Annotated in this window: 39 protein-coding genes and 1 pseudogene (1 of these 40 cut by a window edge); 24 read left to right on the forward strand and 16 right to left on the reverse strand. The window is 73.5% G+C overall.

The window, feature by feature from the left end:
* The 3 genes in view from ACTWPP_RS34450 to ACTWPP_RS34460 are tightly spaced (at most 12 nt apart) and all read left to right on the forward strand, a layout consistent with a single transcriptional unit that may run on beyond the window.
* Positions 1–512, forward strand: partial view of an SPFH domain-containing protein gene (locus tag ACTWPP_RS34450; protein WP_443108587.1) — the 3' portion only. Its footprint begins 403 nt before the window's first position; 512 of the gene's 915 nt are visible here — the last part of the coding sequence; its start codon lies off the left edge, out of view; the stop codon is at positions 510–512.
* 12 nt (positions 513–524) lie between these two features.
* Positions 525–761 (forward strand): hypothetical protein, encoded by a 237-nt coding sequence (locus ACTWPP_RS34455; protein WP_443108588.1) that lies wholly within the window; start codon positions 525–527, stop codon positions 759–761.
* Positions 762–763: 2 nt separating this feature from the next.
* Complete coding sequence (locus ACTWPP_RS34460) at positions 764–1,390, forward strand: GOLPH3/VPS74 family protein (protein WP_443108589.1); 627 nt, start codon at positions 764–766, stop codon at positions 1,388–1,390.
* A gap of 15 nt (positions 1,391–1,405) precedes the next feature.
* Here the strand turns inward: ACTWPP_RS34460 and ACTWPP_RS34465 are convergent, their stop codons facing one another.
* Positions 1,406–1,813 carry an organic hydroperoxide resistance protein gene (locus ACTWPP_RS34465; protein ID WP_443108590.1) on the reverse strand — a complete coding sequence of 136 codons (408 nt, stop codon included), beginning with the start codon at positions 1,811–1,813 and terminating at the stop codon, positions 1,406–1,408.
* A gap of 141 nt (positions 1,814–1,954) precedes the next feature.
* Between ACTWPP_RS34465 and ACTWPP_RS34470 the strand changes: the two genes are divergently transcribed.
* Together ACTWPP_RS34470 and ACTWPP_RS34475 are read left to right on the forward strand one after the other, a co-directional pair.
* On the forward strand, positions 1,955–2,644 hold the full coding sequence (locus ACTWPP_RS34470; protein ID WP_443108591.1) for a lysophospholipid acyltransferase family protein: 690 nt from the start codon (positions 1,955–1,957) through the stop codon (positions 2,642–2,644).
* Positions 2,645–2,714: 70 nt separating this feature from the next.
* Entirely contained in the window at positions 2,715–3,578 is an 864-nt protein-coding gene (locus tag ACTWPP_RS34475) for an ATP-binding protein (protein WP_443108592.1), read from the forward strand.
* Positions 3,579–3,614: 36 nt separating this feature from the next.
* On the opposite strand, the gene ACTWPP_RS34480 is transcribed toward ACTWPP_RS34475, so the two are convergent.
* Entirely contained in the window at positions 3,615–4,718 is a 1,104-nt protein-coding gene (locus ACTWPP_RS34480) for a mechanosensitive ion channel family protein (RefSeq protein ID WP_443108593.1), read from the reverse strand.
* A gap of 164 nt (positions 4,719–4,882) precedes the next feature.
* Between ACTWPP_RS34480 and ACTWPP_RS34485 the strand changes: the two genes are divergently transcribed.
* A complete protein-coding gene (locus tag ACTWPP_RS34485; RefSeq protein ID WP_443108594.1) occupies positions 4,883–6,523 on the forward strand; it encodes a CocE/NonD family hydrolase in 1,641 nt (546 codons plus the stop codon).
* Positions 6,524–6,665: 142 nt separating this feature from the next.
* On the opposite strand, the gene ACTWPP_RS34490 is transcribed toward ACTWPP_RS34485, so the two are convergent.
* Both ACTWPP_RS34490 and ACTWPP_RS34495 read right to left on the reverse strand, forming a co-directional pair.
* Positions 6,666–7,121 carry a peroxiredoxin gene (locus tag ACTWPP_RS34490; RefSeq protein WP_443108595.1) on the reverse strand — a complete coding sequence of 152 codons (456 nt, stop codon included), beginning with the start codon at positions 7,119–7,121 and terminating at the stop codon, positions 6,666–6,668.
* Positions 7,108–7,764 carry a histone deacetylase gene (locus ACTWPP_RS34495; RefSeq protein WP_443108596.1) on the reverse strand — a complete coding sequence of 219 codons (657 nt, stop codon included), beginning with the start codon at positions 7,762–7,764 and terminating at the stop codon, positions 7,108–7,110. Before ACTWPP_RS34495 ends, ACTWPP_RS34490 begins: the two co-directional genes overlap by 14 nt.
* A 156-nt stretch (positions 7,765–7,920) precedes the next feature.
* On the opposite strand from ACTWPP_RS34495, the gene ACTWPP_RS34500 reads away from it, so the two are divergent.
* The 3 genes from ACTWPP_RS34500 to ACTWPP_RS34510 all read left to right on the forward strand — a co-directional run bounded on the left by ACTWPP_RS34500 (position 7,921) and on the right by ACTWPP_RS34510 (position 13,368).
* Positions 7,921–9,189, forward strand: a complete 1,269-nt coding sequence (locus ACTWPP_RS34500; RefSeq protein ID WP_443108597.1) for a glycosyltransferase — start codon at positions 7,921–7,923, stop codon at positions 9,187–9,189.
* Between the two features lie 102 nt (positions 9,190–9,291).
* A complete protein-coding gene (locus ACTWPP_RS34505) occupies positions 9,292–12,240 on the forward strand; it encodes a helix-turn-helix transcriptional regulator (protein ID WP_443108598.1) in 2,949 nt (982 codons plus the stop codon).
* Positions 12,241–12,540: 300 nt separating this feature from the next.
* Complete coding sequence (locus ACTWPP_RS34510) at positions 12,541–13,368, forward strand: nitroreductase/quinone reductase family protein (RefSeq protein WP_443108599.1); 828 nt, start codon at positions 12,541–12,543, stop codon at positions 13,366–13,368.
* Here ACTWPP_RS34510 and ACTWPP_RS34515 read toward each other — a convergent pair.
* Both ACTWPP_RS34515 and ACTWPP_RS34520 read right to left on the reverse strand, forming a co-directional pair.
* Entirely contained in the window at positions 13,365–14,429 is a 1,065-nt protein-coding gene (locus ACTWPP_RS34515; protein WP_443108600.1) for an NAD(P)H-dependent amine dehydrogenase family protein, read from the reverse strand. The genes ACTWPP_RS34510 and ACTWPP_RS34515 overlap by 4 nt on opposite strands.
* A complete protein-coding gene (locus tag ACTWPP_RS34520; RefSeq protein ID WP_443108601.1) occupies positions 14,426–15,214 on the reverse strand; it encodes an SDR family oxidoreductase in 789 nt (262 codons plus the stop codon). Before ACTWPP_RS34520 ends, ACTWPP_RS34515 begins: the two co-directional genes overlap by 4 nt.
* Before the next feature lie 224 nt (positions 15,215–15,438).
* Between ACTWPP_RS34520 and lanKC the strand changes: the two genes are divergently transcribed.
* Genes lanKC through ACTWPP_RS34540 form a run of 4 tightly spaced genes read left to right on the forward strand, consistent with a single transcriptional unit; the run spans position 15,439 to position 21,694 of the window.
* A complete protein-coding gene (lanKC, locus tag ACTWPP_RS34525) occupies positions 15,439–17,994 on the forward strand; it encodes a class III lanthionine synthetase LanKC (RefSeq protein WP_443108602.1) in 2,556 nt (851 codons plus the stop codon).
* Between the two features lie 5 nt (positions 17,995–17,999).
* Positions 18,000–18,110 carry a SapB/AmfS family lanthipeptide gene (locus ACTWPP_RS34530; protein WP_443108603.1) on the forward strand — a complete coding sequence of 37 codons (111 nt, stop codon included), beginning with the start codon at positions 18,000–18,002 and terminating at the stop codon, positions 18,108–18,110.
* A 58-nt stretch (positions 18,111–18,168) separates the two neighbouring features.
* Positions 18,169–19,857, forward strand: coding sequence for an ABC transporter ATP-binding protein (locus ACTWPP_RS34535; RefSeq protein ID WP_443108604.1), 1,689 nt, complete (start codon positions 18,169–18,171; stop codon positions 19,855–19,857).
* Positions 19,850–21,694, forward strand: a complete 1,845-nt coding sequence (locus tag ACTWPP_RS34540; protein WP_443108605.1) for an ATP-binding cassette domain-containing protein — start codon at positions 19,850–19,852, stop codon at positions 21,692–21,694. The genes ACTWPP_RS34535 and ACTWPP_RS34540 overlap by 8 nt, the downstream gene beginning before the upstream one ends.
* Here the strand turns inward: ACTWPP_RS34540 and ACTWPP_RS34545 are convergent.
* The 4 genes and pseudogenes from ACTWPP_RS34545 to ACTWPP_RS34560 form a co-directional block, all read right to left on the reverse strand.
* Positions 21,626–22,150 (reverse strand): annotated as a pseudogene (locus ACTWPP_RS34545) (response regulator); the annotation flags it as partial. The gene ACTWPP_RS34540 and the pseudogene ACTWPP_RS34545 sit on opposite strands and share 69 nt — an antisense overlap.
* 270 nt (positions 22,151–22,420) lie before the next feature.
* Positions 22,421–23,374 carry an ornithine cyclodeaminase family protein gene (locus tag ACTWPP_RS34550; RefSeq protein WP_443108606.1) on the reverse strand — a complete coding sequence of 318 codons (954 nt, stop codon included), beginning with the start codon at positions 23,372–23,374 and terminating at the stop codon, positions 22,421–22,423.
* A gap of 139 nt (positions 23,375–23,513) precedes the next feature.
* Positions 23,514–24,113 carry a histidine phosphatase family protein gene (locus ACTWPP_RS34555; RefSeq protein WP_443108607.1) on the reverse strand — a complete coding sequence of 200 codons (600 nt, stop codon included), beginning with the start codon at positions 24,111–24,113 and terminating at the stop codon, positions 23,514–23,516.
* A gap of 21 nt (positions 24,114–24,134) precedes the next feature.
* Positions 24,135–25,610, reverse strand: a complete 1,476-nt coding sequence (locus ACTWPP_RS34560; RefSeq protein WP_443108608.1) for an FGGY-family carbohydrate kinase — start codon at positions 25,608–25,610, stop codon at positions 24,135–24,137.
* Positions 25,611–25,853: 243 nt separating this feature from the next.
* Here ACTWPP_RS34560 and ACTWPP_RS34565 point away from each other — a divergent pair, with 243 nt between their 5' ends.
* From ACTWPP_RS34565 to ACTWPP_RS34605, 9 genes are all read left to right on the forward strand, one after another.
* Positions 25,854–26,642, forward strand: coding sequence for a DeoR/GlpR family DNA-binding transcription regulator (locus ACTWPP_RS34565; protein WP_443108609.1), 789 nt, complete (start codon positions 25,854–25,856; stop codon positions 26,640–26,642).
* A 50-nt stretch (positions 26,643–26,692) separates the two neighbouring features.
* On the forward strand, positions 26,693–27,697 hold the full coding sequence (locus ACTWPP_RS34570) for a 2-hydroxyacid dehydrogenase (RefSeq protein ID WP_443108610.1): 1,005 nt from the start codon (positions 26,693–26,695) through the stop codon (positions 27,695–27,697).
* Positions 27,698–27,738: 41 nt separating this feature from the next.
* Positions 27,739–29,148, forward strand: a complete 1,410-nt coding sequence (locus tag ACTWPP_RS34575) for an FGGY family carbohydrate kinase (RefSeq protein WP_443108611.1) — start codon at positions 27,739–27,741, stop codon at positions 29,146–29,148.
* A gap of 307 nt (positions 29,149–29,455) precedes the next feature.
* The gene (locus ACTWPP_RS34580; protein WP_443108612.1) at positions 29,456–32,209 is read left to right on the forward strand and encodes a family 78 glycoside hydrolase catalytic domain; all 2,754 of its coding nucleotides are present in this window, start codon (positions 29,456–29,458) and stop codon (positions 32,207–32,209) included.
* A 139-nt stretch (positions 32,210–32,348) separates the two neighbouring features.
* On the forward strand, positions 32,349–33,614 hold the full coding sequence (locus tag ACTWPP_RS34585; protein WP_443108613.1) for an extracellular solute-binding protein: 1,266 nt from the start codon (positions 32,349–32,351) through the stop codon (positions 33,612–33,614).
* 2 nt (positions 33,615–33,616) lie between these two features.
* On the forward strand, positions 33,617–34,567 hold the full coding sequence (locus tag ACTWPP_RS34590) for a carbohydrate ABC transporter permease (RefSeq protein ID WP_443108614.1): 951 nt from the start codon (positions 33,617–33,619) through the stop codon (positions 34,565–34,567).
* Positions 34,564–35,391: a carbohydrate ABC transporter permease gene (locus ACTWPP_RS34595; RefSeq protein ID WP_443108615.1), complete on the forward strand. Its 828-nt coding sequence runs from the start codon at positions 34,564–34,566 to the stop codon at positions 35,389–35,391. The genes ACTWPP_RS34590 and ACTWPP_RS34595 overlap by 4 nt, the downstream gene beginning before the upstream one ends.
* Positions 35,388–39,092 carry a glycosyl hydrolase gene (locus tag ACTWPP_RS34600; protein ID WP_443108616.1) on the forward strand — a complete coding sequence of 1,235 codons (3,705 nt, stop codon included), beginning with the start codon at positions 35,388–35,390 and terminating at the stop codon, positions 39,090–39,092. The genes ACTWPP_RS34595 and ACTWPP_RS34600 overlap by 4 nt, the downstream gene beginning before the upstream one ends.
* A gap of 47 nt (positions 39,093–39,139) precedes the next feature.
* On the forward strand, positions 39,140–40,744 hold the full coding sequence (locus tag ACTWPP_RS34605; protein ID WP_443108617.1) for an alkaline phosphatase D family protein: 1,605 nt from the start codon (positions 39,140–39,142) through the stop codon (positions 40,742–40,744).
* Between the two features lie 51 nt (positions 40,745–40,795).
* Here the strand turns inward: ACTWPP_RS34605 and ACTWPP_RS34610 are convergent, their stop codons facing one another.
* Entirely contained in the window at positions 40,796–41,785 is a 990-nt protein-coding gene (locus ACTWPP_RS34610; protein ID WP_443108618.1) for an ABC transporter ATP-binding protein, read from the reverse strand.
* Between the two features lie 305 nt (positions 41,786–42,090).
* Here ACTWPP_RS34610 and ACTWPP_RS34615 point away from each other — a divergent pair, with 305 nt between their 5' ends.
* Positions 42,091–43,161, forward strand: a complete 1,071-nt coding sequence (locus ACTWPP_RS34615) for a S1 family peptidase (RefSeq protein WP_443108619.1) — start codon at positions 42,091–42,093, stop codon at positions 43,159–43,161.
* A 284-nt stretch (positions 43,162–43,445) separates the two neighbouring features.
* The gene (locus ACTWPP_RS34620; RefSeq protein WP_443108620.1) at positions 43,446–44,501 is read left to right on the forward strand and encodes a S1 family peptidase; all 1,056 of its coding nucleotides are present in this window, start codon (positions 43,446–43,448) and stop codon (positions 44,499–44,501) included.
* A gap of 76 nt (positions 44,502–44,577) precedes the next feature.
* On the opposite strand, the gene ACTWPP_RS34625 is transcribed toward ACTWPP_RS34620, so the two are convergent.
* The 5 genes from ACTWPP_RS34625 to ACTWPP_RS34645 form a co-directional block, all read right to left on the reverse strand.
* Positions 44,578–45,315 carry a thioesterase II family protein gene (locus ACTWPP_RS34625; RefSeq protein WP_443108621.1) on the reverse strand — a complete coding sequence of 246 codons (738 nt, stop codon included), beginning with the start codon at positions 45,313–45,315 and terminating at the stop codon, positions 44,578–44,580.
* On the reverse strand, positions 45,312–45,971 hold the full coding sequence (locus tag ACTWPP_RS34630) for a GNAT family N-acetyltransferase (protein WP_443108622.1): 660 nt from the start codon (positions 45,969–45,971) through the stop codon (positions 45,312–45,314). Before ACTWPP_RS34630 ends, ACTWPP_RS34625 begins: the two co-directional genes overlap by 4 nt.
* Positions 45,964–46,173 carry an MbtH family protein gene (locus ACTWPP_RS34635; RefSeq protein ID WP_443108623.1) on the reverse strand — a complete coding sequence of 70 codons (210 nt, stop codon included), beginning with the start codon at positions 46,171–46,173 and terminating at the stop codon, positions 45,964–45,966. The genes ACTWPP_RS34630 and ACTWPP_RS34635 overlap by 8 nt, the downstream gene beginning before the upstream one ends.
* A gap of 10 nt (positions 46,174–46,183) precedes the next feature.
* Positions 46,184–50,077, reverse strand: coding sequence for an amino acid adenylation domain-containing protein (locus ACTWPP_RS34640; RefSeq protein WP_443108624.1), 3,894 nt, complete (start codon positions 50,075–50,077; stop codon positions 46,184–46,186).
* The coding region (locus ACTWPP_RS34645) for a condensation domain-containing protein (RefSeq protein WP_443108625.1) at positions 50,074–51,734 on the reverse strand (1,661 nt) is incomplete at its 5' end. The genes ACTWPP_RS34640 and ACTWPP_RS34645, both read right to left, overlap by 4 nt.

The following is a 51,734-nucleotide window of genomic DNA, read 5'->3' on the forward strand; positions in this document are numbered from 1 at the left end:
CGATCGAGATCACGGCCGTGGTGGTGTGGCAGGTCGCCGACACCGCGCGGGCCGTGTTCGAGGTCGACGACTTCGTCGAGTTCGTGGCTTTCCAGACCGAGGCGGCCGTCCGGCACATCGCGGGCAGCTTCCCCTACGACGCGGCCGACCGGATCTCGCTGCGCGACAACGCCGACGAGATCACCGCGCAGCTGTCGGAGGAGCTGGCCGAGCGGGTCGCCTCCGCCGGAGTGGAGATCATCGAGTCGCGGATAACCGGGCTGGCGTACGCCCCGGAGATCGCGCACGCGATGCTGCGCCGCCAGCAGGCCGGCGCGGTCGTCGCGGCGCGGCAGCGGATCGTGGAGGGCGCGGTCGGCATGGTGCAGCTCGCGCTGGACCGGCTCGACGATCAGAACGTGATCGAACTGGACGAGGAGCGCAAGGCGACGATGGTCAGCAACCTGCTGGTCGTCCTGTGCGCCGACCGCGACGTCCAGCCGGTGGTGAACACCGGCAGCCTCTACCAGTGACCCCCCTTACCAGTGACTGAGCGCAAGAAGATCCTGCTGCGGCTCGACCCGGCGGTGCACGACGCGCTGGCCCGGTGGGCCGGGGACGAGCTGCGCAGCACCAACGCCCAGATCGAGTTCCTGCTGCGGCGGGCGCTCGCCGACGCGGGCCGGATGCCCGGGTCGGCCCGGCGGATGCGCGGGCGGGGGCGCCCCCGCAGGCCGGCCGAGGACGAGGATGACCCGCCGCCCGGCGGGAGCGAGGAATGATCATGGTCAATGTTCCGGAATCGCTGCCGGCGCGGATGTACCTGCTGGCCTACGACCTGAGGAAGCACAAGATGAGCATGGGCGGCTCACGGCTCGGCTACGTGCTGCGGGCGGCCGCCCTGACCGAGCTGTACCTCGACGGGCGGCTCGGCGAGGAGCGGCGCAAGCCGGTCCCGGGCACGCCGGGCGACGACCCGTACGGGGTGCTCGCCCAGATCGCCGGGTCGCGGCCCCGGTCATGGCGGCACTGGGTGCGCAAGGACAGCAAGGCCATGGTCGGGGAGGTCCGGGACGAGCTGGTCCGCGGCGGGTGGATCCGCGTGCGGCCCCGCCGGACGCTGGGCCTGTTCCCACGCCACGAGGTCACCGTCAGGGATCCCCGGGTGGTGAAGTCGCTGTGGGGCGGGGCGTCGTCCGCGTTGCGGGGACGTCCGGTGGCCCACGTCAACAGCTACGACGCGGCGGCGGTCGCGCTGGCGGCGGCCGGTGAGCTGAAGACCGTCCTGCCGCGCCCGGACCGGCGGCGGCACAAGCGGCGGATCGAGGAGCTGACGGCGCGGACGGGGCCGGCGGCGACGGCGGTCCGCAAGCTGATCCGCCAGGAGAACGCGGCCGCCGCCGCGGGCTGAGCCGCCCCCGATCGTCTACTCGATGACCAGCTCGACCGGGACGTTGCCCCGGGTGGCGTTCGAGTACGGGCAGACCTGGTGGGCGCGTTCCACCAGGCCGCGTCCGTTCTCCAGATCGTCGGGCAGCTCGATCCGCAGGACGGCGGTGAGGCGGAACCCGCTCTCGACGTCGCCGCCGATGCCGACCTCGGCGGTGACGGAGACGTCCCGGACGTCCTGTCGGGTGGTGCGGGCCACGGCGCCGAGGGCGCTGGCGAAGCAGGCGGCGTACCCGGCGGCGAACAGCTGCTCGGGGTTGGTGCCGTCGCCGCCGCCTCCCATCTCGGCGGGGACGGCGAGGGCCAGGTCGAGGCGGCCGTCGGAGCTGACGGCCTTGCCGTCGCGCCCGTTGGCGGTGGCGGCGGCGGTGTAGTGAACGTCCATCCGTTCCTCCTTCAGTTGCGCACAATTTAATTTGACACAACCGACCTAGCGCAAGCACGGCCCCCTACAACATCCCGGGGGCCGAACTTGTACCGGCCGCCAACGGCGGCGGAGGAGGCCGGAACCATAGCCTCCTCGGACATGGACCCCGAACGCCTCATCTACCCCCTGATGAAGTACGTCCTCATGGGACCCGCGATGCGCGTCGCCTTCCTTCCCCGGGTGAGCGGCCTGGCGCACGTCCCCCGCGTCGGGCCGGTGATCCTGGCGGCGAACCATCTGGCCTTCCTGGACTCCTTCCTCCTGCCGCTGATCGTGCCGAGGCGGGTCCACTTCCTCGGCAAGCACGAGTACTTCACCGGAGCGGGCGCGAAGGGCCGCACCGCGGCGACGTTCTTCCGGAGCGTCGGGGCGATCGCGGTCGACCGGTCCGGCGGGCGGGCGGCGCTCGACGCGCTCGACACGTCCGCGGCGGTACTGGAGAGCGGCGGCGCCTTCGCCATCCATCCCGAGGGCACCCGGTCGCCGGACGGGCGCCTCTACCGGGGCCGGACGGGCGTCGCGCGGCTGGCCATGCGGACCGGCGCGCCCGTCGTGCCGGTGGCGATCCAGGGCACCGACAAGGTGCAGCCGCGCGGACAGGCCGTCCCCAAACCGGGACGTGTCGGGCTGCGCATCGGCGAGCCGATGGACTTCGCCGGACGCGACGCCGGCGTCCCGCGCGGCAGGGCGGCGCGGCAGATCACCGACGAGATCATGGAGGAGATCCGGCGGCTGTCGGGCCAGGAGTACGTGGACGACTACGCCCCCATGCCGTCCGATCCGGGGTGATCTGCGCAGGTCCGCACGTCCGTCCCCGATGTTTGAGCGTGCCCGAAAGGGCACGATTCACGTACGGAACGTGGACGGAGACAACGTGGAGATCAGCCTCGACCTCCTGCTCCCCCGGGACGCGGCCAGCGTCCCGGCGACGCGGAGGCTCCTGGACGCGGCGCTGACCGCCCTCGGGGTGGAGGACCAGATCCGCGACGACATCGAGGTGATGCTCACCGAGGCCTGCACCAACGTGATCAGGCACGCCGAGCACGGCGCCGACTACACGGTGCGGGCCGTCATCCAGGACCGCCGCTGCCTGATCAAGGTGATCGACTCGGGGACGGGGTTCGATCCCGAGCGGGTCCCGCGGCCGGAACCGGTGGCCGAACAGGGCCGCGGTCTGCTGATCATGAGGGCGCTGGCCGACGACGTCAGGTTCCGCACGTTCCTCCAGGACGGGGCGCTCGTCGCGCTGGAGAAGAACCTGCGGTACGGGGAGGACAGCCTCGGCGGGCTGCTCACCGCCGGCAGCAGGGTCCCGCTCATGACCGACGCCGACCCGGAGATGGGAGAGTTCACGGCCCGCCTGTTCGAGATGGCGCGCACCGGCGAGACGGCGGAACTCGCCGGTTACGTCGACGCCGGGGTGCCGCCGAACCTGTCCGACGACAAGGGCGACACGCTGCTCATGCTCGCCGCCCACCACGGGCACCCCGGCACCGTCCGGGCCCTCGCGGCGCGGGGCGCCGACCCGGAACGCGCCAACGACCGGGGCCAGCGGCCGCTCACCGGCGCGGTGTTCAAGAAGGAGGCGGAGGTCGTGCGGGCCCTGCTGGAGGCCGGCGCCGACCCGCGGGCGGGCTCCCCGTCCGCCGTCGACACCGCGAGGATGTTCGGCCGCACCGAGTTCCTCGCCTGGTTCGACGAGACCGTCCCCCCGCCCGCCTGAAGGCCCTACCGGGCCGCGCCGCCGCGCCGGGACCGGTCAGACGGCCGGTTCGCCGTTGCGGGCCGGCTCACCACTGCGGGTCGCCTCGCCACTGCGGGTCGCCTCGCCACTGCGGGCCGTTTCATCGAGGACCACGCGGTGCTGCCAGTAGGGCGGCGCAATGCCCTCCTCGCGGATCGCCCTGTGCAGCCGCTTCAGATACTCGTGCTTGATGCGGAACTGGTCGCCGAACTCCGAGCACCGCAGGATGACGTGGAAACCCACGGTGGCGTCATTGAAGTCGTCGAACCGGATGAAGATGTCGCTGTCCGCCACGCCGCCCGGCACCTCCTTCATCACCTCGTGGCCGACCTCCATGAGGAGATCCTCGAACCGGTCCAGGTCGATCTCGTACGCCACCTTCGCGTACACCAGGATCGACATGTCCTGCGCGGGACGGTGGTAGTTGGTGAGGATCGTGTCGGAGAACCGCATGTTCGGGATGACTTCGATGTTGTCCGACAGCGTCCGGATGGAGGTGTTGCGCCAGTTGATGTCGACGACGTACCCCTCCTGGCCGGTGGCCAGCTTGATGTAGTCGCCGGGCTCGATGGTCTTGGCCGCCAGGACGTGCACGCCCGCGAACAGGTTCGCGAGGGTGTCCTGCAGCGCGAGCGCGACCGCCAGGCCGCCGATGCCCGCGGCGCCGAGCAGCGGCGTGATCGACACACCGAGGCTCCCCAGCATCACCAGGATGCCGAGGCCGAGCACGATCACCCGGGTGATGTTGGCGAAGATCGTCACATTGCCGGCGACGCCCTGCCGGGCCAGCGCGACCGAGGCGACCGACGACGCGATCAGCCGGGCCAGCGCCAGCGTGATCACCAGGATCGTCACGGCGGTGAGCACCTTGGCCGTGACGTCGAGCGTGCCGCGCGGCAACTGCAGTACCTTGGCCGAGATCCACAGGCCGAGCAGGACCGAGACGGGCACCGCCAGATCCTTGATCAGCCGGGCGCCCAGGTCGTCCCAGGCCCACCGGGTGTCGCCCGCCCGCTTGAACAGCCGGGCGGTCAGCAACCGCAGGAACACCGCGATCGCCAGAGCGGACGCCAGCACGATTCCGGCGGCGATGACCCGCTCCCAGCTCAGATCCCCCATGACGTGTGCATCTCTCCCTCCGCGCGGACGGCCTCGCCGCCCGCCCGTCAGATCCCGTTTTGCCGTGTTGCGCGTCCTCGATCGTATAGAAGACCCGGAGCGTGCGAGGCACATCACGGACTCCGGGGACGGACGCGACCCCCGGGACGATTACGATCGATCAAGTGGTAGGCGTCGGAATGATGCGCCGGCTCGGGGTCACGGCGCTGGGACTGCGGAACGGCCCCCACCAGGTCACGGTCGAGCGGGACCTGGCGGTCCCCGCGGCCGACGGGGTGACGCTGCTCGCCGACCGGTACGCGCCCGTCGACGTGGAGCGGGCGCCGACGGTCCTCGTCCGCTCCCCCTACGGGCGGCGCGGGCCGTTCGGGCTCATGTGCGGGCAGGCGTTCGCGTCGCACGGGTTCCAGGCCGTGGTGCAGAGCGTCCGCGGCGGGTTCGGGTCCGGTGGCGTGTTCGAGGCGCTGGACGAACGGGAGGACGGGCTCGCCACCATCGAGTGGCTGAAATCACAGCCGTGGTTCGGCGGGACGTTCGCGATGCACGGGCCGAGCTACCTCGGCTACGTGCAGTGGGCCGTCGCCGCCGAGGCGGGCCCCGAACTCCGGGCGCTGTCGATGCAGGTCACCGCCTCGACGTTCCGGGACGCGGTGAACGTCGGCGGGACGTTCGCGCTGGAGTCGGCGCTCATCTGGGTGGACCTGACCGCGCGGATGAAGAACTCCCTGTCGGGCATCACGACCGGCATCATGTCGCCGCGCCGCGCCCGCCGCGCCACACTCTCGGGACATCCGATCGCCGAACTCGACCGGCTCGCGACGGGCGAGCAGCAGCGGTTCTTCCAGGAACTCCTCGTCAACGGCCCCGACACCTCGTTCTGGGACAAGCGCGACTTCAGCCCCACCGTCGCGCAGGTGACGGCGCCGGTGAACATGACCGGCGGCTGGTACGACATCTTCCTGCCGTGGCAGATGAAGGACTACGCCGCGCTCCGCGCCGCCGGCCGGCGGCCGTACCTGACGATCGGCCCCTGGTTCCACGCCGACCAGCGGATGATGCGCGGATCGGTCGGCGAGTCGGTCGCCTGGTTCCGCGCGCACCTGCTGGACGACCCGTCCGGGCTGCGGGAACAGCCCGTCCGGCTGTACATCACCGGCGCGGGCGAGTGGCGCGAGTTCCCCGACTGGCCCGTCCCCGGGATGCGGGAGGAACGCTGGCATCTGCAGCCCGCCGGTGCCCTCTCCCCCGACGCCCCGCCCGAGTCCGAACCCGACACCTACCGCTACGACCCGGAACATCCGACGCCGTTCCTCGGCGGCCCCACCCTGCTCGGCGAGACCCGCCCGTCCACCGACCAGAAGCGCCTGGAACGCCGCCGGGACGTGCTGACCTACACCTCCGCCGTCCTCGACGACGACCTGGAGATCATCGGCCCGGTCACCGCCGACCTGCACATCCGCTCGAACCGCGAGCACACCGACTTCGTGGTGCGGCTGTGCGACGTCACCCCCGACGGCGAGTCGCTGAACCTGTGCGAGGGCATGCGCCGCCTCGTCCCCGGCACCCCGGACCCGGACGCCGACGGCGTCCGGCACGTCGCCGTCGAGCTGTGGCCGGCCGGTCACCGGTTCCACCGCGGCCACCGCGTCCGCGTCCAGATCGCGAGCGGCGCCTACCCCCGCGTCGCCCGCAACCCCGGCACCGGCGCCCCCATCGGCACCGCCACCGAGATGCTCACCGCCGACCAGGAGATCTTCCACTCCCCCGCCCACCCCTCGACCATCAACCTCCCCGTCGTCCGCTGACCCCACCGACCACACGACGCGGACCACGCACACCTGTGGCCGCCCCAGCGCCCCCGGGCAGAAGGCCACCAACCCCACGACGCGGGGCGCGCACACCCACGGCGGACGCAGCGAGCGCAGCGAGCGGAGGCCGCCTCCTTCTTTACGCCTTCCGGCTGCGGAGGGCCTCCAGGGCCTTGTCTGCGTGGGTGTTCATGCGGATCTCGCTCTTGATGACCGCCAGGACGCGGCGGTCGGTGTCGATGACGAAGGTCTGGCGCCTGGTGGGCAGGAGGGCGATGCCGCGTTTGACGCCGAAGCGGGCGCGGACGTCGCCGTCCGGGTCCGACAGGAGCGGGTACCCGAAGGAGTGCTTGTCGGCGAACTCCTTCTGCTTGGCGACCGGGTCGGCGCTGACGCCGACCGGGTGTGCGCCGGCCTCGGCGAGTTCGGCCACCACGTCCCGGAAGTGGCAGGCCTCGGCGGTGCAGCCGGGGGTCAGCGCCGCCGGGTAGAAGAACAGGACGACCGGCCCCTTCTCCAGCAGTCCGGTCAGCGTGCGCGGCTCGCCCGTCTCGTCGGGCAGTTCGAAGTCGTCAACGATCTCACCGACGTTCATGGCACGAACCTAGCCGTCCGGATGATGGGCGGCCAAGGCGAAGGAGGGCGCCGATGTCGCGGGACGTCCACGTGCCGCGGGCCCCGGGGCGTCCGGCCAGGTAGGACGCGGCGCGTTCGGCGGACCAGCCGTGCGCCTCGCGGAGACCGCCGCCGAGCATCGTCAGGTACGGGGCCGTCGGCGCGTTCGGCGGGGCGGGGGCGGGCGAGGTGAACGTGAGCATGGGGCGGCCCGCGCGTTCCCCGACCTTCAGGACGGTCTCGTAGCGGCCGGAGCCGACGCGCTGGCGGCCGTGGGCGATGGCCTGCGAGAGGTCGTGGTCGGTGCCGACGTCGCGGTGCATCTCCTGGGAGAGGACGTCGCAGAACTGGCGGCGGGTCAGCAGGTAGGCGCGGGCGGCGGCGCGTCCGGGGAGGTCCGGGTCGTAGAAGGCCATCCCGCCGCCCCAGGTCCGCGAGTCGTGCGCGAAGTAGATGCCGCCGGGCACCGTGATCGACTGCTCGGCGCGGGCGGGGCGGGGATCGCGGCAGCCGGCCTGGCGGCGGGCGCCGCCCTCCGGACGGCCCCCGGACAGGTAGCAGCGGAACCTCTCCCGGAACAGGTTCGAGCCGTACGCCACGTACCAGAGTGGTTCGTCGTCCATCTTGCCCAGTATCCACGCTGGTCAGGGGTGGTCGCGGAACGGAGATCCGATTCGCGAGGTTTGGCGGGAGGTACGGGCGGTTATGAAACTGTCCGAGCAGGTGTCTACGACGCAGATACCTCCGTACTTCCCCTGCGATGTACCGGAGGATCCGTCATGCACCGCCCGCTTAACATCGCTCTCGTGTCCGCCTCCGACCTTGACGGCGAACACTTGCAGTCCGTCCATGTACGGGACCTCGCCCGTTCGCTCACCCGCCCGCTGACCAACGACGGGGAGCCGAACCAGGTCACGGTTTACACGCGGCGCCAGGACGCGGCCGCCCGCAGCCGGGTCCGGCTGGCGCCGGGCGCCGCGCTGGTCCACATCGACGCCGGGCCGGCCCGCCCGCTGTCCGAGCAGGACACGCTGAAGCACGTCCGTGACTTCGCCGACGAGCTGCGCCACCGCTGGACGGGCCACGGACGTCCCGACATCGTGCACGCGCACGGCTGGATCGGCGGTCTCGCCGCCTGCGTCGTGGCCCGCGAGCTGGGCATCCCGTTCGCGCAGAGCTACCACGGCGTGGCCGCCGCCGAGCGCCGCGCCGGGCGCCCCGTCCACCCGCACCGGGACCGTTTGGAGAAGGCCATCGGCCGGGACGCCGACGTGGTGCTGGCCGGGCACGCGGAGGAGGCGGGCGCGGTCGTGCGGATGGGCGTTCCCCGCCCGGCCGTCGCCGTCGTCCCCTACGGCGTGGACGGTGACCACTTCGCGCAGGTCGGCCCGGCGATGCCCCGCGGTGACCGCCGCCGCCTGGTGATGGTCTGCGACGACCTGGAGACCGGGGACGTCGAGACCGCGCTGCACGCGCTGGTGCACGTCCCGCACGCCGAGCTGACGATCGCGGGCGGCCCGGCCCGCGAGGACCTGGAGCACGACCAGGTCGTGCACCGGCTGACGCTGCTGGCCAAGGAGCTGCACGTCGCCGACCGGGTGATCTTCCTGGGGCGGCTGCCCCGCAAGGCGCTGCCGAAGCTGCTGCGGACGGCGACGCTCGCCCTGTGCCTGACCCCGCACCACCCGTGCCCCGCGACGCCGCTGGAGGCCATGGCCTGCGGCGTGCCCGTCGTGACGACCCCGGCGGGCGCCAACGCCGACGAGGTGCTCGACCGCATCACCGGCCTGCACGTCCCGGCGGGGCGGCCGGTCGTGATCGGCCGCGCGATCCGGCACCTGCTGGCCGAGGAGACCACGCTGCACGGCTACTCGATCGCCGCCGCAGACCGCGCCCGCTCCCGCTACTCGCTGGAGCGGATCGCCGCCGAGACGCTCCGCGCCTACCAGAAGGTGCTGCCCGCCCCCGAGCCCGAGCCCGCCGCCGAGGACGCGGCCGAGGACGCGGCGGTGCGCGAGACCGACAGGACCCCCGCCCTGGTCGGCTGACGCGCGGCCGCCCGCGCGGGCCCTGGATCCCACCCCGGATCCGGGGCCCGTTCACGTCCGGTCCGGTGGGATACTGGGCGCGATGACCGGAAGGGACGGCCGATGCTGATCGGCAGGGCGGCCGAGTTCGCGGAGCTGACCGCGGCGCTGGAGCGGGCCGCCGGCGGCGGCGCGGGCGTCGTGCTCGTCAGCGGCGACGCCGGCGCCGGCAAGACGCACCTGGTGTCCGCCCTCACCAACGCCGCACGCGGCGAGGGCTGTACCGTCCTCGTCGGGCAGTGCGCCGAACTGGGCGAGAGCATGCCGTACCTGCCGCTCACGGACGCGCTGTGGACGGCCGCGCACGCCGGCACCCCCGAGGCGGACGAGGTCCGCGCCGCGATCGGCGCCCGGCCCGTCCTCGGACGGCTGCTGCCGGACGGCGACGGCGAACCCGGCGCGGCGTCGGAGCTGGGCCAGCAGCGGCTTTTCGGGGCCGTCCTCGGGCTGCTCGGCGAGCTGGCGGCGGAGCGGCCCGTCCTGCTCGTCCTGGAGGACCTGCACTGGGCCGACCGTTCGACCCGGCATCTGCTGACGTTCCTCAGCCGGGTGCTCCAGCGCGAGCGGGTCTGCCTCGTCGGCACCTACCGCTCGGACGACCTGCACCGGCGGCATCCGCTGCGGCCGGTGGTGGCGGAGCTGCTGCGGCTGCCGAACGTGACCGGCGTCGAGGTCGGCCCGTTCGGGCCCGGAGAGACCGCCGAGTACCTCGCCGAGCTGTCGCGCGGGTCCGCGCCGGTGACCGCGGAGGTCATCGAGCGGGTGCACCGGCGGTCGGAGGGCAACCCCTTCTACGCCGGCGAGCTGTACGCCGCCGGGCTCGACTCCCCCGGCGCGCAGCCCGCGGAGCTGCCGTCCGGGCTGGCCGACGTGCTGCTGTCGCGGATGGAGCGGCTCTCGGACGCCGCGGAGCGGGTCGTCCGGGTCGCGGCGGTCGCCGGGCGCCGCATCGACGACGAACTGGTGCGCCGCGTGTCCGGGCTGGACGAGGCGGCGGTCGGCGAGGCGCTGCGCGAGGTCGTCTCGCACCAGCTGCTCGTGCCGTCCGGGACCGGGTACACGTTCCGGCACGCGCTGCTGCGCGAGGCCGTCTACGCCGACCTGCTGCCGGGCGAGCGGACCAGGCTGCACGCCGCTTTCGCTCGGCTGCTCGCGGGTCTCCTGGACGGGACGCGCGGGTCGGCGGCCGAACTGGCCCACCACAGCCTCGCCGCGCACGACCTGCCCGCCGCGTTCGCCGCGTCCGTCCGGGCGGGACGCGAGGCGGGGCGGCTCGGCGCGCCCGCCGAGGCGTTCGGGCACTACGAGCGGGCGCTGGAACTGTGGGACGTGGTGCCCGGCGCCGAGGACGTCGCCGGCACCGACCGGGTGCGGCTGTCCCTGCGCGCAGCGCAGGAGTCCGCGCAGGCCGGTGAGCTGCGGCACGCCGTGCAGCGGCTGCGGCGGCTGCTGGACGCGGCCGACCCGGCGGACGCGCCGCTCGGCTCCCGCATCCGCGAGCATCTCGCGTCGTACCTGGCCGACATCGACGACATCGAGCAGGCGGTGGCCACGGCGCGGGAGGCGGTCACGATGCTGCCCGCCGATCCCCCGACGGCCGAACGCGCCTACGCCCTCGCGACCTACGCGCGGATGCTGCTGTACCGGGACGGCGAAGGCGAGATGCCGGGTCTGGCCGAGCGGGCCGTCGAGGCGGCCCGCGCCGCCGGGGCCACCGGCGCCGAGGCGAGCCTGCTGGTGACGCTCGGCGTGTACCGGGAGGCGGGAGAGGCCGACCCGGACGTCGCGGAGGTGTTCGCGCGGGCCCGCGACCTGTCCGCAGCGGGCGGCGAGAGCCCGATGGTGACGATGCGGGCCGCGTTCCACTACGCCCGGACGAAGTTCGACCGCGGCGACCTCGCGGGCGCGGCACGCGCCGCCGACGACGGCGTGAGGTTCGCCCTGGAGAACGGCCTCGGCTGGAGCACGTTCGGGATCATCCTGCGGTCCCTGCGGTACCTGATTCACTACACGACGGGCAACTGGGCGGAGGCGGACCGGCTCGCCGAGGACTTCGCGGTCCAGGTCGTCCGGCCGCACGAGGCGCAGATCTCCGCGTACGCCCTGTTCGTCGAGGTCGCGCGGGGCGTGCCCGGCGCCGACGAGCGGCTGCGCTGGATCGCCCCGCTGTGGGACCAGGACCTCTTCGTCAACTACCTCGCCCGGGGGCTCGCCGCCGAGCACGCCCTGTGGCGGGGCGACCCCGAGACCGCGAGCGAGCACGTCGGCAGCGTCGTCCGCACCTCCTACGGCGAAACGGTCGGCGTCATCCGGATCGCCGCGACCGGGTTGTGGGCGCAGGCGGAGATCGCGGCCCGCGCCCGCGCCGCAGGAGACGACGACGCCGTCCGGGAGGCGGCCGCGACCGGCGACGACCTGCTGTCGCGGGCGAGGCGGGCCGTCGGCTTCACCGACAACGGGCGGCCGCGCGCCTGGCTCGGGCTCGAAGGGCACGGGTGGCTGGCCCGCGCCGAGGCGGAGCGCCGCCGCGTGGACGGCGTCCACGACGTGGGCCTGTGGCGGAAGGCGGCCGACCTGTTCACCTACGGCGACCCGGACGGCGGGTTCGTGTACGAGGTGGCGCGGTCGCGGTGGCGGCTCGCCGAGGCCCTCGCGGAGAACGGCGACCGCGAAGGCGCCGCCGAACAGTGGCGGTCCGCCGTCCGCGGCGCCGAGCGGCTCGGCGCCGCGCCGCTGCTGGCCGCCCTCCGCGATCTCGGTGCCCGCGCCCGGCTCGGCGCCGCGCGCCCCGCGCCCGGCGCGTCCGCCCCGTCCGGTCCGTTCGGCGCCCTCACCGGACGGGAGCGGGAGGTGCTGAAGCTGGTCGCGGAGGGGCACAACAACCGGGAGATCGCGGCGGCGCTGTTCATCTCGCCGAAGACGGCGAGCGTCCACGTCTCCAACATCCTCGCCAAGCTGAACGTCACCAGCCGCACCCAGGCGGCCGCCGCCGCGCACCGCGAGGGAATCTGATATTGCGTTGAATTGCCGCTGCGGGTAATCTCCTTTCCGTGACTGCCGGGTCGGCCTTGGGCCATGAGCGAGTGAGGTACCCGGCCTCCGAGTGAGGCCGGCGCGGGCACGAGGCCCGCCACTTCCAGCATCGCCTTCTCTCTTCTTCTTTCTTCGTTTCGCGCGCATCGCGCGATGTCATCGGGCTGCCCTGGGCGGCGAACGACGTCTTCGGCATGCCCTTCTCCACCATTCTTCAGCCGCGGTCGCGTGCCGTTTCCGCGGCTTATTCGTCATGCCCGAAAACAGTTCAGGAGACATATGGATTTCAACAGGCAGGTCATCGAGGAGTTCCGCGCGGGCGGCGGCCGCGTCGGCGGCATGTTCGAGGACGGCAGGCTGCTCCTGCTGACCACCACCGGCGCGCGGTCCGGTGCCCGGCACACGACGCCGCTCGGATACCTGCCGGACGGCGACGGCCGCGTCCTGGTCATCGCGTCGGCCGGCGGGTCGCCGAAGCATCCGGCCTGGTTCCACAACCTGGTGGCGAACCCGCGCGTCACGGTCGAACTCGACACCTTCGCCTACGAGGCGGACGCCGTCGTGCTGGAGGGCGGCGAACGCGACGCCGCCTTCGCCCGCGCCGCCGAGGCCGACCCGGGGTGGGCCGAGTACGAGACGAGGTCGGGGCGGACGCTGCCCGTCGTCGCCCTGGTCCCGGCCCTGGCCGGGCCGCCCGCCGGCCCGGACTCGCTCGGCGCGATGCTCATCGCGCTGCACAACGCGTTCCGCAGGGAGCTGGAGCTGATCCGCAAGGAGGTCGCCGCGTCCGGGGCGGGTGTGGGCGCGCAGCTGCGGGTCAACTGCCTGGCGCTGTGCCAGGGCCTCGGCAACCACCACATGGGCGAGGACCAGCAGATCTTCCCGCTTCTGGAGCGTCACCATCCGGGTCTTGGGCCGACGCTGGCCGAGCTGAAGGACGACCACGAGACGATCCAGGGGCTCCTGGACGAGCTGCGCCGCGTCCTCGACGCCGGGGATCCCGCGTCCCTGCTCACCGAGGTCGAACGGCTCACCGGGGCGCTCCACGCCCACCTGGATCGTGAGGAGGAGCGGATCGTCCCGCTCCTCGACACGATCGGGCTCTAGAGCAGGCCGCGCCCCGGGATCAGCGGCAGGTCAAGGGCGGTGAGCAGCCCGGGCGGCGCCTGGACGACGGCGGGCACGGCGTTGACCAGGCGCATCGCGGTGGCCTTCAGCCCGGCGGTGTTGTGGTCGCCGTCCGTGCCGAGGAGCCGGAGGTCCACGGTGTAGTTGGGCTCGCCGCGGACCTCCACCCGGTAGCAGCCGTCGCCTGCGGGCTGCGGCCAGTCGGGGGCGAGGTCGTCGCGGAGCCGGGTGACGTGCTCCAGGACGACGACGGACTCGCCGCCGCGCATCCCCCGCACCTCGAACCGCAGCGCCGCCGCCGTGCCCTTCTCGATCGTCCCGGCGGAGACGCCGAAGGTCTCGGGGGCCGGGAGCCGGGTGTGCCACTCGGCGACCTCGTCCAGTTCGACGCCGAGACCGGCGGCGATCTGCCGGACGACGCTGCCCCACGCCATGGTGAGGACGCCGGGCTGCAGCAGCATGGGCGTGTCGTCCATGGACCGGCCGAAGCCCATGATGTCGAACAGGACGGTGCCCTGGTCGTAGGTGGCGTAGTTCAGGATCTCCATGCAGCGGACCTGGTCGATGCGCTCGCTGATGCCGGTGACGGCGAGCGGGAGCACGTCGTTGGCGAAGCCGGGGTCGATGCCGTTGACGAAGATCGACGCTCCGCCCTCGGCGGCCGCATCCCGCACGGGACCGGACATCTCGGGCGGGACGACGCCGTCCGGGAACTGCAGGAACACCGGGCTGCTGGACACGACGTTGACGCCGGCGCGCAGGATGCGGCACAGGTCGTCGATCGCCTCCATCAGCCGCACGTCCGCCATCGAGGTGTAGACGACGCAGTCGGGCCGCGACGCGAGCAGCGCCTCGGCGTCGCCGGTCGCGGTGACGCCGAGGTCGCGGCCGAGGCCGGCGAGTTCCCCGGCGTCCTTGCCGACCTTGGCGGGGTTGGAGACCCAGACGCCCGCGAGTTCGAGGTCGGGCCGGGCGTCGATGCCCGCGATGGCGTTCCGGCCGACGTTGCCGGTGCTCCACTGAACGACGCGGTAGGTCACAGATCCTCCAGGCCCAGGTCGAGGTTCGGGGTCTCGATGCCGCCGTCCACGCGCAACAGGGCGCCGGTGGTGTAGGCGGAGGCGGGTGAGGCGAGGTACAGGACGGCGGCGGCGACGTCCTCCGGGTCGCCGACGCGGTGCAGCGGCGTCTTGCGTTCCATCTCGGTGCGCAGCTCGTCGCTGGTCATGACGATGTCGAGCGCGGACGTGGCGATGGAGCCGACGGAGATGGCGTTGACGCGGACGCGCGGCGCCAGGTCGAACGCGGCGAGCCGGGTGTAGTGGGCGAGCGCGGCCTTGGCGCTGCCGTAGGCGAGGTAGCCGCGGCCGGCGATCCGCCCCATGACGGAGGAGATGTTGACGACGCTGCCCGCGCCCGACTCCAGCAGGTGCGGGACGGCGGCGCGGGTCAGCGCGTGCGCGGTGCTCACATTGAACTGGAACGCGTTCTCAAGATGGCGCGGCTTGGTCTCCAGGAAAGAGGCCGGCATCGCGCCGCCCATGTTGTTCACCACGATGTCGAGGCGGCCGAGGCCGTCGGCCGCGCGGGCGGCCAGCTCCGCCGCCGCGTCCGGATCGCTGAGGTCGGACGCGACGATCAGCGCCCGTCGCCCGGCCGCCTCGATCTCGGCCGCGACCTTTCCGAGCTGCTCCTCCGTCCGGGCGGAGATGAGCACGTCGGCGCCCGCCTGGGCGAGCGCGACCGCGGCGGCGGCGCCGATGCCGCGGCCGGCGCCGGTCACCACCGCCACCGAGCCGTCGATGCGGAAACGATCCAGTATCACCGGCGTCACCTCCGGGCCGTCCAGTAGTGCCGCACAGCCTACGCAGAGGTAGAACCTGTTTCAATGCGATCCGGGGCGGCCGGTACGGTGACGAGCGCGGACGGGCGGGCGGTAGATCTTCACGGGTCATTTGTTATTTCTGGTACTGGCCCATTTTTCCATGGGCTGTAATTCTTGCTTCCGGTGCGTGCCGGCGACCGGCGCACGCGGAAGGGAACCCGGAAGTGGACAAGGGCTACGAGCTTTACTGTCTCGCCGACAATCTCTTTTACGACGCTCCACCCGTCACCCGCCGTACCGACTTCGCCATTGCCGGCCGTGATCTTCCGGCGGGATGGGAGAAGGTCTTCGGGGACGAGTGGGTCGTCTACGTCCCGCCGGTCCAGCGCACCCCTCCACAGGGCTGGAAAGTGCACATCACCGGTTGCGCGGAAAGCGCGGAGCGGATTCTGTCCGGTGCCTGGGAATACTGCGTCGGCGCGGACATCGAGTTCAAGCATCTGCGCGGCCCGGGAACGCTCCGGATGCGGAACGCCAAGTACGCGCCGCGCGGGGCGAGCGGGAAACTCGTCACGATATATCCCGAGGACGAGCGCGAACTGGAACGGGTGCTGGCCGAACTCGGCGGGCGGCTGGACGGACTTCCCGGCCCCTACATCCTGAGTGACCTGCGCATCGGCGACGGCCCCCTGCACGTGCGGTACGGCGGGTTCGCCGAGCGGCGATGCCTGGACGACAGGGGCGTCCTCGTCCCCGCGCTGGAGGACGGTTCCGGGAGGCTGGTGCCCGACCGGCGCGACCCCGTGTTCTCCGTACCCGAATGGGTGAGCCCGCCGAGTTGCCTTGAGGCGCATCTCAAGGCGCGCGGCGCCACGACGACGGCCGATCTGCCGTACCGGATCGACAAGGCCCTGCACTTCTCCAATGGCGGCGGCGTCTACGAGGCGACCGACACCCGCACCGGGACGAAGGTGGTCCTGAAGGAGGGGCGGCCCTACGCGGGACTGGCCGCCGACGGCGCCGACGCGGTCACCCGCCTCCAACGCGAGCGGGACGTTCTCCGGAAGCTCGACGGAATCGACGGTGTTCCCGCCGCCCTCGACTGGTTCGCGCTCGGCGAGCACCGTTTCCTCGTCCAGGAGTTCATCGAGGGCCGCACGCTCAACACGTTCTTCGCCGAGCGCCACCCGATGCTCGATCCCGATCCGGACCCCGGTAAGACCGCCCGGTACACGGAATGGGCCCTGCGCGTCCACGAGGGCGTCGAACGCGTCGTCGCCGCGATCCACGAGCGCGGCGTGGCCTTCAACGACCTGCACATGTTCAATGTGATGGTCCGCCCGGACGACTCGGTCGCGCTGATCGACTTCGAGACGGCGGCACCCGCCCGCGAAGGCGGCCGGCAGACCCTGGCCAACCCGGCGTTCCTGGCCCCGCCGGACCGGCGCGGCACCGAGGTCGACGACTACAGCCTGGCCTGCCTCCGGCTCGCCCTGTTCGTCCCGCTGACCACCCTGTTCGTGATCGACCGGGGCAAGGCCCGGCAGCTCGCCGGCATGATCGCCGAGAACTTCCCCGTCCCCCGCCGGTTCCTGGACGGGGCGGTCGAGCGGATCTCGCGGGACGTCCCGCCCGCCCCCGCGCCCGAGTTCGCCGCGGACGCCCCCGGCTGGGAACGCGCCAGGGACGCCTTGCGGCGGGCGATCCTCGCCAGCGCCGCCCCGGACCGCACCGACCGGCTCTTCCCCGGCGACGTCGAGCAGTTCTCCGGCGCGTCCCTCGGGCTGGCGCACGGCGCCGCCGGTGTCCTGTACGCGCTGGACACGACGGGCGCGGGCCGCTTCCCGGCGCACGAGGAGTGGCTGGCGGCGCGGGCCGGGGCCCCCCGGCGCGGCACCGGGATCGGCCTGTACGACGGGCTGATGGGCGCCGCCCATGTGCTGGCGCGCCTCGGGCACGAGGAGGCCGCGCTCACCGCCGTGCGGCACTGCCTGAACGAGCGGTGGGAACGGCTCGGCGACGACCTCTACGGCGGGCTGCCCGGTTTCGCGCTCGCCCTGGACGACCTCGCCGACGTGACCGGCGAGGCCTCCCTGCGCGACGAAGCCCGCCGGGCCGTCGAGATCGTGGCCGCGCGGGCACCGGACGGGGCCGGCGCACGCCCCGGCCTCATGCACGGCGGCGCCGGCGCGGCACTGATGTTCGTCCGGGCGTACGAGCGCACCGGCGACCCGGAGCTGCTCGATCTCGCCGCCGCCGCGCTGCGCCGCGACCTCGCCGCCTGCGTCACCGACCGCAACGGCGCGCTGCACGTCGACCAGGGCGGCAGGGTGCTGCCCTACCTCGGCCGCGGCAGCGTCGGCATCGGCCTGGTCCTCGACGAGTACCTCGCGCACCGGCCGGACGAGGACTTCGCGATGGCGCGCCGGGCCGTCCGCGTCGCGGCGACGTCCCGGTACTACGCGCAGCCGAGCCTGTTCGGCGGACGCGCCGGGATGCTGCTCTACCTGGCCCGGCAGGGCCGCGACGATCCCCGGGTGGCGGGGCACGTCCGCGACCTGGCCTGGCACGCGCTGCCGTACGCGGGCGGGCTGGCGATGCCGGGCGAGCACATGTACCGGCTGTCCATGGACCTCGCGACGGGGACGGCCGGGGTGCTGCTCGCCCTCGGCGCGGCCCTGCACCGGCCGGCGGCGGGCCTGCCGTTCCTCGGGACGGCGCACGGACCCTCCGCGGGGACCCCCGCGGCGGCCACCTCTATCCAGCCCGAAAGGAGGTGACGGACATGGCGCTTCTCGACCTTCAGGGGATGGTGAGCGAGAACGGCGGTGGCGGCGGTAACAGCAGCCTCAGCCTGCTCTGCCACAGCTCTCACAGCATCACCCTCTGCCTGTGACGGCCGCTGACGGCCATGGCCCCGGCGGGGCCATGGCCGTCACCGTCCTGGAGAACCCATGACCACGGATTCCGCGGCGGCCGGTGCGAACCGGCTGCTGCTGCGCGCGGCCGGCCGCGCCCGCGGCTGGACGGCGCTCGTGGCGGCCACGGCTCTGGCGGACGCGGCGGCGGCCGTCCTGCTCCCGTTCGCGCTGGCCCGCGCGATCGACGCCGTCCCGCCCGGCGGGCTCCCGGCGGCGGCCGCGATCTGGCCGTGCGTCGCGCTCGTCGTGGCGTCCGCCACGGCGGAGGTGCTGTCGGAGCTGGCGAACGGCTGCGCCGCCGCGCGGGCCACGGCATGGCTGCGGCACACGCTGGTCCGGCACGTCCTCGCGGTGGGCCCGGCGCTGCGCGTGCCGCCGGGCGACGTGGCCGGACGCGTGGTCGGCGGCGCGGCCGAGGCCGGCGTGGCGCCCGCCGCCGCACCGCAGGCCGCGGCCGGGCTGCTGCCCGCCGCCGGGGCCCTGGCCGCACTCTGCCTCATCGACTGGCGCGTCGCCGCGGTGATCGCGGTCGCGCTGCCCGCGGTGGCGTTGCTGATGCGCGCGTTCGTCCGCGACATCACCGCGTCCGCGCGCCGCTACCTGACCGTCCAGGGGACGATCGCGGGCGGCCTCGCCGAGGCCCTGGCCGGGGCCCGGACGATCGCCGCCGCGGGCACCGCGGACCGCGAGCGGGAGCGGATCCTGAAGCCGCTGCCGGGCCTGCGCGCGGAGGGCGAGACGATGTGGCGGGTCCAGGGCGGCATCGCGGCGCGGGGCCTGCTGGCGCTGCTGCTGTTGCAGATCGCGGCCGTCGGGATCGCCGGAGCGGAGCTGGCGGCGGGCCGCATCACGGCGGGCGAGCTGGTCGCGACCGTTCAGTACGCGGGGCTCGCCGCCGGGTTCGGGCCCGTCCTGACCGAGCTGCTCCGCCTCGGCCGCGCCCGCGCCGGGGCGTGCCGGGCCGTCGAGGTCCTCGCGCTCCCCGCCGCCTCCCACGGCGCGGCCCAGGCCCCTCCGGGCCCCGGCCGGCTGGAGTTCCGCGAGGTCACCGCCTGCGGTGTGCTCGACGGCCTGGATCTGACGGTCCCCGGCGGGCTGGCGGTCGCCGTCGTCGGACGCTCCGGCTCCGGCGCGTCGGAGCTCGCCGCCGTCGCCGGGCGGCTCGCCGACCCCGACCGCGGCGAGGTCCGGCTGGACGGGACGCCCCTCCCCCGGCTGACCCGGGCGGCGCTGCGCCGCGAGATCGGCTACGCCTTCGCCCGGCCCGCCCTCTTCGGCGCGACCGTCCTCGACGCCCTCAGGTTCGGCCCGTCGAATCCCCCGGACACGTGGCTGCGCGAGTCCGCGAGGGCGGCCCGCGCCGACGGCTTCGTCCGGCGCCTTCCGCACGGCTACGCGACGCCGCTCGCCGACGCCCCGATGTCGGGCGGGGAGCTGCAGCGGATGGGCCTCGCGCGGGCCTTCGCCCACGCGGGCCGCGTCCTCATCCTGGACGACGCGACCTCCAGCCTGGACACCGTGACCGAACTGCAGATCACCGACGCCCTGCTCGGCCGCTTCGCCGGCCGGACCCGCCTGATCATCGCGCACCGGGCGTCCACGGCCGCCCGCGCGGACCTGGTGGCCTGGCTGGAGGACGGCCGTGTCCGCGCCCTCGCCCCCCACGGGACGCTCTGGGACGACCCCGCCTATCGCGCCGTCTTCGGGGTGCGGCATGACTGAGCACCGGGACGCCGCGCGGGTCCTGTGGCGGACGGTGGGAGACGCCGTCCGCGCCCGGCCGGGGGCGGTGGCCAGAGCCGCCGTGTGGTCGGTGGTGGAGGTCGTGCCGACCGCGGTGTTCGGGCGGGCCGTCGGGGAGGCGACGGACGCGTTCCGGACGGGCCGGACGCCGGACGCGGCGGTCTGGCTCGGCGTGCTCGCGGCGGCCGCCTTCGTGGGCGCGTTCGGAAGCCGGCGGCTGTATCCGGCGCTGGCCGCGATCGTGGAGCCGTTCCGGGACGACCTGGTCAGGCGGGTCACGGGCGGAGCGCTGCACCGATCGCTGCGCGGCCGGCCCGACACGGGCGGGGTCGCGCGGCTCACGCACCAGGTGGAGATCGTCCGGGACACGTTCGGCGGGCTGCTCGTCGTCGTGCGCGGGTTCGTGTTCGCGGCCGGGGCGGCGCTGCTGGGGCTGCTGGCGCTGATGCCCGAGATGGCGGCCCTGGTGGTGCCGCCGCTCGTGCTCGGACTGGTGCTGTTCGGGGCGGTGTTCGGGGCCGCGGCCGTCCGGCAGCGGAACCTGATCGTCGGTGAGGAGGACATCGCCGTGCGGACGACGGCCCTGGCCGAGGGGCTGCGGGACGTCGTCGCGTGCGGTGGCGAAGAGGCGCTGCGGGCCGAGCTGGGCACCGCGGTGGAGGCGCAGGCGGCGGCGGGCCGTGCGGTGGCGCGGTTCGCGGCGGTCCGCGCGGTGGCGCTGGCGGTGAGCGGATGGCTGCCGCTGCTGCTGCTCCTCGCCGCGGCTCCCTGGCTGATGCGGCGCGGCGCCACCCCGGGCACGATCATCGGCGCGCTGACCTACGTCCTGCACGGGCTGCAGCCGGCGCTGCGGACGCTCGTCCAGGGCATGGGCGGCAGCGGGCTGCGGCTGGCGGTGACGCTCGGCCGCATCCTGGAGACGTGCGCCCCGCCCGAGCCGGTCCGGCCGGCGCTTTCCCAGCCCGTCGCGGGGGCCCCGGCGGTCGAGCTGCGCCGGGTGACGTTCGCCTACGGGGACGGCGCGCGGCCGGTGATCGACGGCCTGGACCTGACCGTCCCGCACGGTGACCACCTGGCCGTGGTGGGGCCGAGCGGGATCGGGAAGTCGACGCTCGGGGCGCTGATCGCGGGCCTGGTGACCCCCGGCGAGGGCGAGGTGCTCGTGGCGGGCCGGCCGGCGGGCGACCCGCACCGCCGGGTGCTCGTGCCGCAGGAGGCGTACGTGTTCGGCGGCTCCCTGCACGACAACCTGGCCTACTACGCGCCGGACGCCGGGCCCGGCGAGGTCGGGCGGGCCGTGGACGCGCTCGGGCTGGCGCGGCTCGTCCGGAGGCTCGGCGGGTACGGCGCGCGGGTGGAGCCCGCCGCGCTGACCGAGGCGGAGCGGCAGCTCGTCGCGCTGTGCCGGGCCTACCTGGCGCCGCAGCCGGTCCTCATCCTGGACGAGGCCGCCTGCCGGCTCGACGCGGCCTCCGAGGCCCGGGTGGAGGAGGCGTTCGCGCGGCGCGCGGGGACGCTGATCGTCATCGCGCACCGGATCAGCTCCGCGGCGCGGGCACGGCGCGTCCTGGTGCTGGACGGGACGTGCGCGCAGGCCGGAGCGCACGCGGACCTGCCCGCGGTGTCGCCGCTGTACCGGGACCTCATCGGGCACTGGGAGGCCGGTTCACAGCCATCCGGCCTCCTCGGCCATCCGGATGGCCTGGACCCGGTTCTGCGCGCCGATCTTGCGGTTGATGCGGGACAGGTGGTTGCGGACGGTCCCGATCGTCAGGACGAGTTCCTCGGCGATCTGCGCCGCGGACGCCCCGCGTGAGGCGAGGGCGAGCACCTCGATCTCCCGTTCGGTGAGGGGGCTCTGCGCCGAGCCCAGCTCGGTGAAGGCCATGTCGGGGTCGATGACGCGCGCCCCGTTCGCGGCCCGCCGGATCGCGTCCACCAGGTCGCCGGGTGAGGTGTCCTTCAGTACGAGGCCGGACGCCCGCACGGCCACCGCGCGCCGCAGGTCGCCCTTGCGGCACCGGCCCGCCATGAGGACGATGCGGCACTCGGGAACGGCATCGCGGAGCGCGCGGGCCGCGGCGAAGCCGTCCAGGCCGGGCAGCCCGACGTCGATCAGCGCGACGTCGGGCCGCTGTCTGCACCCCGTCCGCAGCACCTGTTCGCCGGAGCCGATCGCGGCGACGACGTCGAGGTCCTGCACGCCTTCGAACAGGGCCACGAGCCCGCCGCGGAGGAGAGGCGCCTCCTCGGCGAGAAGAATCCGAATCATTTTCGTCTCCTGCCGGGCTTGCAGTCGGCGGTACGGAAAGAATTACCGAACACCATTCGAGCCGCGGAGTTCACGACGGTGACCGGGGAAGGAAGGCCGGGATTCGGTCCGGACGAAAACGAGCTTCCATTGGGCCACCTTTGACGCGGGGGAGTCGGTGGAAGTACTTACCGTCGGGAGTCAACACTATTCGGTGCGCCATTGTAAAGATTGCCTGCGAACCAGCAATCCAGGGACGGGTATTCCGCGAAATTCGCGTCCCACACATGATCACGCGAGAAAGTCGAACTCGATCCCGGTGCCGGTGGCGCGGGCCGCCTCGTAGGCGGTCCAGCCGACCGCGAGGTCCTGCCAGGGCAGCCCGACCGGTGCGTACACGGTGACCTCGCCGCCCTTCACCCGTCCGGGCACCTGGCCGCACAGCAGGTCGCGGAGCGTCCCGGCGGCGTGCTTGACGTCGAGCCCGGCCTCGGCCAGCACGCCCATCTCGACGGCGAGGGGGATGTCGTCGACGACGACGCGGGCGCCCTCCAGCAGGTCGGCGCCCAGTTCGGCCTTTCCGGGCTCGTCCGCGCCGAGCGAGGTGATGTGCGTTCCGCGGGTCACGTCCGCGGCGTGCAGGATGGGGCGGCGCGCCCAGGTCGCCATGACGACGATCCCGGCGTCCCGGACGGCGTCGCGCGGGTCCGCCACGACCTCGGCGGTGAGCCCGAGCCGGGCGCCGTGCCGTTCGGCGAAGCCGGCGGCGCGGCCTGCGTCCAGGTCGCAGACGGTGAGGGCCCGCACCTCCCGCAGCTCGGACAGCCCCCGCATGACCAGCTCGGCCTGCGCCCCGGCGCCGATCACCGCGACGGCGCCGGCGTCCGGACGGGCCAGCGCGTGCGTGCCGAGCGCCGCGGCCAGCCCGGTGCGCCACGCGGTCACGGTCGCCGAGTCCAGCTGCGCCAGCAGCTCGCCGGTGCCGAGATCGTGCAGGCACACGACGCCGCGCAGCGCGGGGCGGCTGCCGGGGAACTTGGCGTTGACCTTCACCGTGTAGGCGGGGACGTCGTCGACCACGCCCGGCAGCAGCGCCGTCGCGGTGCCCTGGCCGGGCAGCTTGCCGACCACCCGGCGCGCGACGGCCTCGCCCTCCGCGGCCGTGAAGCCGCGGCGCAGCGCGTCGAGGCATTTCACCGGGTCGAGCAGGGACTCCAGGTCAGAACGGGCCAAAAGGAGCGTCACCGGACCATTCTCCCGTCCGCACCGTCGCGGCGTCACTACTCGACACCGGACTGTTGGGACGAATGTGGCGATTGGTCCTAATATCCGGCTCTCCTGGGCCGAGCCCGCCCGCACCATCGCGGCGGGACACCACCGCGCCTCAGGGAACCGGGACGTTGTAGGAGATCAGGGCGGTGGAGCGCCCGGTCATCCGCAGCTCCGTGACGGCGCAGTTGCGAATCTGCGGGAACACCGCGCGATAGGAGGACGGCGCGATGCCCAGCAGCCCGCACAGGGTCAGCCGCAGCAGCGTGTTGTGGGTGACGACCAGGGTCCGCTCGCCGCGGTGGCGCGAGGCGATGCGCCGCAGCGCCGTCATGCCGCGCTCGACCGCCTTGCGGGGATCCTCGGCCCCCGGGAAGATCCCGGTCACCGGATCGGCCAGGAAGGCGTCCACGTCCGCGGGCGGCAGCTCGGCGAGGGTGCGGCCCTCGGCGGCGCCGAAGTCCACCTCCATCAGGTCGCCGTCGATCGTGATGGGAAGCCCGAGGGCGGACGCCGCCGGGGCCGCCGTCGCCCTCGACCGGCTCAGGGGGGAGGCCCACACCGCCGCCGCCCCCGTCTCGGCCGCCCACCGGCCGAGCCGTTCGGCCTGCTCGCGTCCCGTGCCGGTGAGCGCGACATCGCTGACTCCCGCGTACCGGTTCTCCGCGTGCCACTCGGTCTGGCCGTGCCGGACGACGTAGAGGGTGGTGTTCAAGGCGCTCCTGCCCATGCTGTCCTACCCGTGCTCTCGTGCGTAGGCGGCCACTTCGGAGGGTAGCCAGCCGCGCTGTTCCAGTTCGTCCACAAGCCGCCCGAAGGGGGCGCCGAAACGGTCCGTCATACCGGGACGGGGCTCCACGACCGTGCGGATGCGCACCATCGACTCGGCCACGTCGGCCGGTGCCCGCCCCGGTGTGGTGCCGCAGGCGGCGAGGACCGCCATGCCCAGCGCGGCGTCGGCGTGCTCGGGGATCCGCGCCGGGCGGCCGAGGACGTCCGCGCGGAGCCGGCACCAGTAGGCGCTGCGCGCCGCGCCCCCGGTGAAGGTCACCGGTCCCTCGACGGCCGCGCCGAGCCGGCGCACGTAGGCCAGCGCCAGCCGCTCCACCAGGGCGACGCCCTGGAGCAGGGCGGCGTGCCGGTCGCCCTCGTCGCGCGGCGTGCCGAGCATGAAGCCCTCGGCCTGGGGCGCGAGGAAGGGGAAACGCTCGCCGGGCGAGACCAGCGGGTAGGCGACCGCGCTGGACGGTTCGTGGCGGGCGGCCAGGCCGTCCAGCCGCTCCAGGTCCGCGACGCTCGCGAAGACGCCCGCGCCGACGCTGGACGCGCCGCCGGGAAGCCAGGTCCCGTCCGGTGCGCGGTGGCTGTACATCACCCCTGCCGGGTCGCGGACGGGCGAGGCCGTCACCCCCTTGAGCACCAGGGTGGTGCCGAGCACCGAGTTCCACCGGCCCGGGCGCAGCGTGCCCGAGCCGAGCTGCGCGGCGCACCCGTCGGTCATCCCCGCGATCACCGGCGTGCCGGCCCTCAGCCCGGTCTGCCCGGCCGCCTCTACCCCCACCTCGCCCAGGACCGTTCCCGGCCGTACGACCTCGGGGAAGAGCGTGGCGGGCAGCCCGAGCCGGTCGTGCAGATCGTGCGGCCACCGCTCATCGAGGAGGTCGTAGCCGGTCTTGAGGGCGTGGCTGGAGTCGGTCGCCACCGGCTTCCCGACCAGCCGCCCGGTGATCAGGTCGGCCTGGTGGGCGATGCGGGCGCGGGACAGGAGCCCGGGACGGTCGCGGGCCAGCCACAGCACCTTGGCCAGCGCCCAGGAGGGCTGGATCCGGTGCCCGAGCCGGTCCCACAGCGGCGCCCCGGCCGCCTGCGCCAGCCGCGCCTCCGCGGGCGCCCGCGCGTCGTCGTACATGATGCCGCCGGTCAGCGGCCGCCCGTCCGGGTCGGTGAGCAGAACGGTTCCCGAGGTGGCGCACACCGCCAGGCCGCGCACCGCCTCCGGGGCCGAGTCCCGCAGCGCCTCCCGGGTGGCCAGGGTGACGGCCGTCCACCAGTCGCCGGGCCGCTGCTCGTGCCGCACGCCGCCGCGCCGTCCGGTCAGCGGGGCGGACCCGCGGCCGGCCACCCGGCCGTCGGCGGTGACGGCGAGCGCCCGCACCCCCTGAGTCCCGACGTCCACGCCGACCCACAGCGGCCCGGACGAGCCAGCTCGCACGATAGGACTCCCTAGTTTTTATCGCTTCAAGATGTGAACTTATAATATCGAGGCAGCATATCAACCCCTTGTTACCGTCTCATCGAGTCCCCGAGGGCGGTCGGACAGGGTTGACGTGGGAGGTCCTGGTGTTACAAGCTCGATGGCGCCGGGGTGAAGCTTGTTAACATCACGAACCCCGGTATCGCAGTCAGGGTGGCCGATCACCCCTCCGCCGGCGAGCGGCCACGAGAGGATCGCAGCATGACCAAGGAGATGAGCGGCCGGCGCGGACCCGACGCACGGCGGCGGGCCATCGCCGACCATGTGCTGTCCGTGGGTTCGGTCACCGCCGGGGACCTGGCCGAGCAGTTCGGCGTCAGCCTCATGACGATCCATCGTGACCTGGACGAGCTCGAACGGCAGGGCATCGTCCGCAAGTACCGGGGCGGCGTCACCGCGCAGCCGTCGGGCGTGTTCGAGAGCAACGTCGCCTACCGCATGAAGTCGATGCGGACCGCCAAGGACGCCATCGCGGCGAAGGCCGCCGAGCTCGTCGAGCCCGGCATGGCGGTGATGCTCGACGACTCCACCACCACGCTGGCGCTGGCGCGCAGGCTGAGCGGTATCACCCCGCTGACGGTGATCACCAACTTCCTGGAGACCACGAACCTGCTGGCCCGCGAGCGCGGCATCCGGCTGATGGCTCTCGGCGGGGAGTACGACTCGCTGCACGACTCCTTCCTGGGGGTCTCCTGCGTGGACGCCGTCACGGCGCTCCACGTCGACCTGTGCTTCGTGTCGACCTCGGCCGTCTCCGGCGGGTACGCCTATCACCAGGAGCAGCACATCGTATCGGTCAAGCGGGCCATGCTCGACGCCGCGGCGCGCAACGTGCTGCTCGTGGACCACTCCAAGCTCGGCCGCGTCGCGCTGCACAGGGTGGCGCCGCTGTCGGCGTTCGACCGCGTCATCGTCGACGACGGCGCGGACGCCGAGGTGCTGCGCGAGCTGGACGAGCACAAGGTCGCCTACGAGGTGGCCGTCACCTGAGCCCGGGGCCACGTGCCCGACACCCCCAACGACCCGATGAGAGAGACCCGATGAGAGTGCTGGCCGCGGGAGACCGTTTCGTCCTGCCGGAGCTGCTGGCCGGCGCGCTGGACGCCGAGCTCGGCGGCGCCGCCGACGTCCGCCGCCTGGAACTGCCGTGGCCGGTGGTGCCGTTCGGCAGGGTCGCCGAGGTGGACGAGGCGTCCGGCGACGAGGACACCATGATCGACGCGCTGGACGGCGTGGAGGCGTGCGTGACCCAGATGGCCCCCGTCACCGCCAAGATCCTGGACAACGCGTCCCGCCTGCGGCTCGTGGCCGTCGCGCGGGGCGGGCCCGTCAACGTGGACGTGGCGGCGGCCACCGCGCGCGGGGTGCGGGTCTGCTACGCGCCGGGACGCAACGCGACCGCGACCGCCGAGTACACCGTCGGGCTGATGCTCGCCGTGCTGCGCCGCATCCCCGAGACCCACGCCGCGCTGGCCGGGCGGGGCGAGTGGGGCGGGCGGTACTACACCTACGACGCCACCGGCCTGGAGCTCGAAGGGGCGCCCGTCGGGCTGGTCGGCGGCGGGGCCGTCGGAAGCCGCGTGGCCCGCATCCTGGCGGGCTTCGGCGCCGACGTGCGGATCCACGACCCGTACCTGCCGGACGGCGGCGGCACGAGTCTGGACGACCTGCTGCGCCGCTCCCGCGTGGTCTCCCTGCACGCCCGCCTCACTCCGGAGAACCGCGGCATGATCGGCGCACGCGAGCTCGCCCTGATGCCGCCCGGCTCGGTGTTGATCAACTGCGCCCGGGGGCCGCTGCTGGACGAGGACGCCCTGTGCGACGCGCTGGAGTCGGGCCATCTGCTCGGCGCCGGCCTGGACACCTTCGCCGTGGAGCCGCCGCCCGCGGGCTCGCGCCTGTTCGGCATGCCCGGCGTGGTGGCGACCCCCCATCTGGGCGGCGCGAGCCGCGCCGTGGCCGAGAAGGCGGCCCGCATCGTCGCCGCCGAGGTCGGGCGGCTCCACCGGGGCGAGCCCCTGGCGCACTGCCTCAACCCCGCCTGACCCCCGCACCCGCCCGCCAGGAACAGACGAGGAAGTTCACGATGTACGTCGGGATCGACGTCGGAACGTCCGTGGTGAAGGCCGCGGCGTTCGACGAGGACGGCCGGGCCCTGGCGGTCGAGTCCCGCCCGGCCCGCACGCTGCGCGGCGACTCCCGGGTCGAGCAGGACACCGAAGAGGTCGTGTCGGCCGCGGGGGAGGTGCTCGGCGCGCTGGCCGCGCGGCGTCCCGCCGCCGTCGGCGTGACGGGCCAGGGCGACGGCGTGTGGCTGGTGGACGCGCGGGCCCGGCCGGTCCGCCCCGCGATCTCCTGGATGGACGGCCGGGCCGCCGCGATCGTCACCGGGTGGACGGCGGGCGGCGTGGCGGCGGAGGTCTTCGCGCGCACCGGAAACGCCATGTTCCCCGGCTGCCCGGCCCCGCTGCTGGCCTGGCTGGACCGGCACGAGCCCGCCGCCCTCGACGCCGCCGCCACCGCGGCGTACTGCAAGGACGTGGTGTTCCAGCGGCTCACCGGCGTGCGAGCGACCGACGCGAGCGACGCCTCGGTGCCGTTCCTGGATCCCCGGACGCGCACCTACGACCCCGGTTCCCTGGCGGCCTGCGGCCTGTCCCACCGGGCGGACCTGCTGGCACCGGTCGCCGAGCCGCTGCCCCGGGGCGGGCTGCTCGCCGGGGGGCCGCTGCCGGCGGGCACGCCGGTCACGGCCGGCCCCTTCGACGTGCCCGCCTGCGCCCTGGGGTCCGGGGTGACCGAGCCCGGCGACGGGCTGCTGATCATCGGCACGACGCTGGCCTGCCTGGCCGTGGTGGACGAACCCGCGCTGGACGGCGAGCCGACCGGGTTCCACTTCGCCACCGCGCGGCCGGACCGGTGGCTGCGCGGCATGCCCGCGATGGTCGGCACGGCGGCGCTGGAATGGGTGCTGGCCAGGGTGGGCGCGTCCCACCGCGACCTGGACGGCCTGCTGGCGGCCTCGCCGCCGGGGGCGCGCGGGGTCCGGGTGCTGCCGTTCTTCTCGCCCTCGGGGGAACGCGCGCCGTTCGTCGAACCGGCGGCGCGGGCGGAGATCACCGGGGTGAGCCTGGAGACCACCACCGCCGATCTGGTGCGGGCGACCTGCGAGGGCATCGCCTACGCGGCGCGGCACTGCCTGGCCGCCGCCGGGCTGCGCGGCGCGCTGTCGGTGGCGGGCGGGGGCACCCGCAGCGACCGCTGGCTGCAGCTGTTCGCCGACGTGCTGGGCCGGCCGCTGCGGGTCGCGGCGGAGGAGGCCGGTGCACGGGGCGCGGTGCTCGCCGGGGGCCACGGGCTCGACGCGGCGGCGTGGACCCGTCCCGTCTCCGTCCGCGACCCGGACGGGGCACGGGCCGCCTTCCACGACGAGGAGTACCGGGCCTACCTGACGCGCGTGGCGGCCGCCCGCGAACGCTGGCGCACCCCTTCATAACGTTCGATCATGTTGTTATCGCATCCCTGCCAACCGTCCCCGCTCCAAGCCCCTGGGGGACGGCCTTGCGGGCCCCTCCTGCCCGCTTTTATCGGTTCTTCCCGGCTACGGGTACCGTGACCGTGGCAGACGAGTGGGCCTTTCGCTGGATACGGCTGCGGCCGGGGGCATCCCGGGATGCTGCGGGCCGCGCCGTAACGTGATCTACTCGGCATATTGACACCCAATCCCGGTATCTCTACCCTCAATCTCACACTCAGAAGTGTTAACTAACCGCATGTTGATGCAAGTGATCGGAGGCGGGCCCATGACCGGCCATCCCACCGCGACACTGGCGCCCCATGGTCTCCGCTGCGAGCACCTGGCCGAGCCGCTGGGCATCGACGAGCCCGCCCCGCTGCTGTCGTGGCGGCTGTCCTCCCCCCGCCGGGGCGACGCGCCCGCCCGTCACCGGGTGCGGGTATGGGCCGTCCCCGCCGACGCCCCCGCCGACGCCTCCACGGGGGCCGGCGAGCCGGTCTGGGACACCGGCGAGGTGAGCGACGCCGCCGCGGTGTCCGTCCGCTACGCGGGCGCGCCGCTGAGGCCCCGCACGCGCTACCGCTGGGAGGTCGCCGTCACCGCCGTGGACGGCGCGACCGCCGTGGCGGGCTCCCGGTTCGAGACCGGGCTGCTCGGCCCGCCGGCCTGGCGGGCCTCCTGGATCACCCACGACACCGGCGACCTCGACGTGGTCGACGCGCCCGAAGAGGGGGAACTCGCCCTCGCCGACCACGGCCTCCAGCCCGCCGTCCGGCTCCGGCGCACGTTCACGACCTCCGCCGCCCCCGTCCGCGCGCGTCTCTACGTCACCGCCCGCGGGCTCTACGAGATGCGGCTGAACGGGCGGCGGGCCGGCGACGCCGAGCTCGCACCGGGCTGGACCGACTACCGCGACCGGATCGACTACCAGGTCCACGACGTGACGGCGCTCGTCGGCGCCGGCGAGAACGTCCTCGCCGCCACCCTCGCCGACGGCTGGTGGAGCGGTTACGCGGGCTTCGACCCGCGCCGCTCCGGCGCCCACTATGGAGCGTTCCCGCAGCTACTGGCGGAACTGCACCTCGACCACGCCGACGGCGGTCACGAGGTCATCGCCACCGACGGGACGTGGCGGACCCGCCGCTCCCCCGTCCGGTACGCCGACCTGCTGAAGGGCGAGTGCCACGACCTGCGCCGCGATACCACCGGCTGGGACCGCCCCGCGTTCGCCGCCGCGGACGGCTGGCGGCCCGCACAGGTCACCGGCACCGACCACGGACTTCTCACCGCCTCGGTGGCGCCGCCGGTCCGCGCCGTCGAGGAACTGCCCGCCCGCACCGTCACCCGCCTCGGCACCGGCACCGGCGGCGATCGTCACCTGGTGGACTTCGGCCAGAACTTCGCCGGCCGTGTCCGTCTCACCGCCCGCGGCCTGACCCCGGGCACCCGCGTCGTGATCCGGCACGGCGAGGCCCTGAACGACGACGGCACGCTCTACACCGACAACCTGCGCACCGCCGACGCGACGGACGTGCTCATCGCGGGCGACGGCCCCGAGGTCGTGTTCGAGCCGCGCTTCACCTACCACGGGTTCCGCTACGCCGAGGTCACCGGCCTCCCGGCGCTGGACGCCGCCGACATCACCGGCGTCGTGCTCCACAACGACATCCCCTGGACGGGTGACTTCGCCTGCTCCGACCCGGACGTCGAGCGCCTGTACCAGGCCATCCGCTGGGGGCAGCGTTCCAACTTCGTCAGCGTCCCCACGGACTGCCCGCAGCGCGACGAGCGGCTCGGCTGGCTCGCCGACGCGCAGGTGTTCCTCCCCACCGCCTGCCTCAACGCGGACGTCGCGGCCTTCTTCGCAGGCTGGCTGCGGGAGGTGCGCGGCGCCCAGTCGCCCGGCGGCGCCTTCACCAACGTGGCGCCGAGGATGACCGGCGTCGCCGACGAGGGCGCGCCCGGCTGGGGCGACGCCGGGGTCCTGGTCCCCTGGCACCTGTACCGCGCGTACGGGGACGAGCGGTTCCTGGAACGCAACCTCGACGCCATGTGCGCCTGGGTCGACCACGTCCACCGGCACAACCCCGACCTGGTGTGGCGGCACCGCGTCGGCCCGCACTTCGCCGACTGGCTCGCCCCGGAGCCGACACCGCGCGAGCTCGTCGCCACCGCCTACTTCGCCCGCAGCACCGACCTCACCGCCCGCGCCGCCGAGGTCCTCGGCAGGCAGGACGCCGCGCGGCGGTACGGCACCCTCGCCGGGCACATCCGCAAGACCTTCGCCGAGCGCTTCGTCACGCCCGGCGGCCGCGTCGCCGGCGACACCCAGACCGCCTACCTGCTGGCCCTCGCGTTCGGCCTGGTGCCGGACGACGTGGTGCCGCACGCCGCCGGCCGCCTGGCCGAGCTGGTCGAGGCGGCGGGCCCCGGCATCACCACCGGCTTCCTCGGCGTGGGCCTGGCCGCGCCGGTCCTGGACGACTGCGGGCGGCCCGACCTGGCGCACGCGCTGCTGCGCAGGACCGGCCCGCCGTCCTGGCTGTACCCGCTGCGGCACGGCGCGACCACGATCTGGGAGCGCTGGGACGGCTACACCGAGGAACGCGGCTTCCAGGCCGCGGCGATGAACTCCTTCAACCACTACGCGCTCGGCTCGATCGGCGAATGGCTCTACCAGGGCGTCGCCGGACTGGGCCAGGCACCCGGCTCCACCGGCTACCGCGAGCTGCTGATCCGCCCCCGGCCCGGCGCGCTGACGTGGGCGCGCGCCGCCTACGAGTCGGTGCGCGGCACCGTCCGGACCGGATGGACCCGGGCGGACGGCGAGCTGCGGCTGGAGGTGAGCGTGCCACCGGGGGCCACCGCGATCGTGCACGTGCCCACCGGCGATCCCGGTGGCGTGCACGAGAGCGGGGTCCCGGTGGCCGGCGCCGACGGCGTCCAGATCATCGGCACCGAACCCGGCGCGCTCCTGTGCCGTGTGGCCTCGGGAGACTACCGCTTCACCGCGGAAGATCCATCGGCCGCCGTCCCCTGAGGACGGCACCCGCGGCCCCGGCCGCGGTGCTCGTGGCGGCCCCGGCCGCAGCATCCATGGCGGCCCCGGCCGCAGTACCCATGGCGGCCCCGGCCGCGAAGATCCATCGCGGCGCAGGGCCGCGTTTCGAGGAGGACTCATGACAACGTCGACGGGGCTCAGCCGCCGCGGCTTTCTGGGGCTGACCGGCGGCGTCGCCGCCATGGGCGCGCTGGCGGCCTGTGGCGGGACGTCCGGGTCGGGCGGCGGCGGGACGCTGCGGCTGGTCGGTGTCGCCGACCAGCAGAAGCCGCTCGAACTGCTGCTCAAGGACTACACCAAGACCAAGTTCAACGCCTCCTACGCGCCCACCGACCAGGTGCAGACCTCGGTGCGCACCCAGCTCGGCGCCGGCAACGCCCCCGACGTGCACGTGGTGTACCCCGGCGACGGCTCGGCCATGAGCATGGGGCAGATCTCCCAGGCCGGGCTGCTGGCCGACCTGAGCGACCAGTCGTGGACGAAGCGGATCCCGGCCGGGCTGAAGCCCGCATTCCAGAACGGCGGCAAGACCTACATCTACTCCGCCGGGTCCGGCGTCATCGGCGCCATCTACAACAGGAAGGTCTTCGAGGAGGCCGAGGTCGAGCCGCCCACGACCTGGTCCGGGTTCCTGGAGGTCTGCGAGAAGATCAAGAAGAAGGGCAAGGTGCCGATCGCGCTGGGCGCCCAGACCCAGTGGGTCACCCAGCTGATCACCTACGCCCTCGTCCCGTCCACGGTCTACGCGAAGAACCCGAAGTTCGACGAGCAGATGCGGGCGGGCTCGGCGAGCTTCGCCGACTCGGGCTGGACCGACGCGCTGGAGATGTACCTCGACCTGCAGAAGCGCGGGTACTTCAACGACAATCCCAACGGGACCACCTTCGAGCAGCAGACCTCGATGGTCGCCACCGGCAAGGCCGCGATGGCGATCCAGGTGTCGGCGGTGCTGCCCGACTTCCGCAAGTCCGCCGCCGGTGCCGACGCGCTGGGCATGTTCCCGGTGCCCGGCGCGGACAACGCGAACCAGGTGTGGATCCCGGCGGGCGTGGTCGTCGGCCTCGGTGTCAGCGCGCGCGGCAAGAACCTGGACGAGGCCAAGGCGTTCATCGAGTACCTCGGCGAGCAGAAGAACATGAACCGCTGGGCCGAGGCCATCGCCTGCGTGCCGCTCAGCCGCGACGCCGGCTCCAAGATCGACCCGGTGCTCGATTCGTTCCTGCCGTTCATCGACGGCAACAAGGCCGTGCCGTTCATGGACCAGGCGTGGCCGAACGCCGAGGTCCAGCCCGCCCACTTCGCGGCGGTCCAGGAACTGCTGGGCGGCAAGACGACGGTGGCCGCCGCGCTGAAGAAGCTGGACGAGACCTACCGGAAGAATTGACCGTGACCTCGACCACCCGCCCCGCCCCGGTGAAACGGCCCGTCCGGCCGGACGCCGCGCCCCGCCGCCGGCGGCGGGGCGCCCGCTTCCTGTCGCCGCCGTGGTGGTTCGCGGCGCCCGCCCTGGCCGTCTACGCCCTGGTGGTGCTGTACCCGAGCCTCAGCGGCGTCGTGTACGCCTTCACCGACTGGAACGGCCTCGGTGAGCGGAGCTTCATCGGCCTGGGCAACTTCACGCAGTTGTTCCGCGACGAAGCCGCGCGCGGCTCCCTGGTCAACACGCTGCTGCTGACGGTGGCGATCGTGTTCGTCCAGAACGGCATCGGGCTGCTGCTGGCCCTCGGCGTGCACGCCAGGATCAAGTCGCGGACCGTGCTGCGGGTCGTCTTCTTCGCCCCGGCCGTGGTGAGCCCGGTGATGGTGGCGTTCCTGTGGAAGTACATCTACAACCCGGCGCCCGGCGCCGGGCTCAACGGCATCCTCGGCGCGGTCGGGCTGGGCTCGCTGCGGCAGGACTGGCTGGGCGACCCGTCGCTGGCGCTGTGGTCGGTCGCGGGCATGGTGATCTGGCAGTTCGCCGGATACTCGATGGTGATCTTCCTGGCCGGGCTGGAGGGGGTGCCCGCCGAGCTGCACGAGGCCGCGATGATCGACGGCGCGGGCCGGTTCCAGCGCTTCCGGAACGTGACGTGGCCGATGCTGGCGCCCGCGGTCACCATCAACATGATGCTGTCGACCATCGGCGGGCTCAAGCTGTTCGACCAGGTCTACGCCGCCACCAACGGCGGTCCCGGCCACGCCAGCGAGACGCTGTCCACGGTGCTCTACAAGCAGGCGTTCGTCTTCGGCAACTACGGCTACAGCACCGCGATCGCGCTGGTGCTGGCGTTGTTCGTCGCGGCCGTGTCGATGGTGCAGATCCAGTATCTGCGGGGCCGGGAGGTGGGCGCATGAACATGCGGTACGGACTGCGGACGTTCGGGCTGGAGATGGTGATGATCGCCGCCGCCGTCGCCTTCCTGTTCCCCGTGTACGCGCTGGTCACGCTGTCGTTCAAGGACCAGCGGCAGGTCGCCGAGTCGCCGCTGGCGCCGCCGACGAGCCCGGCGCTGGACAACTACTCCGCCGCCTGGACGCGCGCGGAACTCGGCCCGGCGCTGCTGAACAGCACGGTGATCACGGTGGCGAGCCTGCTGGCGCTGATCGCGATCGGCTCGTTCGCCGCCTACTTCCTGTCGCGCCGCGCGTCCCGGCTGGGCTACGGGCTGTACGTGCTGTTCCTGCTGGGCATCGTGCTGCCGTTCCAGCTCGGGATGATCCCGCTGTTCAAGATGGTGGACGGGGCGGGGCTGCTCGGCACCTACCAAGGCATGATCGTCTTCTATACCGGGATCCAGCTGCCCTTCACGATCTTCCTCTACACGGGGTTCGTCCGGGCGCTGCCGGGCGACTACGCTCACGCCGCGCTGATCGACGGCGCCGGCCACTTCCAGGCCTTCACCCGGGTGGTGTTCCCGCTGCTGCGTCCCGTCACCGGGACCGTGCTGATCCTCAACGCGGTGTTCATCTGGAACGACTTCTTCACGCCCCTGCTGTATCTGGGCGGCTCGACCCGCGAGACGGTGCCGGTGAAGATCTTCTCCTTCGTCGGCCAGTACGTCTCGGACAACGGGCTCGTGTTCGCCGGGCTGGTCCTGGCCTCGCTGCCGATCCTCGTCGTGTTCCTGCTGCTGCAGCGGTATGTGATCAAGGGCTTCGCGAGCGGGGTGAAGGGTTGATCCCGCACCGGCTCCGGGAGGTTCTGGACGCTCCGCCCCGCGCGTACTCCCCCGCGCCCATCTGGTGGTGGAGCGGTGAGCGGCTGGACCGGCGGCGGCTGCGCGACCAGCTCGGCCGCTTCGCGGAGGGCGGCGTGTACAACCTGGTGATCCTCAACCTCGCGCCGTCCGGCCCGATGTTCGGCGCGGACGCCGACGAGCCCGCGTTCTTCACCGACGCCTGGTGGGAGCTGCTCGACGGTGTCTGCGAGGACGCCGCCCGGCTCGGAGTGTCGCTGTGGTTCTACGACCAGCTCGGTTTCTCGGGCGCCGACCTCCAGGCGCGGCTCGTGCGCGACGTCCCCGATTTCGCCGGGCAGTGGCTGGAACCGGACGGCGGGACGTCGGTGCGCGGCTTCGACTACCTGTCGGCGCGGGCGTGCGCGGCGCTGCTCGACCGCGTCCACGGGGAGTTCGAGCGGCGCCTCGGGCACCGTCTCGGCAACGTGATCGCCGGTTCCTTCCAGGACGAGCTGCCCGCGCTGCCGACCTGGACGGAGGGGTTCGCCGGGGAGTTCGCCGCCCGCCGCGGCTACGACCTGACCCCGCACCTGCCCTCCCTGTGGAAGGGCGGCGAAGAGGCGGGCGAGGTCCGCCGCGACTACCACCTCACCCGGGCGGAGCTGGCCGAGGAGGCGTTCTTCCGGCCGCTGGCCGGATGGCACGAACGGCATGGACTGCTGCACGGCTGTGACCAGCAGGACCCGGCCCGCGCCGGGCAGCCGGCGGACGGGGTGCGGCTGTACGCCGACTACGCCCGCACCCACCGCTGGTTCGGCGCACCCGGCTCCGACCATCACGGCGACGCCCGGATCCACTCGTCCCTGGCGCACCTCTACGGCCGGGACCGCGTGTGGATCGAGGCGTTCCACTCCAGCGGGTGGGGCGGCACGCTGGAGGAGACCTTCGACTGGCTGCTGCCGTGGCTGCGCGCCGGCGCGACCCTCTACAACCCGCACGCGGTGTACTACACGACCAAGGCCGGCTGGTGGGAGTGGGCGCCGCCCTCGACCGACTGGCGGCAGCCCTACTGGGCGCACCACCGCGTCTTCGCCGACGCCGTCACGCGGCTGTGCGCGGCCCTGTCGCTGGGCCGCCATGTCTGCGACGTGGCCGTGCTGTTCCCGACGTCGACCGCGCAGGCGGGGACCCGGCTCGACGGCGTGGACGCGTCGGCCGCGCTCGCCCAGGACACGTACCGGGCGCTGGTGGGCGACATGGCGTGGTTCCAGATGGTCCCCGGCGTCCTCGACCGGCTCCGCGTCGACGCCGACGTCGTCGACGACGACTCCGTCCGGCGGGCCACGGTGGCGGGCGGGCGGCTGAACGTCGCGGCCGAGTCGTACGGGACGGTCCTGCTGCCCGCCTGCACCGTCCTCGAAGGGGAGACCGCCAGGCGGCTGGTCTCGCTGATCGAGGGGGGCGGCCGGGTCGTCGCCGTCGGCCCGCCGCCCCGGCTCGGCGTCGGCGACCCGGCCGCCGGCGAGGCCGTGGCGAGGCTCGCGGCGCTGCTGGACACCGTGCCGGACGCCGGTTCGCTCGGCCCCCTCCTGGACGGCTCCCGCCGGGTCGAGGCGCCGGTCCCCGCCCTGGTCCGCGAGGTCGACGGCGCGACGGTGGTGTTCCTGACGGCGGCGGAGTCGATGGCCAGCCGCGTGTCGGTCGGCCGCCCCGACGAACGCGGCATCGACCTCGGCTGGCTGGACGTGACCTACGACTTCGACCCCGGCCGCTACCACCGCGACATGCGGATCCGCGTCGACGGCGTCACGGGCCCGGCCTACCTGGTGAGCCCCTTCGGCGGCCCGCCGCGGGAACTGCCCGCCGCCTCCGTCGCGTCGGGGGCCGAGGTCGTCGTCCCGTTCGATGACGGCCCCGCCGCGCTGCTGGTGTTCCCGGGTGCGGCCCGTCCGGAGCGGGACGCGGGGTCCCGCGAGCGGCGTCCCGCGGGCGAGCTGGACCTGGGCTCCACCTGGGACATGGAACTGGTACCGACGCTCGACAACACCTGGGGGGACTTCGCCCGTCCGGCCGGTGACATGGCGCCGCTGGAGCGTTGGCGGCTCTGGCACCGGGTGGAGGACGACCCGTCCGCCGAATGGGCCCCGGCCTACGCGACGTTCGGCCCTCACGGGGTGTGGTCCGGCACCGGGGACCGGTGGCTGCCGGTCGTCTACTCCGACGGCCGGGGCATCCGCAAGGACCCGGTCCACCGGGCGGTGCTCGGGCCCAAGGGCCACGTCCCCGAGGAGTTCCTCGACTTCGGCGAGGTCGCGGCGGGACGGCGGGTGACCCTGCGCACCCGTGTGACCGTGCCGGCTCCGGGCGGCTTCCCGGTGCTCGGCTTTCCCGCCGCCAAGACGCTCCTCGCGGACGGAACCGAGGTCCCGCTCGACGACCGCGGCTACCTCGCGGTGGGCGGCGCGCCGCTTCCGCCGGGCGAGCACACGCTGGAGGTCCGCCTGGTGCCCGACGGGGACGTGCGGATGCGCGGCCACCTGTCCGTCGTGACCGACCCCGACCGCTGTGTCCGGCCCGAGTGGATCACCGCCGGGGGGACCGCGCGCCCGGGCGCGCGGGTCGCCTTCACCGCCGAACTGCCGCGCGCCACCGGCCCGTCCCTCCTCCAGGTGACGTCCGCGTCCCCGTGCCGGGTCCTGGTCGACGGCGTGGAGATGGGCCGGCAGGGCGGCTTCGATCCCTACGCCGAGCAGGAGGCCCCCCGCGTCGGCCGCCACGAACTGCCGGACGCACCCGGCGCACGGCTCGCCCTCGTCCTCACGGAGGGCGAGACCCCGGCGGCGGTCCTGGTGGACGGGCCGCTCGTGTCCGGCACCGGCTGGCACGCCGCCCGCGACGACGTCCCGGCGCCGGTCGTGCCCAGGCGGGCACAGTCCGGCGACCCCGCCGCCCTCCACCTGCGGCGCCGCCCGCACCCCCTGCCCGGCGCGCACTGGCTGGAGGACGACGGGGACGACGGGGACGACGGCACCGTCCTGCCCGCGTCCTTCGCCGACCCCGACGCCGCGCCCAGGGCCGAGCGGCTGCGTTTCGCGGTGCCGCCCGGCGCGACGCGGATGCGGTTCACCGCACGGGGCGAGGTCACCGGCATCCTCCTCGACGGCGTTCCGCTCAGCACCGCGCACGACGGCGCCGGCCGCTTCGACCTCGAACTCCCCGGCCACGGAAGGCCGGCCGGAACCGCCGAGCTGAGCCTGCGGACCCGGCCCGATCACCGGGAGGGCGCCGCGCTGGCGGGGCCGGTCGGGTTCGCCGTCGGCCCGGGCACGATCGGGCTGGGCGACTGGGAGGACGCGGGGCTGGCCGGCTACAGCGGCGGCGTCCGCTACCGGCGCGTCCTGGACCTGGCGGCGGCTCCCGGAAGCGCCGAACTCGATCTCGGCCGCGTCCGCGGCACCGCCGAGGTGACGGTGAACGGGCACGCGGCGGGCGTGCGGATCTGCGCCCCCTACACCTTCGACCTCGGCCCCGCCCTGCGCGCCGGCGGCAACGAGATCGAGATCGTCGTCTACGGGACCCTGGCCCCCCACCTCGACGAGACCAGCCCCACCCACTTCGTCTTCCCCGGCCAGCGGACCTCCGGACTCCTCGGCCCGGTGACCCTGCGGACCTTCGCGGACGGAACCGTCCCCCCGACCTAGCCCGCCGTCACGACACTGTTCACACCCCTACCCCCCGGGGAGAGCGCATGACCCAGCCCCCTGCCCTGAACGGCCCGATCATCGGACGACGCGGACTACTCCTGGCGGGCGGCGCCCTCGGGGTGGCCGCCGCCGTGGCCGGCGTGTCCGCCGCCCCGGCCTGGGGCGCCCCGACGTTCCAGGGCGACCCCTTCGCGCTCGGCGTGGCGTCCGGCGACCCGTGGCCGGACGGCGTCGTCCTGTGGACCCGGCTCGCGCCCGAGCCGCTGGCCCTGGACGGCTCCGGCGGCATGCCGGCCCGCAAGGTCGAGGTCGGATGGGAGGTGGCCGCCGACGAGCGCTTCCGCAAGGTCGTCCGCCGCGGCAACGCCTTCGCCGTCCCGGAACTGGGGCACTCCGTGCACGTCGAGGTGAACGGCCTGCAGCCGGACCGCGAGTACTTCTACCGCTTCCGGGTCCGGGGCACCCTCAGCCCGGTGGGCCGCACCAGGACCGCCCCGGAGCCCTGGGCGAGGACCCGGAGCCTGAGCTTCGCCGTCGCGTCCTGCCAGGCGTGGTTCGAGGGGTTCTACACCGCCTACCGCCACATGGCCGAAGAGGACGTGGCGGTCGTCTTCCACCTCGGCGACTACATCTACGAGAATCAGATCGGCCCCACCGGCGGGGTCCGTAACGTCGCCGTGCCCCCGGAGATCCAGGTCGAGCCCACCGACCTGACGCAGTACCGCCTGCGGCATGCCCTGCACCGCTTCGACCCCGACATCATCGCCGCACACCGGACGCACCCGTTCGTCCTCGTCTGGGACGACCATGAGATCGAGGACAACTGGGTCGGCGACATCTCCAAGGCCGACGGCGAACCCGACACGGACCCGGCGGTGTTCCGCCGCCGCAAGGCCGCCGCGGCCCAGGCGTACTACGAGAACCTGCCGCTGCGCGGTCCCAGCAGGCCCCGGGGGTCGCACAGCCGCCTGTACCGCAGGCTGCGCTACGGAAGGCTCGCCGACTTCCACGTCCTGGACACCCGGCAGTACCGCGCCGACCAGGCGTGCGGCGACCGCACCAGCGACTGCGCCGACCGGCACGCCCCCGGCCGCACGGTGCTGGGCCCCGAGCAGGAGAGGTGGCTGTACGAGGGACTCGGCGAATCCCGCGCCACCTGGAACGTCATCCCCCAGCAGATCCCGGTGACGCAGGTCGACACCGTCCCCGGCGACGGGCGCAGGTTCGTCATGGACTTCTGGGACGGCTACAAGCCGGCTCGCGACCAGCTCTTCGCCGAGTTCGTCGACCGCGGGGTGCGCAACCCGGTCGTCCTGACCGGTGACATGCACCGCCACATGGCCGCCGACCTCAAGCTGGACTTCGACGACCCGGGCTCCCGCACGATCGGCGTCGAGTTCGTCGCCACCTCCATCTCCACCAAGATGGACGGCGAGGACCTCGACCAGGGCGGCCGGAACCTGCTGGACGCCAACGAGCACATCAAGTTCACCAACTACCAGCGCGGCTACATGCGCTGCACGCTGGACGACGAGACGTTCCGCACCGACTTCCGGGTCCTGCCGTACGTGACCCGGCCGGGCGCGCCCATCAGGACCCGCACCTCCTTCGTCACCGAGAACGGCAACCCCGGCCTCCGGTCCGCCTGACGTCCGCGGTCCCCGGCCGGGGCCGCCGGCCATGCCGCGGCCCCGGCCGTCCTATCGGCGCCACTGGCGCTGGGCGATCAGGGAGTCCCAGTCGGTGAGCCAGTCGCGGCCCTCGTCGTCGATGAACGAGCCCGGCGGCGGGGTCACCCGGTGCTCGGCGAGCCACGCCCCGGGCCGGCGCATCGAGGGACGCGTCCCGCCGCCGCTCGGCATGAGCTGCGGCGGGATCGGCGCGGGCATCGTCTGCGGTGCGGACTCGCTCGCGACCTCGGCGAGGTCCTTCTCCTCCGCCATCCCGATCGGCCCCTGCCGGCGCGCGTTGAAGAACTGGTTCACCGCGGGGTGCGTGCTGGACAGCACCATCTCCCGCGGCCCGAACATCACCAGGCCCCTGCGGAACAGCAGGCCGAGGTTGTCCGGCAGGACGCGGGCGGTGCCGATGTCGTGCGTGACGATCAGGAACGTCGCGCCGAGCTGGGTGTTCAGGTCGACGAACAGCTGGTTGAGGTACGCGGTGCGGACGGGGTCGAGGCCGGAGTCGGGCTCGTCCGCCAGGATGATCTCGGGGTCGAGGACGAGGGCGCGGGCCAGGCCGGCGCGTTTCTTCATCCCGCCGGAGATCTCGCCCGGCAGCTTGTTCTCCGAGCCGGACAGGCCGACCATCTCCATCTTCTCCAGCACGATGCGCCGGATCTCCGACTCGCCCTTCTTGGTGTGCTCGCGCAGCGGGAAGGCGATGTTGTCGTAAAGGTTCATGGAGCCGAACAGCGCACCGTCCTGGAACAGCACCCCGAAGTGGCGGCGCAGCTCGTAGAGGTCGTTCTCGCGCAGCCGCGGGACGTCGTCGCCGCCCACGTACACGTGGCCCCGGTCGGGACGCAGCAGCCCGACGAGGTTCTTGAGGAACACCGACTTCCCGGTTCCGGACGGCCCCAGCAGGGCGGAGATCTCGCCCGCCGGGATGGTGAAGGACACGTCCTCCCAGATGACCTGCCGCCCGAACGACTTCCTGAGCCCTTCCACCCGGATCTCGACACCCATGGGCACTCCCGTGCGGGGGAACCGGGGGCGGGGGGATCCGCATCTTATGTCCGGCCCCCGTCGTCTCGAATGTACGTCGCGCGCCGCTCCGCGGGGAGACCCATTGGACCCCGGGTCCAGCACTAAGTGGGTTAAAGGGGACATCTTGCCCAAGAACGGCCACGGATCTCGCACCCATTGTGACAATCCGTGCCCGACTGATTAGTCACTTTGTTGCCTTACGTCCGCGTTCAGGTTTCTTCCAGGCTGACCGATGACCTCCGGCGCACCAACCCGGGTGCGCCCAATCCCCCCTGGAGGCACAAGTGAAGATCCGTCCCACGCGCACCGGCGCCGCCGCCCTGGCGGCGTCCGGGCTGCTCGCGAGCGCGCTCGTCGGCACCCCCGCCGCGAACGCGTCGCTCGACGCGGCCGGCGCACCCGTCGCCGCCACGTCCGACACGGGCAGGGCGGCCGTGAAGCTGGCGGGGCAGCTCGGCTCCCGCACCGCCGGCGCCTACCTCGACCAGGCCACGCGCAAGCTGGTGGTCACGGTCACCGACGCCAAGGCCGCGCAAGCCGTGCGCGCCGCCGGCGCCGTCCCGAAGACCGTCACGCGCAGCGGCGCCGACCTGAAGCGGGTCATGGCCGCGCTCAGGCGCGACGCCACCGTCCCGGGCACCGCCTGGGCCGTCGACCCGGCCGCCAACCAGGTCGTCCTGACCATGGACGGCACGGTCAAGGGCGCCGGGCTGAAGAAGGTGAAGGCCGCCGCCGCCCAGCAGGGTGCGGCCGTCCGCACCGAGCGCGTCGCCGGGAAGTTCCGTCCGTTCGCCATAGGCGGCGACCCCATCTACTCCGGCGGCTCCCGCTGCACGCTGGGCTTCAACGTCACGAACGGAAGCGACTACTTCTTCCTGACGGCGGGGCACTGCACGGCGGCGGGCTCGACCTGGACCGACGGGTCGGGGACGACGCTCGGCGGCAACGCCGGCAGCAGCTTCCCCGGCAACGACTACGGCATCGTCCGGTACTCCTCCACCCCGGAGGACACGCGGGGCGGCGTCAGGGGTCCCGGCGGCGGCTTCCAGGACATCACCGACGCCGGGAACCCCACGGTCGGGCAGACCGTGACCCGCAGCGGCAGCACCACCGGCGTCCACAGCGGGCGGGTCACCGCCCTCAACCAGACGGTGAACTACCAGCAGGGCAGCGTCAGCGGCCTGATCCGCACCAACGTGTGCGCCGAGCCGGGCGACAGCGGCGGCCCGCTGTTCGCCGGGTCCATCGCGCTCGGGCTGACGTCCGGAGGCAGCGGTAACTGCTCGTCCGGCGGCGTCACGTTCTTCCAGCCCGTGACCGAGGTGCTCTCGGCGTTCGGGGTGGACGTCTACTAGTCGCCCACCGGTCACCACGGCGGCCCGCCGGAGCTCCCAGGCGGCGGGAAGCCACGGCACGGCCCCGGCCCCTCACGCGAGGGACCGGGGCCGTGTTCGCGGTCGATTGATCCACAACATGAAGGCCTTTCATGGTCTGACCACGGGACCATTGTCAGGGTGCCAACCACCTCGTCCCGAATTAGTCACCTTCTGCGTCTTACGTCCGCATTGACGGTTCTTACACCATGTCGGTGACCTCCGGTGCACCACTCGGGTGCGCCCATCCCCCCGTGGAGGCACAAGTGAAGATCCGTCACAGGCGCGTCGGCGCCGTCGCCGTCACCGCGGCGACCGCTGGAGTGGTGGCCGCCACCCTCGCCACCGCACCCGCCGCGTTCGCAAGCCCGGCGGCACCCGCCGCCCCCGTCGACCACGGCGCCGTCGCGGCGTCGCTCACGCACCAGCTCGGCTCCCAGACCGCCGGCTCCTACCTCAAGGGCGGCAAGCTGGTCGTAACGGTCACGGGCGCCAAGGCCGCACAAGCCGTGCGCGCCGCCGGCGCCGTCCCGAAGACCGTCGCACGCAGCGGCGCCGACCTGAAGCAGGTCATGGCCGCACTCAAGCGCGACGCCACCGTCCCGGGCACCGCCTGGGCCGTCGACCCGGCCACCAACCAGGTCCTGCTCACGATGGACAGCACCGTCAAGGGCGCCAAGCTCAAGAAGGTGCAGGCGGCCGCCGCCAAGCACGGAGCGGCCGTCCGCACCGAGCGGGTCGCCGGGAAGTTCCAGAAGTTCACCCTCGGCGGCGAAGCCATCTACGGCGGCGGCTCCCGCTGCTCGCTGGGCTTCAACGTCCGGAGTGGCAGCACGTACTACTTCGTCACCGCCGGGCACTGCACCAACGCCAGCTCGACCTGGACCGACAGGTCGGGGCGGACGCTGGGCCGGGTCGTGGCCAGCAGCTTCCCCGGCAACGACTACGGGGTCGTGCAGTACAGCTCGACGCCCGCCGACACGCGCGGCGCCGTCAGCCTGTACAGCGGCACCCACGACATCACCCGCTCCGGCAACGCCACGGTCGGGCAGACCGTGTACCGCAGCGGCAGCACGACCGGGCTGCACAACGGCCGTGTCACCGCGCTCAACCAGACCGTCAACTACGCCCAGGGATCGGTGTCCGGCCTGATCCGCACCACCGTGTGCGCCGAGCCCGGCGACAGCGGCGGCTCCCTGTTCGCTCCCAACACGGCGCTCGGCCTGACCTCCGGCGGCAGCGGCAACTGCAGCTGGGGCGGGACGACGTTCTTCCAGCCCGTCTCCGAGGTGCTCAGCCGGTACGGACTGAGCGTCTACTGACGGATACCCGAGAAAGGCGGGCCGCTCCCGGCGGTGAGTCTCAGACTCCCACGGGGGCGGCCCGCCGCCGTCCGTCTCAGGGGACGGCGGGGACTTCGAGGGTGCGGAGGACCTCCGCGATGACGTCCTGCTGCCGTTCCGTCAGATAGAAGTGGCCGCCGGGCAGCACCCTGAGGGCGAAACGCCCATCGGTGACCTGCGCCCAGCCGGCGGCCTGCTCCTCGGACACGTGCGGGTCGGCGTCCCCGATGATCGTGGTGATCGGGACGGTCAGCCGCGTGCCGGGCCGGTGGGCGTAGTCCTCGATCAGCCCGAAGTCGTTGCGCACGTACGGCAGGACGAGTTCGCGCAGCTCCGGGTCCTGCAGGGCCTCGGCGTCGCTGCCGCCGAGGTTCACCATCTCGGCGACCACGCCGTCATCGTCCTTGTCCGCGACGCGGTCGTCGCCGCGGTCGTGCGGCGGGCGGGCGCCGGAGGCGAACACGTGCACCGGGGCGCTGCCGCGCTCCTGCAGCAGCCGCGCCACCTCGTAGGCCAGGACGGCGCCCATGCTGTGCCCGAACAGGGCGGCGGGACGGTCCATCAGCGGCGCCATCGCACCGGCGACCAGGCGGGCGAGCTGGTGGGCGTCGGTGACCATCGCGTCGGCCATCCGGTCGGCGCGGCCCGGGTACTGGACGGCGTGCACCTCGACGGCCGGGCTGATCTCCTTGGCCCACGGCCGGTAGAACACCGCCGACCCGCCCGCGTGCGGCAGGCAGAACAGCCGCATCGACGCCCAGGGACGGTTCTCGGGGCAGCGGAACCAGCTCACGTGATCAATTCCTCCTCCTCGTGGCGGCGGGAGGCCACGCGCGGATCGTGCGGCAGCGGCCACGGCGCGACCCGCGGGTCCGGGACGAGCTTGGGCGCGGTGGTCTCCGCGGCCACCTTAAAGCCCCGGCGGCGGTAGTTGGCGATCGCGTTCGGATGGTCGAGGCTGCTGGTGCGCAGCCACACCCGCGCGGCGGGGCCGCTGTCGAGGGCCCACAGCTCGCCGCGCTGCCAGGCGCGGCGGGTGCACTGCTCGACGAGGTAGCCGCCGTAGCCGCGGCCGACGAACGCGTGGGTGAGCCCGACGAGGTGGATCTCGGTGTCCCCGCCCGGCTGCGCCTCGATCTCGAAGAAGCCCGCGATGGTGCCCTCGGCCATGGCGATCCACGTGGACAGCTCCGGCCGCTCCACCCACGCCCGCCAGTCGGCGTGCGTCCACGGGAACCGGTCCGTCCAGCACACGCGGGCGCCGACGGCCGCGTACATGGCGCGGTTGACCTCGGGGGACGGCTGCCCGGCGAGCGTGAACGTCATCTCGACGCCGGGCAGCGGCGCGGGACACAGGTCCGCCGCGTCCAGCATCTCCATCGTCCACTCGATGACCGCGGGGACCGCGATCGCGTCCCCGCGGAGCGCCGGCGGGCCGCCGTCATTCACCCATGGCCTCGATGAGGCTCTTGGGGCGCATGTCCGTCCAGTTGTCGCTGATGTGGTCCAGGCACGCCTGCCGGGTGTCCTCGTCCTTGGCCACCGTCCATCCGGCGGGGACCTCGGCGAACGACGGCCACAGCGAATGCTGGCCCTCGTCGTTGACGAGGACGACGTAGGTGCCGTCGGGGTCCTCGAAGGGGTTGGTCATCTCGTCCCTTTCACTGCGTGCTCTGTAGTTTGTCGAGTTTGGCGGCCAGGACGGCGCCCATCTCGGCGGCCGGGCCCGGCTCCATGAGGAGGTGGTGGTCGACGTCGAGGGGGTAGTCCTCGATCTCGCCCTCGACGAGCGGGCCCCAGTTCGAGCGCGCCGTGGGCGAGTCGCCGGTGCGGCCCTGGAGCGCGGTGAAGAAGAGGACGTCGCCGCGGAACCGTCCCGGCCGGTACTCCTCGGCCTGCCGGAGGCCGTTCTCGTAGTTGCGGTAGACGTTGACCAGGTCGTCCTCGCGGAGGGTCGCGAGGGCGTCGTCGCGTTCGGCGAGCACCGCCATGATCTGCGCCATGTCGGGGTTGCCGTCCTCGGCGACCATCTTCGCGTCGATGCCGATGCTCTCGAGGAGTTCGGGGAGGATCTCGCGCCGCTCCGACTCCAGGTCCTGGGTGTGGTACGCGTCGATGAGGGTGAGCAGCCCGACCCGTTCTCCGGCGGCCTGGAGCCGCACGGCCATCTCGTAGGCGATGAGCCCGCCCAGCGACCAGCCCGCGAGGTGGTAGGGGCCGGACGGCTGGACGGTGCGGATCTGCTCCAGATAGTCCTCGGCCGTCTGCTCGACGGAGCCGGGCAGCTCCGGCCGCGTGAACCCGGCGGCCTGGAGCCCGTAGATCGGCTGGTCGGGGGCGAGGTGCCGCTGGAACTGCAAGTAGCTCCATGACAGGCCGCCGGCCGGGTGGACGAAGAAGACCGGCGGGCGGGTCCCGGACGTCCGGATGGGCAGCAGCATCTCGAACCCGAGCCGGTCCTCGGGCTCGCCGGCCCGCGTGAGCGCCTCGACCGTCTGGTGGGTGAACACGTCGCGGGGGGTCAGTTCGATGTCCGCCCGCCGGGCCCGCGTGACGAGCCTCAGCGCGGCGATGCTGTCGCCGCCGAGGTCGAAGAAGCTGACGTCGGCGCCGACGCGGTCGAGGCCGAGGACGTCGGCGACGATCGCGCAGAGCCGCTCCTCCTCGGGTGTGCGGGGGTCGCGTCCGGCGGCGGCCTCGCCGTAGTCGGGGGCGGGCAGGGCGCGCCGGTCGAGCTTGCCGTTCGGGCCGACGGGGAACGTGTCGAGGCGGACGAACGCTGCGGGCACCATGTACTCGGGCAGCCGGCCCGCGACGAACTCTCGCAGGCCGTCGATGGACTCCGCGATGACGTACGCGACGAGGGTCTTGACGCCGGGGGTGTCCTCGCGGGCGATGACGGCGACGTTCGCGACGCCCGGGTGGGCGGCGACGGCGGCCTCGATCTCGCCCAGTTCGATCCGGAAGCCGCGGACCTTGACCTGGAGGTCGGCGCGGTCGACGTATTCGAGGGTGCCGTCCGCCCGCCACCGGACGAGGTCGCCGGTGCGGTACATGCGGCCGCCGGGCGCGCCGAACGGGTCGGCGACGTAGCGTTCGCCGGTCAGCGACGGGCGCCGCAGGTAGCCGCGCCCGAGGCCGGCGCCCGCGATGTAGGCCTCGCCGACCACGCCGGGCGGGACGGGCCGCAGCCCCTGGTCCAGCACGTACACGCGCATGTCGCCGAGGGGGCGGCCCAGCCCCGGGGTCGTCTCGGACGGGTCGGCGAGCGGGGCGCGCTGCGCCGCGTAGGTCGTGTACGTGGTGGCCTCGGTGGGGCCGTACACGTGGCCGACCTCGGTGTCCGGGCACGCGGCGAGGACCTTGCGCATCGCGGCCGGTGATCCGGCCTCCCCTCCGGTCAGCACCTCGCGGAGCCGCGCGAACGCGTGCGGGCGTTCGTCCGCGACCAGGTTGAACAGGGTCGTCGTGAGGAAGAGGCCGGTGAGGTCCTCCTCGGTGATCACCTTTTCGAGGGCTTCGCCGTTCAGATGCCCGGGGGGCGCGAACACGGCCGTGCCGCCGTGCAGCAGCGGCGTCCACAGTTCGTATACGGACGCGTCGAACGCGTGCGGCGAGTGGACGAGCACCCGGTCGTGCGCCCCGCCCCTGAGCCCGCCGTCGGTGGCGAGGTCGACGGCGTCGCGGTGGCGGAGCATGACGCCCTTGGGCACGCCGGTCGAGCCGGACGTGAACAGCACGCAGGCGAGATGTTCGGGATGGCACGGCACGCCCGGGTCGGTGGCGGGCCGCGCGTCCGTCTCGGGGTCGTCGTCCACGACGAGGATCCGCGCCGGCGTGTCGAGGCCGGCCGCGCGATCGCGCATGGGCGAGTCGACGATCAGGACGGGCGCACCGACCTCGGCGACCGCCCACGCCGTCCGCTCCGGCGGGTACCCGTGGTGGATCGGCGCGTACGCGCCGCCCGCCTTGAGGACCGCGAGCGACACCACGGCGACGTCGGCGGACCTTTCGAGGAGGACGGCGACCGGTGTCTCCGCGCCGACCCCGAGCCCGATGAGGCGGTGCGCCAGCCGGTTCGCCCGCGCGTCCAGATCGGCGTAGGTGACCGTCTCCCCTCCGGACCGGACGGCCGGGGCGCCGGGCGTCCGGGCCAGTTGCTCCGCGAAGCGGCCCGTGACGGTGCCCGGGGCGCGGTCCGTCGCGGGTCCCTGCCAGGTCTCCAGGACGTGGCGGCGCTCGTCGTCGTCCAGGACGTCGATGCGGCCCAGCGGCAGGTCGGGGCGGTAGGCGACGGCGTCCAGTACGCGGACGAAGCGGCGCATCAGGCGTTGCGCGTCGTCCTCGGTGAACAGGTCGGCGCGGTGGTCGATGCGCAGGGACAGGCCACGGCCGGGCACGGCGGCGAAGGTCAGCGGGTAGTGGGACGCGTCGTGGCCGTCCACGTCGTGGAGGGAGAGGCCGCCGAGGTCGGCGCCGGCGGCGTCCGGGTCGAACGGGTAGTTCTCCAGCACGGTCATCGTGTCGAAGAGGGTGCCGGTGCCGGTGAGGCGCTGGATGTCGGCCAGGCCGAGGTGATGGTGCGGCATCAGCGCGGCCTGCTCGTCCTGGAGGCGGATCAGCGCTTCGGCGACGGTGTCGGCGGGACGGACGCGGACGCGGATCGGCAGCGTGTTGATGAACAGGCCGATCATCTGCTCGACGCCCGGGAGTTCCGCTGGACGGCCGGACACGGCGGCGCCGAACACGACATCGGCCGAGCCGGTGAGGCGGCTGAGCAACGTGCCCCAGGCGAGTTGCAGGACCGTGTTGAGGGTGACGCCCTGGGCGCGGGCGCGCGCGCTGAGCGCCGAGGTGAGGTCTTCGGTGAGGCGGGTCCGGACCCGTCCGGGTTCATCCGGTCCGGGCTCGGGTGCGCCCGGTGCCACGAGGGTGGGTTCGTGGACGCCGTCGAGGGAGCGGCGCCAGGCGTCCTCGGCGGCGGAACGGTCCTGGGCGGCGAGCCACGCCAGGTAGTTCTTGTAGGGGGTGACGCGCGGCATCCCGGCGTCGTCGCCCTCGGCCAGGTAGAGCGCGAACAGTTCCGTTTGCAGGATGGGCGTGGACCAGCCGTCCAGCAGGATGTGGTGGTTGGTGAACACCATGCGGTGCAGGCCGTCCGCGAGCTTGATCAGCAGGAAGCGCAGCAGCGGCGGCTTCGTCATGTCGAACGGCCGGGCGCGTTCCGCGTCGGCCAGCCGGCGCGCCTCGGCGTCGCGCTCGGCGTCGGGCAGCGCGGACAGGTCCGCGTCGTCCCAGGGGAGGCGGACCTCGCGGTGAACGACCTGGACCGGTGAACCCTCCTTACGCTGCCGGAACCCGGCCCGCAGGTTGGCGTGCCGTCGAAGCAGCGTCGCGCCGGCGGCCTTCAGGGCGTCCACGTCGAGGGGGCCGCGCAGGTCGAACACGATCTGCGCCGTGTAGACGTCATGCCCCGAGTCGTACAACGCGTGGAAGAACAGCCCCTGCTGCAACGGGGACAGCGGGAGGATGTCCTCAAGCTGCGACTTGCTCAATCCAGCTCCCATTCGCCGTCGAGCTCGGCGGCGAGCTCGTCGATCTCGTCCTGGCTGACGTCCACCAGGGAAAGGTCGGACGGGGTGAACCCGCCGACGGGGCCTTCGGACGCGCCGCCCACGACATGCGCGACCAGGCCGCGCAGCGCCGCGTACCAGCGCTCGGCGAGGTCCTCGATCGCGGCCTCGTCGAACAGGCCGCCCGCCCATGTCCACGTCGCGGACAGCTCGGGGCCGCCGGGCAGGTCGCGGGTGTGCGCGTTGACCTCGATGGCGTGGACGAGGCCGAGCGCATCGTCCTGCCCGGTGCCGAGGGCGTCGCTTTCGGCCTGGCCGGCCGGTCCCCAGTCGGCGGCCTCGGGCGCGGCGGACCGGCCGAGGTAGTTGAACGCGATCTGCGGGTGCACCGCGAGGCGCTCGCCCGCCGCGGCGTTGAGGTAGCGCAGGAGGCCGTACCCGATGCCGTTGTCGGGGATCTCGCGGAGCTGCTCCTTGACCCGCTTCAGCGCGGTCCCGACGGCCTGGCCGCCCTCGCGGACGTCGGCGGGCTCGACCCATCCGGCGTCGAGCCGTACCGGGTAGATCGAGGTGAACCAGCCGGCGGTGCGCGACAGGTCCACGCCGGGGACGATCTCCTCGCGGCCGTGTCCTTCGAGGTCGATGAGGACGGCCGTCTCGTCGCACGTGCCGCGTTCGCGCCGCCACTCGGCGACGGCCAGGGCGAGCCCGGTGAGCAGCACGTCGTTGACCCGCCCGTGGAAGGCGGCCGGGACGTCGGCGAGGAGCGGGGCGGTGACGTCGGCGGGCAGGTCGAGCGTGCGGTGCCGCGCCGTCCCGAACGTGTCGGCCCCGGGGTCGAGCGGGCGGGTGCCGAGGAGCGGGTCGGGGGTGGCGAGGATGTCGTCCCACAGCGGCAGCTCCGCCGTGCGGGCCGGGTCGGACGCTTCGGCGGCGAGGCGCTGCGCCCAGCGGCGGAACGAGGTCGGGACGGGGTCGAGGTCTCCCCCGGCCCACGCGGCGACCAGGTCGGGGAGGATGATCCGCCACGACACGCCGTCCACGGCGAGGTGGTGGAGGGTGAGCAGCAGGCGCCCCGGCCGGGCGGGGCCGGCGTCGAACCAGACGAGCTGCGCCATCGTCCCGGCGGCCGGGTCGAGGCGGCGGCGGGCCGCCCCGGCCTCGCCGGCGAGGACGCCGCGGAGCCCGCCGGTGTCCAGCCCGGCGACGTCCACGCGCCGGACGAGCGCCGTCGCGTCGACCGCGCCGGGCTCGGCGACCTCGAACTCGGTGCCGTCCACCCTCAGCCGGAGCATGTCGTGGTGGTCGAGGACGGTCTGGAGCGCGGCCGCCAGCTTCTCCACGCCGAGGTCCGGCGGGACCTGGAGCAGCATCCGCTGGCTGTAACCGTCGACCGGGCCGTCCAGGCCCTGGAACCAGCGCATGATCGGGGTGGCCGGGATCCGGCCGATGCCGGCGCCGGGCGCCTCGGCGTCGACCCGCTCGCCCTCGCCGACCGGACGCGACACCTCCGCCAGTTCCTCGACGGTCTGGTGCTGGAACACCTCCCGCGGCGTGATGACCAGGCCGGACTGGCGGGCGCGGGAGACGAGCTGGATGGCGATGATGGAGTCGCCGCCGAGGTCGAAGAACCCGTCGT

Origin of the sequence: Actinomadura sp. 3N407 (assembly GCF_052245875.1) — a bacterium.
GTDB lineage: Bacteria > Actinomycetota > Actinomycetes > Streptosporangiales > Streptosporangiaceae > Spirillospora.

Excerpts from the sequence above, each read along its gene's own strand:
- ACTWPP_RS34460 (WP_443108589.1), top strand. The coding sequence starts at position 764 with ATGGTCAATGTTCCGGAATCGCTGCCGGCGCGGATGTACCTGCTGGCC.
- ACTWPP_RS34465 (WP_443108590.1), bottom strand. The coding sequence starts at position 1,813 with ATGGACGTTCACTACACCGCCGCCGCCACCGCCAACGGGCGCGACGGC.
- ACTWPP_RS34470 (WP_443108591.1), top strand. The coding sequence starts at position 1,955 with ATGGACCCCGAACGCCTCATCTACCCCCTGATGAAGTACGTCCTCATG.
- ACTWPP_RS34480 (WP_443108593.1), bottom strand. The coding sequence starts at position 4,718 with ATGGGGGATCTGAGCTGGGAGCGGGTCATCGCCGCCGGAATCGTGCTG.
- ACTWPP_RS34490 (WP_443108595.1), bottom strand. The coding sequence starts at position 7,121 with ATGAACGTCGGTGAGATCGTTGACGACTTCGAACTGCCCGACGAGACG.
- ACTWPP_RS34495 (WP_443108596.1), bottom strand. The coding sequence starts at position 7,764 with ATGGACGACGAACCACTCTGGTACGTGGCGTACGGCTCGAACCTGTTC.
- ACTWPP_RS34500 (WP_443108597.1), top strand. The coding sequence starts at position 7,921 with ATGCACCGCCCGCTTAACATCGCTCTCGTGTCCGCCTCCGACCTTGAC.
- ACTWPP_RS34505 (WP_443108598.1), top strand. The coding sequence starts at position 9,292 with ATGCTGATCGGCAGGGCGGCCGAGTTCGCGGAGCTGACCGCGGCGCTG.
- ACTWPP_RS34510 (WP_443108599.1), top strand. The coding sequence starts at position 12,541 with ATGGATTTCAACAGGCAGGTCATCGAGGAGTTCCGCGCGGGCGGCGGC.
- ACTWPP_RS34530 (WP_443108603.1), top strand. The coding sequence starts at position 18,000 with ATGGCGCTTCTCGACCTTCAGGGGATGGTGAGCGAGAACGGCGGTGGC.
- ACTWPP_RS34535 (WP_443108604.1), top strand. The coding sequence starts at position 18,169 with ATGACCACGGATTCCGCGGCGGCCGGTGCGAACCGGCTGCTGCTGCGC.
- ACTWPP_RS34540 (WP_443108605.1), top strand. The coding sequence starts at position 19,850 with ATGACTGAGCACCGGGACGCCGCGCGGGTCCTGTGGCGGACGGTGGGA.
- ACTWPP_RS34565 (WP_443108609.1), top strand. The coding sequence starts at position 25,854 with ATGACCAAGGAGATGAGCGGCCGGCGCGGACCCGACGCACGGCGGCGG.
- ACTWPP_RS34570 (WP_443108610.1), top strand. The coding sequence starts at position 26,693 with ATGAGAGTGCTGGCCGCGGGAGACCGTTTCGTCCTGCCGGAGCTGCTG.
- ACTWPP_RS34575 (WP_443108611.1), top strand. The coding sequence starts at position 27,739 with ATGTACGTCGGGATCGACGTCGGAACGTCCGTGGTGAAGGCCGCGGCG.
- ACTWPP_RS34580 (WP_443108612.1), top strand. The coding sequence starts at position 29,456 with ATGACCGGCCATCCCACCGCGACACTGGCGCCCCATGGTCTCCGCTGC.
- ACTWPP_RS34585 (WP_443108613.1), top strand. The coding sequence starts at position 32,349 with ATGACAACGTCGACGGGGCTCAGCCGCCGCGGCTTTCTGGGGCTGACC.
- ACTWPP_RS34595 (WP_443108615.1), top strand. The coding sequence starts at position 34,564 with ATGAACATGCGGTACGGACTGCGGACGTTCGGGCTGGAGATGGTGATG.
- ACTWPP_RS34605 (WP_443108617.1), top strand. The coding sequence starts at position 39,140 with ATGACCCAGCCCCCTGCCCTGAACGGCCCGATCATCGGACGACGCGGA.
- ACTWPP_RS34610 (WP_443108618.1), bottom strand. The coding sequence starts at position 41,785 with ATGGGTGTCGAGATCCGGGTGGAAGGGCTCAGGAAGTCGTTCGGGCGG.
- ACTWPP_RS34635 (WP_443108623.1), bottom strand. The coding sequence starts at position 46,173 with ATGACCAACCCCTTCGAGGACCCCGACGGCACCTACGTCGTCCTCGTC.